27 protein-coding genes (1 of these 27 running past the window's edge) are annotated in these 41,090 nt (G+C 61.9%); 17 read left to right on the plus strand and 10 right to left on the minus strand.

Translation table 11 applies throughout. The features are described 5' to 3' along the window. The 13 genes from ACWIE7_RS08000 to ACWIE7_RS08060 form a co-directional block, all read left to right on the plus strand. On the plus strand, nt 1-704 hold the final stretch of the coding sequence (locus tag ACWIE7_RS08000) for a glycosyltransferase family 87 protein (RefSeq protein WP_452098200.1). The gene continues 886 nt to the left of window position 1, outside the view; the window shows 704 of its 1,590 coding nt (coding positions 887-1,590); its start codon lies off the left edge, out of view; it ends in the stop codon at nt 702-704. Further along, complete coding sequence (locus ACWIE7_RS08005; protein WP_230929772.1) at nt 701-883, plus strand: hypothetical protein; 183 nt, start codon at nt 701-703, stop codon at nt 881-883. The genes ACWIE7_RS08000 and ACWIE7_RS08005 overlap by 4 nt, the downstream gene beginning before the upstream one ends. A gap of 164 nt (nt 884-1,047) precedes the next feature. Then, entirely contained in the window at nt 1,048-1,335 is a 288-nt protein-coding gene (gene rpsF, locus ACWIE7_RS08010) for a 30S ribosomal protein S6 (protein ID WP_230929773.1), read from the plus strand. 105 nt (nt 1,336-1,440) lie between these two features. After that, entirely contained in the window at nt 1,441-2,025 is a 585-nt protein-coding gene (locus ACWIE7_RS08015; protein WP_295648304.1) for a single-stranded DNA-binding protein, read from the plus strand. Nucleotides 2,026-2,136: 111 nt separating this feature from the next. Continuing rightward, nucleotides 2,137-2,589, plus strand: coding sequence for a 50S ribosomal protein L9 (gene rplI, locus ACWIE7_RS08020; protein WP_454068978.1), 453 nt, complete (start codon nt 2,137-2,139; stop codon nt 2,587-2,589). A 634-nt stretch (nt 2,590-3,223) separates the two neighbouring features. After that, nucleotides 3,224-4,924 carry a replicative DNA helicase gene (gene dnaB / locus ACWIE7_RS08025; RefSeq protein ID WP_454069005.1) on the plus strand — a complete coding sequence of 567 codons (1,701 nt, stop codon included), beginning with the start codon at nt 3,224-3,226 and terminating at the stop codon, nt 4,922-4,924. A gap of 736 nt (nt 4,925-5,660) precedes the next feature. Beyond that, nucleotides 5,661-6,380 carry a TnsA-like heteromeric transposase endonuclease subunit gene (locus ACWIE7_RS08030; protein WP_454068979.1) on the plus strand — a complete coding sequence of 240 codons (720 nt, stop codon included), beginning with the start codon at nt 5,661-5,663 and terminating at the stop codon, nt 6,378-6,380. A 530-nt stretch (nt 6,381-6,910) separates the two neighbouring features. Next, the gene (locus ACWIE7_RS08035; protein ID WP_454068980.1) at nt 6,911-8,554 is read left to right on the plus strand and encodes a transposase; all 1,644 of its coding nucleotides are present in this window, start codon (nt 6,911-6,913) and stop codon (nt 8,552-8,554) included. Then, a complete protein-coding gene (locus ACWIE7_RS08040; protein ID WP_454068981.1) occupies nt 8,551-9,591 on the plus strand; it encodes a TniB family NTP-binding protein in 1,041 nt (346 codons plus the stop codon). Before ACWIE7_RS08035 ends, ACWIE7_RS08040 begins: the two co-directional genes overlap by 4 nt. 1,486 nt (nt 9,592-11,077) lie before the next feature. After that, the gene (locus ACWIE7_RS08045; protein ID WP_454068982.1) at nt 11,078-12,748 is read left to right on the plus strand and encodes a TniQ family protein; all 1,671 of its coding nucleotides are present in this window, start codon (nt 11,078-11,080) and stop codon (nt 12,746-12,748) included. A gap of 260 nt (nt 12,749-13,008) precedes the next feature. Continuing rightward, complete coding sequence (locus ACWIE7_RS08050; RefSeq protein ID WP_454068983.1) at nt 13,009-13,512, plus strand: hypothetical protein; 504 nt, start codon at nt 13,009-13,011, stop codon at nt 13,510-13,512. 347 nt (nt 13,513-13,859) lie between these two features. Beyond that, nucleotides 13,860-15,575, plus strand: a complete 1,716-nt coding sequence (locus tag ACWIE7_RS08055; RefSeq protein ID WP_454068984.1) for a hypothetical protein — start codon at nt 13,860-13,862, stop codon at nt 15,573-15,575. A 722-nt stretch (nt 15,576-16,297) separates the two neighbouring features. Further along, nucleotides 16,298-16,465 (plus strand): hypothetical protein, encoded by a 168-nt coding sequence (locus tag ACWIE7_RS08060; RefSeq protein ID WP_454068985.1) that lies wholly within the window; start codon nt 16,298-16,300, stop codon nt 16,463-16,465. A gap of 251 nt (nt 16,466-16,716) precedes the next feature. On the opposite strand, the gene ACWIE7_RS08065 is transcribed toward ACWIE7_RS08060, so the two are convergent. The 5 genes from ACWIE7_RS08065 to ACWIE7_RS08085 form a co-directional block, all read right to left on the minus strand. Beyond that, nucleotides 16,717-17,769 carry a toll/interleukin-1 receptor domain-containing protein gene (locus tag ACWIE7_RS08065; protein ID WP_454068986.1) on the minus strand — a complete coding sequence of 351 codons (1,053 nt, stop codon included), beginning with the start codon at nt 17,767-17,769 and terminating at the stop codon, nt 16,717-16,719. A gap of 1,090 nt (nt 17,770-18,859) precedes the next feature. Then, nucleotides 18,860-21,970 carry a type I restriction endonuclease subunit R gene (locus ACWIE7_RS08070; RefSeq protein ID WP_454068987.1) on the minus strand — a complete coding sequence of 1,037 codons (3,111 nt, stop codon included), beginning with the start codon at nt 21,968-21,970 and terminating at the stop codon, nt 18,860-18,862. 2 nt (nt 21,971-21,972) lie between these two features. After that, nucleotides 21,973-23,250, minus strand: coding sequence for a restriction endonuclease subunit S (locus tag ACWIE7_RS08075; RefSeq protein WP_454068988.1), 1,278 nt, complete (start codon nt 23,248-23,250; stop codon nt 21,973-21,975). Next, nucleotides 23,247-25,226 (minus strand): type I restriction-modification system subunit M, encoded by a 1,980-nt coding sequence (locus tag ACWIE7_RS08080; protein WP_454068989.1) that lies wholly within the window; start codon nt 25,224-25,226, stop codon nt 23,247-23,249. The genes ACWIE7_RS08075 and ACWIE7_RS08080 overlap by 4 nt, the downstream gene beginning before the upstream one ends. Nucleotides 25,227-25,510: 284 nt before the next feature. Next, nucleotides 25,511-27,334: a GIY-YIG nuclease family protein gene (locus tag ACWIE7_RS08085; protein ID WP_454068990.1), complete on the minus strand. Its 1,824-nt coding sequence runs from the start codon at nt 27,332-27,334 to the stop codon at nt 25,511-25,513. Nucleotides 27,335-28,481: 1,147 nt separating this feature from the next. Here ACWIE7_RS08085 and ACWIE7_RS08090 point away from each other — a divergent pair. Next, nucleotides 28,482-29,414 carry a 5'-nucleotidase gene (locus ACWIE7_RS08090; protein WP_454068991.1) on the plus strand — a complete coding sequence of 311 codons (933 nt, stop codon included), beginning with the start codon at nt 28,482-28,484 and terminating at the stop codon, nt 29,412-29,414. A gap of 385 nt (nt 29,415-29,799) precedes the next feature. Here the strand turns inward: ACWIE7_RS08090 and ACWIE7_RS08095 are convergent, their stop codons facing one another. The 4 genes from ACWIE7_RS08095 to ACWIE7_RS08110 form a co-directional block, all read right to left on the minus strand. Then, the gene (locus ACWIE7_RS08095) at nt 29,800-30,546 is read right to left on the minus strand and encodes a restriction endonuclease (RefSeq protein WP_454068992.1); all 747 of its coding nucleotides are present in this window, start codon (nt 30,544-30,546) and stop codon (nt 29,800-29,802) included. A 191-nt stretch (nt 30,547-30,737) separates the two neighbouring features. Next, complete coding sequence (locus ACWIE7_RS08100; RefSeq protein WP_454068993.1) at nt 30,738-33,053, minus strand: type ISP restriction/modification enzyme; 2,316 nt, start codon at nt 33,051-33,053, stop codon at nt 30,738-30,740. 43 nt (nt 33,054-33,096) lie between these two features. Further along, the gene (locus ACWIE7_RS08105; protein WP_454068994.1) at nt 33,097-34,410 is read right to left on the minus strand and encodes an ISL3 family transposase; all 1,314 of its coding nucleotides are present in this window, start codon (nt 34,408-34,410) and stop codon (nt 33,097-33,099) included. An 85-nt stretch (nt 34,411-34,495) separates the two neighbouring features. Beyond that, nucleotides 34,496-35,353: a hypothetical protein gene (locus ACWIE7_RS08110; RefSeq protein WP_454068995.1), complete on the minus strand. Its 858-nt coding sequence runs from the start codon at nt 35,351-35,353 to the stop codon at nt 34,496-34,498. A gap of 309 nt (nt 35,354-35,662) precedes the next feature. Here ACWIE7_RS08110 and ACWIE7_RS08115 point away from each other — a divergent pair, with 309 nt between their 5' ends. Next, complete coding sequence (locus ACWIE7_RS08115) at nt 35,663-37,726, plus strand: phospholipase D-like domain-containing protein (protein WP_454068996.1); 2,064 nt, start codon at nt 35,663-35,665, stop codon at nt 37,724-37,726. A 144-nt stretch (nt 37,727-37,870) separates the two neighbouring features. On the opposite strand, the gene ACWIE7_RS08120 is transcribed toward ACWIE7_RS08115, so the two are convergent. Beyond that, nucleotides 37,871-38,677, minus strand: a complete 807-nt coding sequence (locus ACWIE7_RS08120; protein WP_454068997.1) for a restriction endonuclease — start codon at nt 38,675-38,677, stop codon at nt 37,871-37,873. A gap of 377 nt (nt 38,678-39,054) precedes the next feature. On the opposite strand from ACWIE7_RS08120, the gene ACWIE7_RS08125 reads away from it, so the two are divergent. Together ACWIE7_RS08125 and ACWIE7_RS08130 are read left to right on the plus strand one after the other, a co-directional pair. Continuing rightward, entirely contained in the window at nt 39,055-39,765 is a 711-nt protein-coding gene (locus ACWIE7_RS08125) for a TIGR02391 family protein (RefSeq protein WP_454068998.1), read from the plus strand. Nucleotides 39,766-40,235: 470 nt separating this feature from the next. Next, nucleotides 40,236-40,466, plus strand: coding sequence for a hypothetical protein (locus tag ACWIE7_RS08130; protein ID WP_454068999.1), 231 nt, complete (start codon nt 40,236-40,238; stop codon nt 40,464-40,466). Nucleotides 40,467-41,090 lie beyond the last annotated feature (624 nt).

Consider the following 41,090-nt stretch of genomic DNA (forward strand, 5'->3'; position numbering starts at 1 on the left):
TCCTGATCCCGTTCCCGCAGGGCTGGCGAGAGTTCTTCCGCCTCAACTCGGACCGGCCCGCGAACCCTGAGAGCATTTACGCCGTGGTCCAGGGGCTCACCGGCTGGGCGGGCTTCGACGCGGGCCGCGCCGCCGGCGAGGCGCCCGCGACTCTGAACACCGTCTCGCTGGTGCTGTTCGCGCTCGGCTGCGTCGCGGTACTCGCGATCGGACTGACCGCGGCCACCACGCCGCGCGTCGCGCAGCTGGCGTTCCTCATCGTGGCGATCTTCCTGCTCACCAACAAGGTGTGGAGCCCGCAGTACTCGCTGTGGTTGATCCCGCTGGCGGTGCTCGCCGTGCCGCGCGTGAAGCTGTTGCTGCCGTGGATGGCGTTCGACGCCCTGCTGTGGGTCGCCCACATGTCGTACTTCCACGGGGTGGCCAACCGGGGGATCGATCCCGAGCTGTTCCACGTGCTCGTCCTGGTGCGCGGCCTGCTCGTGGTGGCGGTCTGCGCGGTGGTGATCACCGAGATCTACCGCCCGGACCTCGACGTGGTCCGGCGGAGCCACCGGGACGACCCGGACGGGACGGATCCGCTCGCCGGAGTGCTCGCGGACCCGACCGATCGCCCCGTCGCGACACCACCCGGGGTCGGCTCCGATCCGGCCGCCCCGATCACCCCCGGGCAGAAGCCCCAGAAGGAGAACGCCGACCGATGACCACAAGCGAAATGATCTGGATGTTCTCCTTCATCCTCATCGGGTTCATCTGCATGGTCACCGCTGCCGGCGGTTACCGGGCGGGCTGGCGACAGCCGGTGTGGATCGGCTGGACGGTCGCCGCGTTCCTGTTCCTCACCGTGATCCCGGTGACGCAGGCACTGACCATGGCCATCTAGCCTCCCGGGCGCCCACCCGCACCCACGTCCGCGCTGCCAGCGGTAACGGGATTTCGCCGCTCGGTACCGCACGGGGTAGCCTTGAACGGTTGCTGACGCAACGACCCTCCTGCCACGGAGACACCGTGGCCGAATCTGTAGTCCACAGGAGGTGATGAGGTCCCGTGCGTCAATACGAAGTAATGGTCATCCTCGATCCGAGTCTCGACGAGCGCACCGTGGCGCCGTCGCTGGATACGTTCCTGAACGTGATCCGGCAAGAGGGCGGTTCGGTCGACAAGGTCGATGTCTGGGGCAAGCGCCGCTTCGCCTACGAGATCAACAAGCAGTCCGAGGGCATCTACGCCGTCGTGCAGCTCAAGTCCAGCCCGGACGCGGTCAAGGAGCTCGACCGTCAGCTCGGTCTGAACGAGAACGTGCTCCGCACCAAGGTGCTGCGCGCCGACAAGTGAGTCTGACTGTCCGACCGGCCCGGTAATCTGGGCGCGGTCGGTCGGCCTCGACCACCATCCACCTCAGGACTTCACACGCAGGTCTTCTACACGGAGGAGAAGCGCATGGCACAGGGCGATACCCCGATCACGGTCGTAGGAAACATCGTCGCGGACCCCGAGCTGCGGTTCACGCCGTCGGGTGCTGCGGTCGCGAACTTCCGGATCGCCTCGACGCCGCGTCGTTTCAATTCGCAGACCAACCAGTGGGAGGACGGCGAAGGCCTGTTCCTTACCTGCAACGTCTGGCGGCAGGCTGCGGAGAACGTCGCGGAGTCGCTGCAGAAGGGCATGCGCGTCATCGTCAACGGCCGGCTCCGGCAGCGGTCGTACGAGACGCGTGAGGGCGAGAAGCGCACCGTCTATGAGGTTGAGGTCGACGAGGTCGGTCCGTCGCTGAAGTACGCCACCGCCAAGGTGACCCGCACCCCCCGCGAAGGCGGCCAGGGTGGCGGTTTCCAGGGTGGGGGCGGCCAGGGTGGCGGTTTCCAGGGCGGAGGCCAGCCGCAGGGTGGTTTCGGTGGAGGCCAGTCACAGGGCGGCTATGGCGGAGGCCAGGGACGTCCGCAGAACGACGACCCGTGGGGCAGCGCCCCGCAGGCCGGCGGATCCGGTGGCTTCGGCGGCATGGAAGACGAGCCCCCGTTTTAGATCGGGTCGATTCCCAGGGGCACTTCCCGCCCCACCCCACAAGCATGAGACATGACCTCGCGACAACCCGGCCCGGGTCGGATCGTCGGAGGGAAGAAAGGTAGACGGATCATGAAGCTGATCCTCACCGCCGACGTCGACAAGCTCGGTGCTCCGGGCGACATCGTCGAGGTCAAGGGCGGATACGGTCGTAACTTCCTGCTCCCGCGCGGGCTGGCCATCGTGGCCACCCCGGGCGCCGAGCGCCAGATCGAGTCCATCAAGCGGGCCCAAGAGGCCCGTGAGGTGCGCGACTCGGACCACGCCAACGAGCTCAAGCAGAAGCTCGAGTCGCTGGCCGACGTCAAGGTCGCTGTCAAGACCTCCGACACCGGCAAGCTGTTCGGCTCGGTCACCGCGGGCGATGTCGCCTCGGCCGTGAAGGCCGCCGGTGGCCCCACGCTCGACAAGCGCTCGGTGCACATGCCCAAGGAGCACATCAAGTCGACCGGCGCGCACAGCGTCGTCGTCGACCTGGGTCACGAGACCACCGCGCGCGTCGCGGTGGAGGTCGTCCCCGGCTGATCGATCTGACCAGGCCCGAGGGCCCCGGCCGTCACCACGACGGCCGGGGCCCTCGCACTTCGGCAGGCACGCAAGGGCTGTGGACGCCCTGTGGATAACTCGGTAGGAAAGCTACGGTTTTGTCGGCTGGACGATTGCCCGGGTTCATCTTTCGTTATCCATTGTGTCCCCAATCGTGACGTGGTATCGGAAGTAATCCACCGGACGCTCTACCTGCGGCGATACCGGTGACCTGCAGGTTTATACCAACTGACCTGCGATTTCCACTGGTTATCCACAGCAGAGCCCAGATCGCTCCTGCATAACTCACGCCCATCCACAGTTCTCCACAACCCCGCACTCGCGATTGTGGAAAAGCCTGTGGATAACCCAGGGGGATGTGAGCCGGGCGTGTCGTAGCGGTGCCCTACAGTGGAGGAGTCGCGAGGGCGCGCCGGTGTCCCGGGCGGCAGCGGCGGTACGGCCACGCACGGCGTCAACATCAGCACTACAGCGGAGAGGAGCGGTCATGGCGCAGGGGGGATACGACGATCCCGGCGATATGCCACCGCCTCCCGAGGACGGCGGCGGTGGCGGAGAGTTCGGGCGGACCCCGCCGCAGGACCTGACCGCCGAACAGTCGGTGCTCGGCGGCATGCTGCTGAGTAAGGACGCCATCGCTGATGTGGTGGAGGAGATCCAGCCGAACGACTTCTACAAGCCGGCGCACCAGGCGATCTACGACGTGATCCTGGACCTCTACGCGCGGGGCGAGCCCGCGGACGCGGTGACGGTGGCCGCGGAGCTGGAGCGCCGCGGCGATCTGCGGCGGGCCGGCGGGGCGCCCTACCTCCATACCCTCATCTCGACTGTGCCCACGGCGGCCAACGCCGGCTACTACGCCCAGATCGTCTCGGAGAAGGCGGTGCTGCGCAGGCTCGTCGACGCCGGCACGCGGATCGTGCAGTACGGCTATTCCGGCTCCGAGGGCGCCGACGTGGCCGAGGTGGTGGACCGGGCGCAGGCCGAGATCTTCGACGTGACGGAGCGCCGGACCACCGAGGACTTCGTGGTCATCGAAGAGCTGCTGCAGCCGACGATGGACGAGATCGACGCGATCCACACCGCCGGCGGGCTGAGCAAGGGTGTGCCCACCGGCTTCGCGGACCTCGACTCCATCACCAACGGTCTGCACGGCGGACAGATGATCATCATCGCCGCGCGACCCGGCGTCGGTAAGGCCCTCGCTCTCGACACAGTCCTGCCCACGCCGGACGGCGAGACCACGATGGGCGAGGTCGCGGTGGGCGATCGGGTCCTGGGGGTCGACGGCACGCCGACCGAGGTCACCGGCGCGACCGAGGTGTGGCAGGACCGCCCCTGCTTCACAGTGCGTTTCAGCGACGGCGCGGAGATCGTGGCCGATGCCGAGCACGAGTGGCGTATCGAGATGGGCGGCACCGAACAGGTGGTCACCACCAAGTCGCTCGACACCCTGATGCTGGTGTGCGACTTCGGGATCGTCATCCCCGAGCATCCCGACTCGGGCCGCGGCACCCGCGTCATCACCGATGTACGCAGCGCGGAGAGCGTTCCGGTCCGGTGCATCGAGGTGGCGGCGGCAGATCACCTGTACCTCGCCGGCCCCACCGGGATCCCCACGCACAACTCGACCATCGGTCTGGACATCATGCGGTCGTGCTCCATCAAGAACGGCCTGGCCTCGGTCATGTTCTCGCTGGAGATGAGCAAGACCGAGATCGTCATGCGACTCATGAGCGCCGAGGCCCGCGTGAAGTTGTCCGATATGAAGTCGGGCACCATGAGCGACGAGGACTGGACGCGGATGGCGCGGCGGATGGGCGAGATCTCCGAGGCGCCGCTGTACATCGACGACTCGCCCAACCTCACCATGATGGAGATCCGCGCCAAGGCGCGGCGGCTCAAGCAGAAGCACGACCTGCGGCTGATCGTGGTGGACTACCTACAGCTGATGTCCTCGGGCAAGAAGGTCGAGTCGCGGCAGCAGGAGGTCTCCGAGTTCTCGCGTCAGCTCAAGCTGCTGGCCAAGGAGATCGACGTGCCCTTGATCGCCATCTCCCAGCTGAACCGTGGCCCCGAGCAGCGTACGGACAAGCGGCCCCAGGTCTCCGATCTGCGTGAGTCCGGCTCGCTGGAGCAGGACGCCGACATCGTCATGCTGCTGCACCGCCCGGACTCCACCGAGCGGGATGACCCGCGGGCCGGCGAGGCCGACCTGATCCTGGGCAAGCACCGTGGTGGCCCCACGTCCACGATCACGGTGGCGCACCAGCTGCACTACTCGCGGTTCGTGGACATGGCGCGGGGGCTGTAAATGCCTGTCGCTGTGCGGTCTAGATTGGCGAAATCGCCTTCTAGATTGGCGAGCGGACCCGGCTTGCGGACACCAGTTTCCTTCTGACCAGGCAGTTCTAATTACCGCCGTAGGTCCGGGCGCTGCGGTCTGGTCAATCTAGATGAACGGAGATCTGCAAAGGCGCAGGTCAGAAGCTCTACGGCTTTGTTCGCTTTACATATGTAGTGGTCGCTCTTTGCGATTCTGTGGACAGTGCAGGTCACGAGGCATATCGTTAGCAACGAGGACGGATATGTACTCCGACTCGCGCTTGGAGGCCTACCATGTCGCCCGCTGATCACGTACCTCGAGTTGATCTTCAACCTGCGCGAACCGGCAGGCCTCGCTTGCGTGCTCAGCAGCTGAAGCCGAACGAGCGTGTTCTTGTCTCCGCTCGACTGCCAGCAGCGCTGGCCGCGAGGATCTATGAGACCGCGAACCGAAACCAGAAGCCAGTGAGTGGTGTTGTTGCCGACCTACTCGCGCAGGCTCTTGGAGATTCGGGGGCAGCCACGACGTAGAACCCGCCGATCGGTGTAGAGCACCGAAATGCGAAAGAAGGCCGGGCGGCCACCCGACCTTCTCGCTGGATCTACCCACACTTTCGTGTGGGACTTCACCTGTGACAGCAGGACTTGTCTCAACGGAGGAACCCTTTGCTATGTCTAGCAGATAGTTTCGAAACCCGGTTCGTCAACCCCCAGCGGGGTGTCTGATGACCTCAATCACATGGTCCTTCCGGTGGGACGGTGAGCCGGAGGCGCAGGAATGGTTGGAGGACCTTCCCCCAACCGATTTCTCTCGTATTAGGCCGTTCCGGAAAGTTCGTGCAAGTACGCGGTCGAAGAACATCTCCGCGCGAGCTTGGAGTCAGACGGTCGGTCGGGTGCTGGACGTCGAGTCCGGCCTTGAGCACGACCTCGTGCGGAAGCTGGATAGAGATCCGCAGGTGCAGTGGTTGGTTCCGCAACCATGCCGAGTCACATGGGTGACGCAATCGGGGCGAAAGTCTCATGTTCCCGACCTAATGTCGGTTGATGAATTCAACCTGGTGACGATCTGGGATGCCCGGCCGGTTGAGAAACAGGACGCAAAGTTCCTCGAAGCAGTTCCGGTCACAAGGGAAGCCTGTGCGGGTTTCGGGTGGAGCTACCAAGTGTTCGCCGAACTCGATCTGGTGGAGAGACTGAATCTGTTGTGGCTGCAAGGATTTCGTAGGCCACCGTGCTGGATCGATTCCGTGCGGCCTCTCGTTATCGAGGAGGTTCGACTTCATGAAGTAGTGACGCTTGGCGAGTTGATGCGTCTGGATCAGGGGGACGGAAAGGTCAAAGCTGGGATTTGGCATCTCATCTGGTCCGGAGACCTCGTGTGTGATCTACAGCGTCGAATTGACCTCGACAGTGAGATTCGATCCTCGGTAGGTGCGCTGTGAGCATTAGGCGCCCTAACGCGCGTACACCTATCAGACGCGGCGACCTGATCCTGATGCCCGGTGGCCTATACCGCGTCACTGGTGTCCTGCCGGGTGGATTGGAGGTCAAGGCGGCTACTGGGGTCGACGAAACCATCAACTTTGGCGAGCTAACCGAAGCGCGCCAGGTAGTCGACGGAAGGGTGGTCGCTTCCTCCGCGGCCTTACAGCCGCTGTGGGACGCCCTTTCGGTAAGCGCGAGAGAATCCGCGCTTTTCAAGCTCGAAGTCGTCCAAGAGGTCTTGACAGGCTATCGAGATGGGCACCCTGACTTGGCGCGACCTGGCGAGCCTCGGCATCCGTTTGGCACGCACAGCGGCGAGTCTGAGTCAGCCCGAGCAGACGCGATGGCGGCTTATTTGGCTAGCGAGTTTGAGGTGGATCGGACCCGTCAACGCAAACTCGCTCAGGGGGACAAGGCGAGTAGCTCTCCCTCACCTAGTTCAATTCGTGGCTGGATCCAGAACTGGCGACGAAACGGGCTAGTCGGGTTGATCGATGGCCGTGCGCTAAAGCCCCGCAAGGAGTGGGCACAGATCGATGAGGCCTATCGAGAGGTCGCAGAAGCGCTCGCCCGCACCTTCGACGGGGACCGGTCTGCGGTCAACATCGCTGAGCTGGACCGAAGGATCACCGTTGCGCTCAAACAAGGTGGTGTGGAGTACAAACAGCCAGCGAAGCGCATAAAATCCCAGTACCTCTCGTGGCTCACGTTCACGCGTGGTGCGACGACGCGTACCCAGAAGACCCGCTCACTGCGAAACACCTCGGGCTACGAGCACTACCCGGCCATGCGGCCAGGGCAGGTCGTTGCGATCGACGCGACCCGAGCAGACTGTCTGGTGAGGGACGTGGAAACTGGAGAAGTCTTCAGTGTCGAAGTTCTCACCGCGATCGATGTGGCGACCCGAGTCGTGTTGGCGTTGCGCGTCGTCCCAAAGTCCGCTGACGCAGTTGACGCGGCTCTACTCCTCTATGACGTGTGCCGACCTTTCTCCATGCTCGTCGAAGGGACATCCGTCTCTGACTGGAGGTGGTGCGGATTGCCGGGGCAGGTATCTCTGATGACCACGGCTGACGGGAAGACTGACGTACTGCCGGACTACACAACCCTTCAGGGTGAGCAGGTTATCCCTTCAGTGTTGCCAGATGCAGTGCGAAGTGACCACGGCTCTAACTTCATGTCAGCGCACTTTCAAGACACTCTTGCGTCGCTCGGAATCGACTACCTGCCGACCCGAGGGGGCAGGCCAACAGACAACCCGCATATCGAGCGTTTCCATGAGACTTTGCAGCGTGCGTGGCAGCAAATCCCGGGCTACAAGGGCAGGAACCCAGGGGAACGCGGCGCCAAGGTCGCGACAGAAGCCCTATTGACTGCCAACGAACTAGAGCAACACCTCCGGAGATTTGTGAGCTTGGACTATCACCGGACAGAGCACGCGGGACTGCGCGTTCCGGGGGAACCCAATGCGAGATTTACGCCGCTCGAGATGTGGGACGTCCTCACAGAGCTCACGGGTTGTATCGATGTTCCTCAGCGTGCCGACATGGTTTTCGATTTTCTCCCGATTTCTTGGGCCGTAATCGCACATGGCGGTGTCAAATGTAAGAACCTCATCTATGACGCCGAGTGCCTTGATGCGTACCGGAACGGACGAAAAGGGCGATTTCGCGAGGGGGACGCTGCCGCGCCGTTCTATCGCGATCCCCACGACCTCAGCAGGCTGTGGTTCCGTGACCCAGAAACCAATGAGGTCAACGAGGTTCCCTGGAAAGGCGCCGGCTTGACACACGCGCCCATGACAGATGCCCTTGTAGATGCCGCGTGGAAAGTCGCTAAGAACCGCGGAGGTAAGAAGATGATCTCCCGCGAAAGGTCCCAATACCTCATTGCAGAAGAACTCACCGAGCTCACCACGCATGCAGAGAAGTTCGACGAGCCAGCGCGGATCCGCGCGGCGCGCCTACGGAGGCAGCAGTCTCGTCGTGACCTCAACGAGGCAGTAGAAGCGACAACACGAACTCCGACGTCTCCGGATCCACCTACTACGGAAACGCTCAGTACGAGCCCCATCGACTTCGACGCCCCTTGGGGCCGGCTTCCACTTGACTACGCTATTGAGAAGCAATGACGGCGCGGCGGTGGCACCGGGCGAGCATCGAGACGCACGTAAGGGAACCGGACCCACTCACGGCCGCGGAGCTACGCGCGGCTAGCCCTGAAAGCCGTGGACACTATGCAACTCAGGTCAGAAAGTGGTACCGCGCACAATTTTTCACGACGCCCGACCTAGAGGCTATTGCGCGTCATCTATCCGAAATCGTGCGGGCCAACGATGATTCCCTGCCCGGGGCGAAGACATTCATGTCGGTTACCGGTCCGAACGGTGCAGGAAAAAGCACATTCGTCAAGCGCTGGGCGATGGAACGACACCGAGAATTGGCGACGAAGTACCCGGCTTCCGGACCGGATGGTCGGCCGGTTTGGAACCCAGACCCTCATACGGAGTGCGACGTCGTTCCGGTCTGCTGGGTGAACCTGCCCTCTGCCGCGAGAGTGAAGGATCTGAATGCTGTGATCCTAGAGTTTCTAGGGCTTCCGGGGGAGGGTCTAGCGCGTCTTCAGACTGGACGAGTCTTAGGAGCATGCGAGCGGCATCTCGTGCGGTTACTGATCATTGACGACGCACACTTGCTCAACACTGGTCAACGGATCGGCAGAGAGGTGCTTGATCACGTCAAGGTGCTCAATACTGAGCTCGGAGAACTAGGTGCCTCAATCGTCCTCGTGGGTGCCAACCTCGACGGGGGCGAACTGCTCACCGACCCGCAGATTTCCGCCAGGTTGAAAGCCCACTCCTTGGGCCCGATAGACGTCTACCAGGACGGGGGACCCCTCCGATGGCAAACCATGTTGGCGTCACAGGAGCGTGCTCTCGCTCCGTATCTTCCCGGGCTTTCTGCGGGCGTGCTGCACGACGACTTCGCCGGACTGCTTTGGAAGCGGACGCAAGGGTACCTAGGCGACGTCCGAGACCTATTGGCTGGAACTGCCGGCCGAGCAATCGAGGACGGGAACGGAGCGATCACTCGGGCCCTCATCGAGGCAGTACCTCTCAGCGCACGCGCGGAGGCACGGGAGGCGATGTTGCCCGGGGGTCGAGCATGACCGCCACTGTCTACTCCAACCCACTGCCCACACGGTTCGCACCCGCTATGCAAGAAACCCTGGCGTCGTTCGTCACACGGTGTGCTAGCGCGAATGACGTCCCCGTCTCGCTTCTACTCAACGGTTGTCAGGGGCTGACTACAGCGGATCTGACCCGCCGCAAGGAACTCCCACTGAGCGAGCTTGCACATCGTCTATCGGTGAGTCCAGATGAACTGGATGCAATGTCGCCCCGCCATCGGCAAAGAAGCCCTGCGCCCCGGCTCGTAGGGCTTCTTCAAGGGAAGCGGTGGGTCTGCCCTGAGTGTGAAGTACAGGGAATCCGCTCGCATTGCGAGAAGACCTGGCTGCGTTTTGCCTGCGAAGAGCACGGCGTCTTCCTCCAAGCAAACCACCCGGAACCGCCCAGGCCAGAAGCGGCGAGCGATAGAGTTTTGGCGCTCCAAGCTCGCGTAAATAATCTGCTCCGTGATAACCGCGAAGCCTTCACCATCACTGGCCGTCTCCTGTCTCAGATGAAACAGCTCCGACGGCTGAGCAAGGCAGTGAGACCCCACGAGGTCCAACCCGGGACACGGCACGTGCTGACGTGGCTAGAGAAGGTCCAGATCACAACGGGGCAGGCAGTCCTAACCCCACAACGTGCAGCGATGCTGCTCAACTGCCTACTTCCAATCGTGAGCTGTCGCGGATTCGACGACGCGATGGCGAGTAGTCTCCGTGTTCTCTGCGAACCACCCCCTAACAAAACGGAACCAAGTCGGGACCCGGGGGCGGCGCGACTACAAGCGTTGGAAGAAATCTCGAACCTGATGCGAGTTGGAAAACAGATCTCCAAGCTCGTTGATGCGGGCGGACTTCACGAAGACGCCATCCCGACGATCTACCTCGCCGCGGGCGATCCAGAATGGCACACCTTGCACAGTGAGGACTCACGGGTGCGTCAAGGCGCAGCTGAAATGTGGAACGCGCGCAGACAGGCCTGCGATGACGTTCATGAAGCCGTCACAACGTATAGAAATGGGCCCGGCAGCCAAGCCCAAGACAGGGTAGGCACTGGCCGCCGCGCTAGTGCTCTGATTGGCTCGGTTGAGGCATCTCCCATCGCGTCCTCCACATTCGCTGCGGAGCTGACGGCGATTCTGACGCGGCAGCCCACACTTGGTTCGGCCGTCTGCAGAATTGGATTACCGAGCCCGGCTGTCAGGTGGTTGATGCCCGAAATCGGGGCTAACCCAGATACTCGAGAGGCTCTTGAGTACTGGCTGTGGATGCAAAACCCCGAGCAGGGGCCGAGGTTGAACTCGGACAGAGCCGTGTCCCTCGAAGTCATCTGGCGGGTTGACGCACAATCGACGATCGAACAGAAGGTGCAGCTACTCGAACTGCGTGATTCGGTGATCGCGGAAGTCGAGGGGCGAGGTCTCCAGCGACGCCGCCGGGAGCAAGTCCTACGCCGCATCCAAGATCAAGTCAGCTGACTGTCATGGCCAGCCCGATCACGCCTCTGCCAACCCGGGTACAACTCACAGACGGAGAGGCGCTCGACTCCTACCTAGAGCGGGCCGCACTTGCCAACGACCTGACCACCGTGGAACTGCTCCGCACGCTCGACCCCCGGCCCGGCGCAGAATCATTGACCTTTGCACTCGTTCAACCATCGGACGACCTGCTCGAGCGAATCGAACAATTGACAACGCTCACACCCCGTCAAGGGAAGAGCGCGACCCTGCAGCGTTTCGGAAACAGTCGGCCCTTGGACTTCAGCGGCTTCGCTGAACCGTCTGCAGCGGCCTACCGAGCGATTTCTGCCCGCGGATGGTTCCCCTTACAGGGCACGCAGATCTGTCCCGAATGCGTGCGGTCGGGAAGATGGCTCATTGAGTGGCGACTTCCTCACCTCGCTGTATGCGACATCCACGCGAACTACCTGGTGCCGTCGTGTGCACATTGCCGGCAGCGCTTCCGGAGCCGAAGGACGAGCCCCCTCAGACCTGAGCTTTCTACCGCACAGCCTTGCGGGAACCCACTCGGCCCCCGACGAAACTGCCGCCACCCAGTCCTGGCCCACCCAACAGAGCAGTCGTCGCACGACGACGTCGAAGCCAGTAAGGCGGTACGTCAAGCATTGGCAGGGGTGTCGTTAAGCTGTCTTGGGGTTGAAACGCCGCCGGAGCGCTACCTCGCTGACTTGCGTGCGACCGCGGTCCTCCTCATGCACATCGCTACGCACTCGACGCCCGAGAGCGCGGCAGGCTGGGGCGAGGGCCTCCGAGCGGAAGCAGCGGTGCGACGAACTGAGCTACGAGGACCTCGGTGGGGTATTCGGCCAGCAGATGATCCGAGGATCCGAGGCAAAGCGATAGCAGTGGCTCACCAGATTCTGACCGCGCCAACGATCGAAACCGCAGCAGTCATGCTCAAGCCGTGGACAGCTCACATTCCCGCCACTCACGTCGGCCAGGCCGCCTGGATCCGCAATCGAACGCCTCAGGCACCAACGCTGAGCAAGATCGTCCAGAAGTGCCTGCAGACACGCCAGAGCCCATCCCGCCAAGTGGCGATACTAGTCCGGAAAGACCTGGCTGATTCGCACATTCCGCAGGTCCTACCCGAAGATCTCTACGAGGAGTACATCGGGCCGATCATGAAGGCCCACTCGTCTCTCGGTCGAAGATTTGCAAGCTTGTGCATAGCTAAAATCATCCGGCCAGGCCGGTCATGGTCGGACTCTGCATCCGCACTCGGGTTTCAGGCGGATGTGGGGCCCAGCACAGCAAGAGCAGTGACCAAACACGTCAAATGGTCATCAAACGACATCGCGGGCGCATTTGAGCAAGTTGTGGACGCGTTGGAAAGCGGGACCAACTATCGCAGCATCGAACGCGCCGTCAGACGGCTAGCTTGCGAGCCCGAAATTTGGTTTCCCGGGTGGGCCAGATCTCAGAATCCACAGCGGCGTGCCGTCACGCTGCCCCACGCCATTACATGGATGTGGATCGAAGTCGCCCATGCTGATCTGGATACAAGCCCCGGATGGACCGAACCACCCACCCGCGCGGAGAAAGCGAATCTCCGCGCGTTCAGCGGACGACTCAGTAAGCCCGCAAAGAACGCCCTTCGCACTATCGCTGCCCAGGCGGACGCGACAAACTGAAACTCACCCCCCTCCTGGCGAGTCTCTCGCTCAAGATCAGCAGTCGGGATCCCGGGTGACTGCCGAACTGATTTCTTCCCAGGCCCGGACATCGTCAACGTCCGGCCCAAAGACTGCGCCATATGCCAGCCCCACCTGCAGTGTGTGGACCACGGCGTCTTCCTCGGAGTGGTCGTAGATGATTAGCGTCCCTCGGCTCGAGCTCTCGGGGTCGCGGAGGACTTCGACCTGTATCGGCCATCGAGCTCGTCGACACAGCCATGGAGAGTGCGCTGGGACTGCTCAACGACGGCCGCGACCTTGGCCCGGACGCAGACGCCAGCGATTTCCTGGCCCGCATCCGAGAGTACGGGCCGCGCGTCGCGACGACCCTTCGAGACTTTTCGACCGGCCTTGTGAAGTCGGGATTCGAGCCAGACCTCGCCTGGACGCAGCCGCGACACCCGCGACTGCGCGCGCGACTATCCACTGCGGAGCTCGTTCACATCGGCGAACTTATCTCGTCCCGCGAACTCGAGCTTGAGCCGACCAGCATCCGCGGCACCCTTCGGACGGTCAGCGAGATTAGTGCTTGGCAGCTGGGGATCGAACCCGGTGAGGTCGTCAAGATCGATCCGAAAAAGATCCCCGTCACTGATATCGCGATGCTACGCACGGGCATGTCGGTCCTGGTCGACGTGACGGTCACCGAGGAGATCGGCCCTGCCGGTGAAGTGAAGCCAAAGTACACGGCGTCGTCGTTCAAAGTCCTGGGCGCCCCGTAGTCCGCAGCTTCCAAATTGACTTGGCGCCTTCGCCTGTGGGTTCTTGGTCGTCCGTGACAGTTTGAGCTTTGCGTCGACATTGTCGCCGACATCGTTGAAGTCGAGGACAGGGCTCTTGGCCTCGAGTAGTGGGGACGTCCTGGTAGTGCGCTCGGATGACCCGCCCCAAGATCCGACCTCTGCCCTGGCGGGCATGGAATAGTCATCGGGTGGCGAACAGGCGAACACGAAGGGCGCGCAGGTTGGGGATCGAGCCGACTGGGTTCCAGCAGGCGAACTCGAGGTACACCGTCCCGGTGCCGGACCTGACGGGCCTACCCCGCGAGACCGGACCAACGCTTCGGTCGATGCAACAGAATCAGCCAATTGTCCTCGTCGCGGGCGAGGTAACCATCACCGCATTGGGTGAGGACGAACGCCGAGCCCTCCTGCCAGAGATCGACGTCGCTGACGCCCTCGCCCGAGTAGCTGACATTCAGGCTAAGTGGGATACCGCGTCCGCCAAGAACTCTAGTTTGGAGCCGCTGCATACTGAGTTGCTTCTCCGCTGTGCGGGTGAATGGGTGCCAGCAGTGCGGGCTGCAGTCAGAAGAGGCAGGGTGTTCGCCGTCCCACAGGCCACTGCCCAGCTCATGCGCGAACTCTTGGAAACGGACTCGTCGAATGCAAAGACGCTGGCGGCCGACGAGATGGTGCTGCTGCTGATTTCGATCGCTACAGAACAACAGCTGCACACGGAGTTCGAATCGAGTGCTCCGACGTCCGCTGAGATGGCTGCGCTCGACGCGAGGTTCCAAGCTATGGCCACGGAGGATCTGGTCACCTTCTCACACGAGTTCCTGCATGGTCAGGCCGCCAACATGCTGTTCTCGATGCCGCGCAGAATTGAGTGCCTCAAAGCTGATGCGTTCGATTTCTGGTTCTCACCGTGGGTTGACCGGGTCGACGACTCCCTTGGGGCGACCCCAGCCGTTACGTTTGCTGACGCCACGGGGATCGATCTCGATGAGATTCTCCGCGCGGGTGCCGCGATCGATAGGGCGATTGCCGCCGGCCAGACACATATCAGGCCCGACGACCTCGCTGACGACGAGGAGGTGTGCACTTTCATCAGTGAGAACATGTCGCTAAACCTGTCCAGCTACCGAGAACGGCTGGAGGCTGACCGGGCGGCCGGGGACGTCAAGCTGCAGCGGTACACGTTTACCCGCTACCCGTTCCTGGACCTTGGAGAGGGCAAACTACTAATTCTTCGCCCAGTGTGGGCTATTGAACGCTTCTTCGGCGACCCCGCCCAGCTCGACGTCATGGCAGCGTTCACGGCCAGGGGCGACAAGACGAGGGCGAAGCGCTTCAGCGAGGGGATCAAGTATCAGTTCGAGGACGTCGTCGGACGCACCCTCGCCCGCATCACTGCACGAAGCGCGCGGGTAGACGCCCTGATTACGGAACCCGAACTGGAAGCACAGTGGACTGAGAAGAAGGGGCGAAGGCCTTCGGTGTGCGACTGGGTCTTACGAGCGGGACCGGTCATGATCCTCGTTGACGCGACGCACCATCCTCTGAACGCCAAGCTCGCTCAGGGACTCGGCAGCGGGGAAACTTACAATGCCGACGCGAACAGAGTTCTGACCGACGGCAAGTTCAAGCAGTTCGCATCGGTGATGCGGCTGGTGCGACGACTAGGCATTGACGGTCAACCGCAGCCAGAGGCGATCTTCATCCCGTTCGTAGTGGTACCGAACTCGGGCACCCCGAGCTCGATGCTGGCCGAGCTCGACTACGGTCAGCGGGCGCAGCAGGTCTTCGCAGAGTTCCAAGGCCGTGTCGCGAGGCCTTCGATTCTACAACTTCAGGACCTCCAGCTTCTTGAAGGGATCGGGGACCGTGTGCCCGGCGATGTCGTGTCGTTCCTTTACACTTGGCGCAAGTTTCCAGTGCCACTGTCGCTGCAGGAGTTTCTGGACGCGAACGGGATGCCACGCCCCATTTCGAGGCACATATCCAAAGCTGCAGCGAACCTCGACCGCCGGCTTGGTGACAACGGTGAGGGTGCCCCGTGAAACAGGACGACTTCTTCGCCAAACCGAGCTCGGCGGACGACATACGGGGCATTGCAACGTCTTGGCACTAGGCGAACTGGGCGTTCTCCGCGAGTTGGCCGACGATCGTCATCGTTCCTTGCGAGGCAGCGCCCGAAGTTGGGTCGCGCGGTAGCCAGGCGGCAACGAGAGTGAATAACTCGGGGTACGTATCACCTCTGAGAAGGCTTAGCTGCCTGATCCCGACCGTCCCGCAGAAAAAACGGCTCCGAACGACGGTCAACACGATGCTAAGGATCGCCGATGACACAGTGAAGTAGCTCTCGCGCCCCCGGACTCGTGTGCTTCGAGGGACCGTGGAGAGATCGCCTCGACAGCGTTGAGACGATCGAACCCGCGTTACGTTGTCTCGAGTCGTTCGAGGCCGCCAGAGTGATTCACAAGAATGCTGCCACCCGCGTTGAACTTGAGTACTACCTGGACAAATGGCTGGGCCCCAGCGGTCGCGCTATGCCCGGATATGAGCTCGGCATGCTCGCGTTCCACGGTAGCCGGGACACACTCTATGTCGGACGCGATGAGGTGAATCTGAAGAGTCTCGCGGAGATCATCAGTGGCAGAGCGGAAGGCAAACCCTCCATCTTGGAGGATGCGAGGTCCTGGCCTCGCCAGACGAGACACTCATCGATTTCTGCCGAACAACGGGTGCGCGAGGTCTTGTCGGCTACTCAAGGCCTGTCGCCATGATCGAGACCGCCGCATTCGAGATGCTGCTCATCAGCGACCTGCTTGATGCCACGAACTTCAAATCCGTCTACACGCGGCTCCGCCGCGCGCACCCCCAGTGGACAACGCAACTCGGCCTGCGCATGGCTCACAAGAATTGGGCATCGGAGCGGCTCCGGCATTGACGGCCAAACCTCGCACGACGGTCTTCGACGGAGTGGGCCCTTCCATCAGGAAGCATGGGGCGCAGTGTGGACTACGGCTGGCTATCGCTTCCGGTATGGAAGATGTGTTTCCCGGAAGGGTCGGCTTGAATGACCGCTTCGCAGGTGCGGCACTCCCATACGCGGCCAGGTGGTTGCCGGTGTGAATCCCACCCGACTAGAACAGCGTCCGGGCACAACGGGCTATCATGAACATCACCACGGCACTTGTGTTAGATGACCGCGTCCCAACAGGCCTTCTTAGTCAGATCCATCGGCGTTTGGTACTCGTTTCTGAACCACTCGAAGAAGGCCTCACTGCGCTCTCGGGGGTCGAGATAGTGCATCAGTTCAAGAGCAGTGTCTCGGGCACGTTCGACCGCAGGAAAGCTAGTGTCCGGGCTGACCTCACCGGTTTCGTCGTCGACGTTTAGCCTGCCGGCCTTCATCTCGTCATTGATCGCTTCGTATTCGTCCGGGCGCTCGAATCGTTCTGGCCGATGCATCTCCTGCTCTGCGATGTCGTGCCACACCGCATCGGCCACGACACGGGTTAGGGGGCGAAACGCTTCTTTTACATCGCCGCGTAGTGCCTCGAATCGCTCGTTTTCATTACTGGGAAGGTTCGCCTCGCGGACCTCAGTGGCCGTCTTTGCCGCGCTGAGCCGATCGTTGCGCTCCCGTTCTTTCTCCAGGTCGGCCTTCGCCTCGTCGAGAGCGACTTGCGTGTTCGCCAAGTCCTGTTGGAGTCGTCTCAGGTCATCGGCATTGGGAGAGAGTTCCAGAAGCGCGGGAGCGACACCTCTGCGCAGATCGGATTGCCAAGTAGCCTTGCCCGCCCCGAACGACGTGGCCTCGAACTCAAAGCCCAGCTTCCGGATCTGATCAGCTAGCTCGTCCAAGACAGTCTCATCATCGGCGGGTTTGATCATGAGTCCTGGCAGCACGCCCTCCAGATCCGACCGGTCCATCCCAGGTGCCAGGACGGGGAAGAGCACATCACGGGCCCATGCCGCACCGAGTTCGGCAACGCACACAGGCCGCGTCTGGTACATCGGGGTGACCAGCGCGATGACAAGCGCCGAGTCGCCTGCCTCTGTGCGGACCCGCTCCATCAGGTGCTCGCCTGACTTGACGCCCATGTCGGCGGCAGATGAGTAGAACACATCGTCTGAACGAAGCCCCGCGCCGCGTATCAGGATGCCTTCGACGAACTTCGTCACATATTCGCCATCCGCATTGGCGTGAGAGACGAAGACTCGCGGGCTAGCATTGCTCGTACTCAACCTGTGCCCCCTGCTGTCGATTAATGACCCTTTGGATGATAGGGCACGGGCTTCCGTAGTCCGCCTGGCAACAATTGATGGCTACGGTTCTTCCATACTCGGCGGTCCGCGCACACCAGCGTCGGTGCATAGACAATCCTTCAATCTCTCGGACCGAAGTCGTCCGCCGACGCAGACAACGCGAAGGAGGGCGGCGGTACGCGAGAGCATGGACGCATGGACTCCGCCAACCTGGATCGAACCGGGACCGAGCTATCGTCCCTCCTCATAAGTGCGAAGCAGTTGTGCGCAACAGGTCACTGAGCCCCCGCGGACTACCCTGATGCCGAACAGGGTTTAAGCCCTGCAAACAAGACACCAACTCGTTCGCGAGGCGCAAGCCGGCTGCCAGCACGCTTCGCCCTGAACCAGACCGCATCTGCCGCGTTTCGCTCGTCCGGTCAGCCGCCGGGCGGGGCCAACTCAGACCGTCGCAACGGGGTCAGAGTCGCTTGACATAGCCCTGCGCGATCCGGGTGGGGCGTAGGCGAGATCGTGCACTAAGCTCGCTCGACTGGCCAACCATGACAGCCATCCCGATCAGCGGCAGATTCCGTCAAAGTAGACGGGAGGGTCCTGTCAATCTGGGTTGCATGGCGAAAGCTCTCTTGTCGGTTCTCAAACAATCTGTCAATTTCTCACTGGCGTGTCACACGATTCGCAGCAATCTGTCCTCTCCCCGATCTGACAACACCACGCGAGTGAGTAGGCGGTCTTAGCTGGACTGCGCTTGGAGGCTATCTACGCTTGGATTCGATCGCGCCGCCGCTGATTGCTCGGATCGATTTTCCACTTGGGGTGTCGGGATACTCGACTCTGACGGGTTTAGGGCGAGGCGGAGGGATTGCGACCGCTGGGGCGATGTTGTCTGCGGGTGGCTGCTCCAGCAACTGTTGCTGTCGCACATGCTTCACAGAGCCCACGCACTGGCGGCGCTTGTTCGGCCGGTCGAAGTGAGGGACTAGCTTGCCGTTACTTCCCAGCTGTGAGTGCTGGCCACAGTCGTTGCACGTAGCCCATTTGACACTCTCGTCGGACGTCATCAGACCGTTCAGCTCGCCTTGCTCAGCGTCCGATAGACGGCAGGCAGGAGCTCGCCGAGCAGTGCGCGGGCCAGGTCCTGGTTGTTGAGGATCTGGGCGGATAGGTCTGCCGAGGATTCCATGGATCCGATGACGGCGTCGGTGAAGGCGACATCGATGTCGGGACTCGCGCGGAACTGGGCGAGTGAGTTGTTCTGGGCCTGCGTCTTGAGGGTCTCGCTCTCTTCGAGCCGGTCCTTGATGTGGGTGACCACGTTGCGGACGGAGGAGTCGGGATGATCGCCGGCGAATAGGTCGTTGATGCGGTCGATTACCTCGTCGAGGGCGACCATGTCGGGGTCGCGGACGGTGCCGGTGCCGGCCTCGCGGGCCGGTTCGAGTGGGGTGCCGCCGGAGAGCTCACCGTCCCGGGTGGTCTGCCGGTGGTGGCCGAGGTAGTCGATAGCCACCGCCGACAGGTCAATGGGTGTGTCCTTCTCCCCACTGCTGAGCTGCGGGGCCAGGAGCTTGAGGAACAGCGCGAGCTTTTCCAGCCATGGGTTTTCGTAGTCGAACAGTTGCGACAGGAATTCGTACTGCCGCACGTAAGTGCCCACGTCCTTGCGGAACATCTGCAGCTCATCCAGTTCCACGGCGTCGGAGGCCTCGACCGCGGCCCGCATCCGAACCGTGAAACGGTCGGCAGCGGGCGCCACCCACTTCACCAGCGCGTTGTGGCCTTCGCGCGCGAGGAAGGCATCGGCGAAACCGTCGACCTCAGAGCGCTCATAGATCCCCGCGACGGACAGTTTGCGTTCGGTGTCGTGGACGATGTTCGGGTCGGTGACGTCGGCCAGGGTGGTGGCCTCGTAGTAGGGGGCGAACGCGTCGACGATGTCGTCGACCTCGTTGGCAAAGTCCAACACGAAGGTCTGGTCCTTCAGCGGCGGAAACGTCCGGTTGAGCCGCGACAGGGTCTGCACAGCCTGGACCCCGCCAAGCCGCTTGTCGACGTACATCGCGACGAGTTTGGGCTGGTCGAACCCGGTCTGGAACTTGTTGGCCACCAGCATCACCTGGAACTCGTCGGTGGCAAACGCATCCCGTAGATCCCGGCCCTTGAGCCCGGGGTTCATGTTGATCTCGGAAAACGGCTCGTCGGTGCCGGACTCGGGGTCGGTGAGCTCCCCGGAGAAGGCGACCAGGGCGGCGATGTCGCTGTAGCCGTTCTCGGCCACGTACTTATCGAAGGCGAGTTTGTAGCGCACGGCGGCCTTGCGGGAGCTGGTCACCACCATCGCCTTGGCCTGCCCGTCCAAGCGCCAGGCCACGTTCTGGCGGAAGTGCTCGACGATGATCTGCACCTTCTGCGAGATGTTCGTGGGGTGCAGCTTGACCCAGTTCATCACCGACTTCACCGCGGCGGACCGGTCCACCAGATCATCGTCGCCCCCCTCGGTGGTCACGGCGACGGTGCCTTCCCCGGTGTCGCTGGTGGCGTAGGTCTTGCCGTTGTGAGAGAGCCGGAACGCGGTCTTGTACGGGGTGTAGTTGCGCAGGACGTCGAGGATGAAGCCCTCGTCGATCGCCTGCTGCATCGAGTACAGGTGGAACGGCTGCGGGGTGCCGTCGGGTCCAGGGCGGCCGAACAGTTCCAGCGTGGTGGCCTTGGGTGTGGCGGTGAAGGCGAAGAAGGAGATGTTGCCGGCCTCGGCGCGGGCTTTGGTCTCGGCGGCAAGCATGTCCTCGGCCGACACGACCCCGCCCTGGGCGACCTCGTCGAGCTCGGCTTGCGACAGGACCTGCTTGAGCTTGTTAGAGGCCCCACCAGCCTGGGAGGAATGGGCTTCGTCGGCGATGATCGCAAAGGACCGACCTCGGAGGGTGCTGCGGTCGGAGATGGCGTCCAGGGCGTAGGGGAAGGTCTGGATGGTGACGACGACGATGTGGGTCCCCGACTCGAGAGCCTCGGCCAATTCTGAGGATTTCGAGCCGGTCAGCCCATCGATGTGGGCCACGACGCCGGTGGTGCGGTTGATCTGGTGGATGGCCTCTTGGAGTTGCGCGTCGAGCACGGTCCGGTCGGTGACCACGATGACGGAGGAGAACACCTTGGCGTCGTCTTCGTCATACAGCGACGACAGGCGCTGGGCGAGCCAGGAGATGGAGTTGGTCTTGCCCGAGCCAGCGGAGTGCTGGACGAGGTACTTATGCCCGGGCCCTTCGGTGCGGGCGGCCTGGACGAGTCGGGTAACGGCGTCCCATTGGTGGTAGCGGGGGAACAGCAGGGTTTCTTTGCGGGTCTTCTTTCCGGTGTCCGGGTCGCGCTTCTCGGTAATCTCAAGGTGCATGAACCGGTCGAGGATCTCGAGCCAGGTGTCGCGCTGAAGAATGGTCTCCCACAGGTAGGCGGTGGCCGAGCCGCGCGGGTTGGGCGGGTTGCCGGCGTGGTGGCCGTTGCCGCGGTTGAAGGGCAGGAACACGGTGTCCTGGCCTGCGAGCCGGGTGGTCATGTGCACTTCGGTGTTGGAGACGGCGAAGTGCACCAGCGCACGGGTGGCAAAGCCGAGCAGCGGCTCGCCCTTGGGCAGGCGGTCCTTTTTGTACTGCTCGATAGCGTGCTCGAGCGATTGGGTGAAGTCTGTCTTGAGCTCGGCGGTCGCCACCGGGATCCCGTTGACGAAGAACACCAGGTCGATGGCCTTGCCCGGGCGGGACCGCGAGTAGCGCACCTGCCGCATGACCCGCAACCGCACAGCGTGGTACTTGGCGGCGGTGGTGGCGTTGAGCCCGGAGTTGGGCTTGAACTGGCACATCGCGAAGTTCGCGTTGAAGTCCGAGAACCCCCGGCGCAGCACCGCCAGCGTCCCGCCGTCGGCTTTGAGGTCCGCCGAGAGGGCTTTGGACAGCCGCTGGAGGAGCGCGGCCTTGGACTTCTCTTGCGCGGCGGGCGGGTCTGTGGGTTTGATGCGCTTGTCCCACTCGTCGGGCTGGGTGTGCTGCAGCCACCAGAACACGTCTTCGGGAAACAGGGCGAGGTCGCGGTCGTACCCGGTGTCGTTGGGCGAGTACTCCCAGCCGTGCGCGGCCAGATGGGCGCAGATCTCCTCCTCGAGCAGGGACTCGTGATGCTGGGCCATGACTACACAGCCTCCCTCACGTCGATCTTTCCCGTCACGGCATTGGTGATCAGGGCCGACCGGTACTCGCGGAGAACTTCGATCATCTCGGTAGACTTGTCGATGAGTGAATCGGCCGCGCGCGTCCTGATCTTCAGTGCCTCGACGATTTCGTTCTGTTCGTCAACCGGCGGCAGCGGAACTTGAAGCGCAGCGGCGTCCGCTTGATATATCGTCTGATGAGTCGAACCCATCATCAGGGAGTCAAAATAGGGCTTCATGGCGCGGAAAACGAATGCTAAGAACTCCGGAATCAAGCTCGGTCCGCAAATCCAGTTCCAGAAGTCTTGGCTGGTTGCCATTGGAATAGGCATGATTCCGCTGAATCCGACCGATGCCGTCCGAGAGAGTATTACTGTCCCAGCGGGGAGCAACTCAGCAGCCGAGTTTGCGAGGCCAACCGAACTGATTTTACCCGCGGTCTCTCCCAGATAGATCTGGCGGCCACTTCGCAGTTGCCAAACGTCGGCCAAAGTAAACCATGGGATGTGCGTGTTCTCCCAGAACTCAGGTTTTTGACGACTGGGTGTGTGCCCCGTCTTCATTGTGGCGTGATGGCGAAGCCGAGCAACTTCCCAGTGTGCGGGGACGTCACCCATCCACTGGATTCCGGACGGTGCCTGGGCCACCCCGGGCTTGAGCCCCTTCGTGACCGCGTGGGTGATCGTGGCGGCGCGGTCCTCGCGCAGGGTGGCAATGAGCTGATTCTGCTTGGCGATCAGCGCATCGATCTTGGCGGTCTCGCGGTCGAGAAAGCGGGAAATCTCGCGTTGCACACTGAGTGCGGGGAGCGGAATCCGCATCGCTCGGTACTTGCTGGCGCTGAAATTCTCAATTGTGGATCCGACATAGCCACTTCGAATCTGATGTCGGTAGTGCGAAGACTGGGTCCAATGCGCGACGAAGCGTGGATGCGCCAATGATCTATCTGCGCGGAATCGGACGAGGTAGCCAGCGAAACAGGCAGGGGCATCGGACTGGTGGATATAAGCGTCGCCAACTGTAGCGCCGACTGCCGCCATGACAATATCGTCGCGTTCAACCTTGGCCTTCGCGGCCAGAGTAGGCGGCAGCGACATTCTCTCTTCACTTTTCAGTTCGTCGAGGCCGCGAATGTCGGTGATTCTGATGTACCTCGGCCAGGTCGGTTCGCCGATATCGGATGTCTCGCCGATGCCATTTACGATTGGCTCCGCAGCGATCCGTGACAGGCGGATCTCAGAAAAGTTTCGTGGACTCACGCCCCCACCTCCGCGAGCATGACCTGAATTTCCGTCACGAGTTGGCGCAGGTCCTTCTGGATTTCTTCGAGGGGACGGGGTGGGGTGTAGCGGTAGAAGTGGCGGGTGAAGGGGATCTCGTAACCGGTGCGGGTCTTGTCGTGGTCGATCCACGCATCCGGCACATGGGGCAGGACCTCGCGGGCGAAGTACTCCTCAACGTCTTCGGTCAGCGGCACGTTCTCGGTGTCCCGGAGTGAGGTATCGGGCTCGGGATTGCCTTTGGCGGTGATGACGTCGGCCTCGGGATCGTGTTCGCCGATCGTCGTCCAAATGGTCTTGATGACCGGGGCGCCGACCTTGGCCATGCCCGCGGACTTCAGTGCAGCTCGAAGCTCAGTGACGAAGGCGTCTCGGTTGGTCCACGAGCGGCCCGAGAGACCGTCGAGAGCGCTGCGGATGGCATCCTGATCGACGTCAGGCAGTTTGGCGATCGCCTTGGTGGCGAGCACGAGCTCGGCGGTGTCGTCGGCGATGTGGAATCGCAGCTGCAGGGGACGCTCCACCGTGATGGTGCGGTATCCGAACTCCGAGTTGGCGAACACCTTCGAGAGGGCGGGCGCGTTGTCGTCGTCGTTGTCGTGGTTTTCAAAGCCGTCGTAGAGTTCGCAGATCTTCTCGATGTCCTGCGGGCGCAATTCCTTGCGCTTTGAGCCCAGGGACTTGCGCATCTTGCCGAACATCTCGACCGCGTTGATGAGCTGGACCTTGCCCTTGCGCTCGTCGGTCTTGGCGTTGTCCAGGATCCAGATGTAGGTGGAGATACCGGTGTTGTAGAACATGTCCGTCGGAAGGGCGATGATCGCGTCGAGCAGGTCGTTCTCGATGATCCACTGCCGGATGTTGGACTCGCCCGAGCCGGCGCCGCCGGTGAACAGGGGCGAGCCGTTGAGGACGATCGCCAGCCGTGAGCCCTTGTCCTCCGGCGAGCGGACGGGCCGCATCTTGCTGACCAGGTGCATCAGGAACAACAGAGAGCCGTCGGAGACCCGCGGTAAGCCGGCACCGAAACGGCCCGCGAAGCCCCGCTGCTCGTGCTCGTCCTTGACCGCCTTCTGCTGCGTCTTCCACTCCACCCCGAACGGCGGGTTGGACAGCAGGAAGTCGAAGTGCTCGCCGTGGAAGCCGTCGTCGGTGAGCGTGTCACCGTTGTAGATGTTGTCCACGCCCTGGCCCTTGATCACCATGTCCGACTTACACATGGCGTACGAGCGAGAGTTGACCTCCTGGCCGTACAGCACCGGCTTGGCGTCGGGATTCATCTCCACCAGGTGGTCGTAGGCGACCGAGAGCATGCCGCCGGTGCCGGCCGCTGGGTCGTAGATAGTGCGCACGATGCCGGGAGTGGTGAGCTCGAGATCGGAGTCCGCATACAGCAGGTCCACCATCAGCGAGATGACCTCGCGGGGGGTGAAGTGGTCACCGGCCTGGGCGTTGTTGGACTCGGCGAACTTCCGGATGAGCTCCTCGAAGATGTAGCCCATGTCGTGGCCGCTGACCCGATCCGGGTGCAGGTCGAGGTTCGCGAAGTCCTTGACGATGAGGAACAGGCGGTCCTTCTTGTCCAGATCGTCAATCAGTTCCGGCAGCTTGTAGCCGTCGAAGACATCCCGGATGTTGGGCGAGAACCCCTCGATGTAGTCGATGAGGTTGTCCGCCAGGCCCGCCGGATCCGCGGCGAGCTTGCCGAAGTCCCACACCGAGGTGTTGAAGAACGGCAGCCCGAACTTCGACCGCAGCACCACGAACGGGTCGATGCCGCTGTCCTGCAACCTGGCGTACTCGGTGAGCACCTTCTCCTTGGTGGGCGCGAGGATTGCGTCCAGGCGCCGCAGGATCGTAAACGGCAGGATCACATCGCCGTACTGATTGGGCTGGTACGGCCCGCGCAATTTGTTGGCGATGGACCAGATGAAGGCGGCATTCGTGGTGGGCAACTCGGGTGGTTCCTTAATTGTGAACGGCTGTTTTCTCGAATGTAGTGGTCCCATCGGACACTCCCGATCACCCCGCACCGCAGAGAGGCCAGGACGAATTGGACAACGTTGGTGCTCCCAGGGGGCTCTTGCCTACGTGCGATTCCCAGGACAGGCCGGGTCTGCGTACACGGCGCGCGAAGGGTCATGGTGCACCTCGCACGGACACTCGGTTCTCCGCCAACGAAGCGGGTTGCGTCGCGGAGCTAGAAGCCCCGTACCAGGGCACATTCTAGATGGAGCGGTCAATTGATCCCGAGTGCGGCTCTGACAAGCACCGGGTTGTGCGCATTGCGGTTAGCGCCGGTCTTTCTGTGGCGCATGAGATGCAGGGACGCGGAAGCTGCGGCTCTGGTTACAGCGGTGTCGTCCAAGAGGTCCGCGAAGACATGCAGGTCACGTGCGTGCAGGTTGAGGTTGTACGGGCCAGCCGCCTGATATGGCGCCTCTTCTAGGCTAGCTCCGGGGTGTTGGCGAAGGAAGCGCACGACGGCTTCGTTGGTCGAGTCCTCACCCAGTAGTTCGAGACTATTGACCTGCACCCACCCCGATAGGTGACCGTTCCGGTCGACGTTGATTCGAAACGCTTCGGTCCAGCCGATCGTCAGATTTGACAAGGTGCCCCAACGCGGAATTATCTGGGGTGAGCTGAGCGTCCAGTATTCGTATTCGGTCTGCAGTGGCAGCGGCAAGCAGCGCTGCAAGTACGAGCGAATAAGCTCGAGAGCCGTAGATGTATCCGGCTCAGTCCGGGTCTTCCACAGCTCAAGGTCCGCGCGCCCACCGGCGAGCATCTCCGACCTCAGTTCGAGACGTTGCTCCCGGCCGAAAGAGGCTGCGTTGATCCCAACGGGGTCAGCAAGCCATTCTGCGGTTGTGCAGTCGCTATCAGCGAGGCAGCCGTCCAACGACCGTTGGCCCGTGAGGTAGGTCATCTGCGCCTTGTTGCGGGCAGGCAGGCCGGCCTGCTGAATACTGGCAATCAGCGCACGCTCGTGATTGAGCAAGTGCCGGAGGGGATTATGCATGGCGCTGGCAACTGGGTCAGGTCGCGGCCGGATACTACTAATGTCTTTCCTCAGCGTTCGATGACCCTTTAGCCTGTCTGCGATCGAAACGGACTGCCCCAGGTAGCAGTCTCCGTTGTCGAATTCGAGAAGATAGTAGCCAGCAAGGCCTTCGCCGCGTGCTTCAAGAAACTCCTGAGTCTTTACAGGTGTAGCTGGATGTACAATCGTGCCAAAGCCGTGGATCTTGGCCCACTCGTCTAGTGCTATACGGCGTGATTCAACTTCTTCGGGGTTTGGAATTGGCCGAGGCTCGATAGTCCAAGCGAGCTCCGTCGTCGGCATTCGCCCGCCCGCTGAGTGGCGCTCGTACTGCTGGTCAACGCCTGCGCGGAGCGTCCACGAGGGTGCGGCTCCGATCGCAACCAGTGACATCACGTGGGGACCGATCGGATGAACCGCTCCGCTCATGGTTGTTACGCGCGTGCGAGCTAGGTCGAAGCTCCACGGCTCGTCGTCGGGCGTCGGAGAAATCCACGTCGTCTCGAACTTCTCTATTCCTGCCGGGAGGTTCCAGACGGCGAACACCTCAGGCGCATGATCGGCGTCCAGCACCGGCGCGGAAGCATTCATCGAGATAGACGCCAGCGCCGCCCCTCCGCTCGGTGCAGAGTGTTTCAGATCAACCGACCACCCGCCCGCAACGAGAGTGCCGTACAACTCGATCAGTTCGGCATGACGGGATAGCGCCTCCGCGAGTTGCCTACCGAGCATTTCATCATCGGGCACTCCGCTCGTCCGTAGCACTGGTGGAAGCAGTGGCCACCAGATGGCGCTTTCCTCTTTATCGCTAACGCTGTCACTGCGCGAGTGGCCCGCCTCTGTCCACTTCGAACCATCGAAGTCAAGACAGAAGGCCTCGCCGCCCATCTGGAATCGAAGGGTCAAACCGGCAGTGGCCTGTCGAACGCTCGTAGTTGAATCAACTCCGGAGATCGGGACGTAAAGCAACTCGTCACGATCATCAGCTACGAAAGCGGTGCAAGCAGGATCGTTCGACATAGGGACTCTAACTCTGATGGTAAAACGGAGAAATACCAGTTTGCGGGATGCAAGTCACCAACGCGGCCGGGTCGTGCAGAGGGCTAAGTGTCCAGTTCCGCAGGATCGCTAGTTTACGCTCACCAGCGCCCTGACGCGGGTGGAAGCGGCTAGGTTGAACGCAGCTCGTCGAACGGATCCGCGTGATACATCCGGACCGCGCGCTCACTGGCAACAATGTCGTACCACTGCGGAACAGTGAGCGTGTAGCAGCTGGTGCGAAGCAGTAGTAAAGGTAGGGACTTCTATGCCGCAGAACCGAAAGTTGAGCCACCGAGATCTCGGGATTCTTCGCCAGAACGGAATCTCACCTAGCTCGAAGCTGGTGAGAGAGGACCGCCCAAGCCAGGCGGAACCGAAGGGGCGCAGGTGGATCGAAGAGGTGGCCAAGCTCCGGCAAGAGGTTCGCAGAATCGACAAGCGGGTGCGCTCGCTCGGCGGGGAAATAGCAGCGCTGGAGAAGTCACGAGGCGCGAGTGGGCCCATGACCGGTGCCGAGCAGAAACTGAGGGCGGAGAGGAACAAGGCCGGCAAGCTGCGATTCAAGCTTGAGCACAAGGCGGACCGCCTCGAGCACTCACGCGCGAGGCGCGCCGATCTCAGATTCGACTCTGCAGCAGGTGTGCGGCGAGTCGTCAGCGGAGGCCTCCCCTCATCGAAGCGATAATCCTGCTCGTCGATGGGCGCGCTTATGGCAACGCGAGCTACCAGGACTCCGGCAGTCAGCGTGCTCATCGCGGATCGAGGCCTCTCGGCCGAATCGACGCTCAGCCCCGCTACTTTGACAACATGCCCTCGGATGCCCGAGTTCTGTCAATTCGCACCGGCGGTTCTCGTCAATCTGGGCTGCACGGCGACACGCGCAAGGCGAAAAGTGGGATTCTGGGTCGAATTCTTGGGATTCTGGGATTTTGGGGCCGTTTTGAAGGAAATGGCTGGGACGGCTGAGACTTGCCTGAAAATGCATATTTCCAGCCGCTACTGCGGTACGAGCGCTAGGTGGGCTGCCCGTCCGGACGGACGACTCAACCTCTCTGGACGTAGTGCTGACCCATCAACATGTCGCCCTAGTGTTAGGTCGCGACCCCTACTGCCCTTGAGGAGTACCGTGGCATACGATTTGGAAAACAAACTTGTAGTTGGTGTTGCCTCAAGTGCACTCTTTGACCTCTCAGAATCCGACGCAGTGTTCCGCGAATACGGTGAAAGCCGGTATCGGGAGTATCAGGAACAGCAGATTGCCGACCCCCTAGAGCCTGGTGTCGCGTTTCCTTTCATCAAGAGATTGCTATCGCTAAACGATCTTTCGCCCGAGCAGCCGCTGGTGGAAGTCATAGTCCTGTCACGTAACGACCCAGAGACAGGTCTGCGCGTCATGCGCTCTATTGCTCATCACAGTCTGCCGATAACTCGGGCGATCTTCATGCAAGGCCTCTCCCCGTATGCGTACATGGGTGCGCTAAATATGTCGCTGTTCCTCTCCCAGAGTCTCGAGGACGTCCGGGTCGCACTAGACATGGGCTTCGCGGCCGGTCAAGTCCTCGGCTCGCCTGCCGCAGGCCCAGAGGAAACTGATCTTCGGGTCGCTTTCGACTTCGACGGCGTCCTCGCTGACGACTCCTCGGAGCGTGTTATGCAGTCGGAGGGACTGCCCGGCTTCCACGCTCACGAGACCGAACACCTAGACGATCCGCTTCCGGAGGGGAAGCTGTCAGACTTCCTCCGCGGAATCAACCGCATCCAGGATGTCGAGGATGCACGAACCGCCGAAGACCCCGACTACAACCGGCGCGTGCACGTTTCAATCGTCACTGCGCGCAATGCGCCGTCACACGAGCGGGTGGTAAGGACGCTCCAATCGTGGGGCGTCCGCGTGAACAACGCATTCTTCTTGGGCGGTATCGAGAAAGCCAAGGTACTACGAGTACTCAGGCCACACATCTTCTTCGACGACCAGCTAGGCCACCTGACAAGCGCAGCGGACGAAATACCCAGCGTGCACGTGCCATTCGGCGTGGTCAACGAGCCGATCGGACCATAACAATTCAACGGGTTCCTGCTGACTGGCAACTAAGACGCGTACCAATGTTCGACCAATTGAAGGGACCACCTGCAACGGAGTCGGCCTGCCTGGCGGCGCGTACCCCTAGCTCAGTTCCCGCGGTACGACTCTCTCGCGAAGCGAACCGCAATCCCCGACCAGATCCCACGTCCGATTAGCGTGGATTTGTAGAGCAACTACTCAGCAGGGCGGAGATGGCCTCGATATTAGGGGGCTCCAGGACCCAATTCTCGTTAATGTGTACCCCAACGCGACGCTGGGTGGGAGTCGCCGCCGATCCTCCCTGCTCTGCAGGGCTTGACATCTCGTGAACGCAGTACCATTTCATCGACGGCCCCTGGACCTGACGCGATTGTCCGACGATTCATTGTTTCGGTCTTATTAATCTGACCCCCGCGCAGATTAGAGCTGCGCACACAACAATTATCGCCAAGGCCAATCCAGCAGCCCCCGCATCATCGGCATCGATAAGGCGCCGACCAGCAACAAAGAGTCCAATTCCAAAACCTACAACCAGAGTAGTCCCACATCCCACACGGAGGCAACCTTCTGCGTCCTCGTCCTGTTTTTTCTTCAGCGCTGCTTGTTCCTGGGATCTTCTAGCTTCGAGATTTCGCTGCGATTCGGCACTCCTCGCGTTTCCGCCCAAGCTCAGAGGCGCGCTGGAGCCAGCCGAACCCCGGGGGGCGAGAGGCCTCTTGGGCTGACTGATTTGAACAGTCCGCGTTGGAGCGCTCCTGCGATCTCGCGCACTAGAAATGTAGTCCTCCGCAGAGGAATTAACCGCAGACACCTTCCCTAGCGGGTCGTAGGTGAAAAGAGAAATTCCACATTGGTTAGCGTATTCAACCGCGTGACCCGAATAGCCAGACGCAGAGAAGAACAGCAGTGCCCGGTTGTCCACCGCACCTCGGGCACCATAAAGCCGTTGAAGGTCGGGGCGGCTTGTAACTGCGCCCTGCCACTTGACTTGGGCAATGGCTCTTCTCGATTGGACATCGATGCCGGCGTCGGCGCTGCCGCCTGTAATTTCGGCGTCGGCGAACCCGAACTCGCGCATCCTGGCGGCAGCATTTTCCTCGGCTGCGGTCGGGCTAGTTATGTACTGCATCACCAACTTATATCTGAACCGGTGCGTGGTCGTTCACAACTGGCCTCGATTACGCTTCGTCGAGCTCGATCTAGCGACCTGTACCCCAACAGGACAGCTCGAGATCGGGCCCCTAGCTCGTAGCGTCCAGCTCCACTACACCTCGATGAATCTCTATCTGCACTAAGAGCGGCCCGTTGATAGCGGTCGGCCTACTCGTCGCCGACAGGTTTGAGCTGGTCCACCTTCTCGAAGAGGCTATCGAGGCTTGGGTTCAACTCGACCAGTGCGCCAATCGCCGCGATGGTTTGAAGTGTCTCCTGTGCCTGGGCGATCGTTACGACCCAGTGCTCCCGAGCTGCGAGCCATTCGGAAAGCACGTTGTACCCACTGACCTTGTACTCCCACGCTCCGGTGGGGATGCCGGTGATGGTTCGGCCATTCGCGAACCGCAGAACGCAACCGTGCAGCACCGCTGGACCGAGTTGTCCATTCCCCGCTGCCTCCCACTTCAAACCTGTTGTGCGCACTTCGCGCCTCCAGGCGGCGCGAACTTGCCGACCAAGGGCGAGGGCCTCCTGAGCAATGTTTTGGTCCTCAATGAGCGGGACGCGAGGAGAGACCGCTTCGAGCTCGGGCCAGTATCGCTTCGAGTACAGCGGGGCGGAAAGTAGCGCCAGCACGTAGTCATACGTGTCTTGAGCAAGGTTGGAGGAGCCCAGGAATACCGATTCCGCCCACTCAAGGGTACTGTCCTCGAAGCCGCATCGACGACCGTTGACCACCGTGTGCCCGTCGTCAGGACGCCCGTCTCCGGGAAGCCACAGTGGAAACACCGCCGTGCCTCCGGCCTTGCCACGAAAACTGTGTTGCTCTGGGATGAGGTCGGAGTGAATGACTAAGGGTCCGGCGCCGAAATCTCTAGGGAGTGAGATTAAGGTCGGGATTTCTGCGTCGGCATAAATGCGATGAAGGTCCTCTCGGTACCAGTCGATCCACGCGGGGTCGTCATAAACGTGGCGGAAGTCGAGCGGACGGTAGAGCGCTTTTCTAACCTTGCGAGGATCCAGCGACTCCTTGCGCGGGACCTTCTTGTTAGACCTGGTTGAGGCAGCAGTCGCCCAAGCAGCGCGGCGCTGTGCCTCAGAAAGCTGGCTCCAGCGACCTAGGGCCCCAGATCGCACCGGAGAAGCGGACGGCCGTGTTCGTGTTTCCGCGTAGACCTCGTCGGGATCTACGGCCCAAGGCGAATACTCTTTTGTGTCTCGAGCTGACTGAATCCCTGTGTACGGCTCGAACCAAAAGAGGTCGGGAAGGGATGGCGCTACCTTCAACTCAGGAGACCAGTTCACGGGGAGGAAGTAGTTGTCCCCGTGAACTTCGTCAAACAAGGAATCGTCAAAAGGCTCAGCTAGCAAGTCGAGCTTCGTGGGCTTGTTTCCCGTGATTCGTCGATACTTCACGACTGGCTCGCCCACATAATCGCGGTCAAAGACCAGCCAGGTTATCGCTGCGCCGGTCTGAATGGCGAAGACGTTGGAATCCCCGCCAGCGAACGACTTGGCTCCGGCTCCTCCACGTGCGTCTCCCCCAAGGTCACAGACCCAGACTTCTTTGACCCCACGCCGGACCAGCGTACGAAGGCCCACCAGGCTGGGGCCGACCACCCAAGTTCGGTTCGTTACGAACGCTACGATCCCGTGGTTCTTGGTGGTGTCGACGATTGGCGACTGCACGGTCTCCCGTCGGTCGTCGGGGCTCCGAAGGACCCACAGGGCCCACGCCCAGAATGCGACGTAGAGATCTCTTGCGGACTTTAGATCGGCGCGTTTGTCAGCTGGGGTCGCGTCGACGACTTGCTGCATCAGCGCATCGGCGAAGACGTCCCACCCGCCTTCTGACTTTTTCACTCTCTCCCATGGCGGGTTCCCGAGCACAACGAGTATCTCCTCGCCGGTCTTCACCCAGTCAGCGCGTTCACGCTCGGCCAGTATCTCATCACCCGCTGGACCGAACCCTGACAGCGGCAGCTCGCCTGATTCCGGCGTGGCAAGAGTGTCGGCCAGGTAGATGGGAAGTCGGGTCGTTGGGGAGGCCCCGTGTGCGGACAGCAAGGCTTCCAGCCGTTGATGAGCGATGGTGTAGGGCCCTGGGAACAACTCGAACGCTGACGTTCGTTCGGTCAGGACCTCCTTGACCACTTGATCAGTCGGGAGTCCGGCCTTTTCCGCTTCGAGCGCCACCTCGTTCGCGAGCCCCAGCAGAAATGTCCCGGTGCCCGTGGCCGGATCCAGAAACCGGGCGGCCTCGTCCAAGATGCCTGCGCGTTTTCCTAGAGAGCTACGCAGGAGCTCATCGGTTCCAGAGACGATCTGCTGCACGACTTCTACAGGCGTGTAGTAAACACCATTCGCCTCACGGGCCGCTTGGTCGTACTTCCGAAAAAACGGCTCGTACGCATGAACTATCGGATCAGGAAGATACTTCCTTCGGCGACTCGATTGTCCCCCGATCTCGAAAAGGTCCAAGGGGATAAGGTTGACCGTTCGACATAATTCGGCCCGTCCGGTTTTAGAGTGCGTTGATTCGGTTCTGGAGCTGGCCGGAGTGGATGAGTGATCGCAAGATGTAGTGCTTGAGGTTGCGGAAGCCGAGGGCGATTCCGCGGAGGTGCTCGAGGCGGCCGTTGATGGCTTCGACGGGGCCGTTGGAAGCCCGGGTGTCGAAGTAGGCGAGGATCTCGCGGTGCCGCTTCCAGAGTGAGCGGCCCAGCTGGGCGAGTTCGGGCAGTTCCTTCGGTACTCCGGTCCGGATGGAGCGCAGGAGCTTGTACATCGCGATCTTGCCCTCCCGCTTACCGGATGCCTCGTAGGCGTCGATGAGCCGCTGGTAGACGTCGTAGGTGACCTCCACTGCCACGTGTGCATCATGAGCGGTGAAGGCTTGGAACAGTCGAACCTTCTGCTTGTCGGTGAGCAGCTCGGCGCGCGTGTTCAAGGCCCGGCGGATCCCGTACAGAGGGTCGCCGGTGCGGCCGCGGTGCCCCGTGGTGGCCTGCTGCACTCGCTGGCGGCACACGGTCAGCTTGTCCGAAGCGAGGTGTACGACGTGGAACGGATCCATGACGGTGCGAGCGGCGGGGACGGCCTTGGCGGCGGCGGTGTGGTATCCGGCGAACCCGTCCATGGTCACCACCTTGATCCGATCTCGAAATACCTGGTCGCGGGCGTCGAGCCAGTCGGTGAGGACCTTCGCCGAGCGGCCCGGGACCATGTCCAGCAGCCGGGCCGGCCCGGTGCCGTCGACCACCGGGGTGAGGTCGACCAGAACGGTGACGAACGAAGAGGAGCCGTCGCCGCGAACGTGCTTCCACTTGTGCTCATCGACCCCGAGAACGCGGACCCCGTCGAGGTGGCCGGGCTGGTCGTAGACCATGGTGCGGATCTTCGAGACCGCTAGGTCGTTGACCAGATCCCAGCCCAGCCCGAGAGCCTTGGCCACCGCGGAGACGCTAGTGCGGTCGATCGCCAGACGCTGCAGAATCCAGCGGCTGCACCGGAGGGTGGTCTTGGCCCGCGGCTCGGCCAACGCCGGCATCCGCTGCTGGAAAATCCTGGTGCTGCAGGCATTGTTGTCGCAGGTGAAGCGCGGTACCCGCACATGCAGCCTCGTGGGGTGACCCACGATCGGCAGATCAGTGACCTTCCGCTCGACATGATCCCGCATCCGGCCCGCCATCCCGCACTCCGCGCAGACCGGGTCCAGTGTGACCGGTGCGCAGAACAGGTGCGTGAACTCGCCGGCCACGGCGGCGTCGGTGATCGTCACCCCAAGCTCGACGGTGCGGCAGATGGTGTCGGCAAGCAGGCTGGCGGTAGCGTTCAAAGCGGGTCCTGGGGTGTTCGATGCGAGGCGTGAGAACCTGCATCTTCACACGCCCCAGGACCCCTACATCTTGTGCCTCACCGCATCACCGGAGCATCCCCGCTACGCACTCCGGATCCGGAAGGGCCCATAATTCTTCAAGCAGGGACTCAAGGGTCGGTATGCGAGATTGCGGAGACCACAGGATCGCAAGACACTGGGATAACAGTGGATGAAGTCCGACTTTCAGTCCGACCTGATGCTGCAAGCTGATCGTTGCACCAGATTCGAGCCGCCAGAGCAATGCGCCGAACGCTGCAATCTGAACATAGGAATCCACGAACTTTTCCCAGGTGAACGGCTGACCGTTTCGGTAAAGCAGCGCCTGGAAATCTGCGCGAAGCTGGTTCAAATGTGCGCCTGCACCTGACGGCCCCACTTCGCTGAGCGCGAGCTTCAACGCCTTGGCCCTTGAGGCCAGCGCACTAACAGCCGTGTCGGTCGTCTCGTAGGATCCCAGCTTAAAGGTCAAAAACAAGGAAAGGAGAGTTTGCAGCTCGTCGATCCTGCCCGAGTCGATCATGGGGATAGTGTCGGCGGTGAACAGCTGCGAATCGAACGTAACGGTCCTTATCTTCCTGGAGTCCTGATAGAGCTCCCACTGCCACCCGTTCGTCAGAATGATGTTGTGCAGGCCGGCCACGAACAACTCTCGCTGCCTCTTGTCGTGGCCCTTCAAGGACCGAAGGTCCTTGCCAACTACGGCCTTAAACTCAACCCAGCCGAGTAGCCCCTCGGGCGCATCAACGCGGAAGTCAGGAACGCCAAAACCTGTGCTTGTTTGCTGCGAAAGGTGAAGAGTGTGCACGCTCTCACCGGAAAACGCTTTCGTGAGGAAGTTGTCCAGCTTCCCGGTGACGCTCAGCTCGAAAGACGCTCCAGCAACCCCAGCGTTGTCCGGCATTCGGCTACAAAGTGATCAAACAGAGCTGCCAAGTCTCCCAGCGACACTTCGACTCCTTCTGCCGCAAGCGGCACCACGCTGTAGGAAGCTTCCTCACCCGCAACAGTGCCACCTGCAAGATCCCCAGCCTCGTCGGCCGCGCCGAAGGGTGCTCGAATCAGAAGGCCCCGCGGGCAAGGTCGTTGGTCCACGACAGATGTGCCGATAGTGTCGCTTCTGGCAAGTTGGCAGGTCAACAGGGTTCGGTGATCTCAACGGCCGACGCAGAGACCGACGCGCCAGGCGCAAGGACGTTTACCATCGGCAAGCATGGCCCATGCCGCAACTGCCCGTAACCAGCTGCACGTCTCTGTGATCACGCCGGCTCACAAGGCGGTGGCGTTTTTTACCGGCGACGACAGGGTCGATCTGGACGATGTCGACTGGGTTCTTCCCCAGGGGTGCGTCCCCGGTGATGAGGTCTTCCACGTCACCGGATCGGCGAGGCCGGCCATCGTCGAATGGGACCTCATCATTGACGGGCCGCACAGTCCGGACGGGCTCGATTTCGAGAGCGTCGGGTTCTATCCGGACGGTGTCTCGGTTGCCGCGGTGGAGCGTCGGCTCGGGTGCGCGTTCCCGTCTTTGCCAGGCACGATCGATCCCGACCTGGCGGACAAGGTCCGGGCAGCGGTGCTGAAAGAGGCAGAAGCCCCGACGCCGTGGCGGGAGCTGAGCGGTGAACAGTGCGCCCAGGTGCCCTGGGACTCCGGCGCATACTCGGCATACGGCTGCCCGGTGTGCGAGCGCGAGGAGCTAGATCTGGAGTGGCATGTCACTGGCCGCTCTGACGACGTGTGCAGTGAAATCGCAGTGTGCCGGGACTGCCACGACCGTCTTCACTCCCCTGTCGAACCACAGCTAGCCGACTTGCTGGGAGAAGGCCGGCCACCGTGTCCCTCCTGTTCCGCGGAACACACGATACGGGTGCTGTGGGGGTTTCCCCCCGGCCCGCCTCCGCCGGGGTACGAGACGGCCGGCTGCGTCATCTTCGGCGTGACGCACGAGTTCCGGTGCGGCGAGTGCGGGCTGTCTTGGACCGAGGACGACTCCTACTATCCGCGGGTGCTGGCACCGACCGGCGAAGACCGTGTACGGGCGCGGCTTGCGGGCACCATCATGCGTCCCGAGCTTGAGCATCCGCAGCTACGGCAAAACGGACGACTTGTCATGGGGCGGTATATGGAATCGCCCGACCACGGTGTCAGCCCGGCGTGGGATTCATCTGACAAAACCTCTGTTCTTATCGGCGACGATAGCCAGATCTACAACGTTGCCCCAAGGTCGATACGGGGCCTCGAACCCGGCAACCAGCTTGATGACCTGCAGGAGGACTCAGTGATTGTTGACCACGCCGAGGCGGAACTGTTCGAAGCTTTGGAGGCTGACTGGGGGCAGGTCACACTGGCCAGCCCGTACCTTTCCGAGCCAGTAGCACGGCGCCTGGCCGAACTCGCCGAACGCTCACGGCACGAGTGGTATCTGCTCACCTGCCTTGACGCCCGAGCCGCGGCCAACAGCTATCTGTCCGTCGCGGGCTTACGCAGCCTGCTGGAGGCGGGTGTGATGATCCAGAACTGCCCCCGGCTTCATGCCAAGGCGTACGTGGTGGGCACCTCGTTCGCCATGATCGGGTCGGCCAACCTCACCGGCGCCGGCCTGGGCTCCGCCCAGGCGTCCAACTTGGAGTTGTCGGCGACCGTCCCCCGCTCCGACGTGCCACGAGTGCAGAAGATCCTGGATCAGTGGTGGGACGAGGGCTTCGAGGTCGTGCCGACTGACATCGACCATCTCGAGCGTCAGGCGGCCGCGTTGCCGCCTGACCCGCGCCCCGGCCCGCCCGCACCCCGCCCCCCTGGTGACCTGGACGCTGTCGTAGAGCATCTGCTTAAGGAGGCCCGCCGAGACAACGTCGGGCTGTGGATCAAGACGCTCGATGGCACTCCGGACCCGGATGACTGGATCTCTGGTGGATGGTTTTCCTCCGGCAGGAAACCAGCATGCGTACCCGGCGACTTGGTCCTTCTCTACTCCAAGAAGGAACACGGATGCGTCGCCGCAGTGGAAATTGCCGAAAGCGCGGTGAACGATCCCGATCTGGTTGCCGAGCATGAAGGAGAAGACGCCGGACAACAATGGCCCTGGGTCAACCATGCTCTGCCCCGGTTTATGCCCTACGACCCCGTCGCAGTCACCCCTCGCGACCTGAACATTAAGCCCCAAGGACTGCAGGGAGGACCAAAAAAGCTCGAGCTTAACCAGTTTGAAACTGGGGTACGGGCGCTGGCAGTCGGCTGCCAGCGCGCCGACGCCAACGGCGAGTTCGTCGGATAGGCAGGCCGCTACCGCGCCGATAAATCGGATTCAGTTAAGTTCGCAGGTTAAAATAGTGGCAAGGATCCAACAACGCCTTCGCACCGTTCAATCTCCGGCTGGAACATCGAGGATTGAGAGAGCTGTAATGACCCACCGTTGCGCCTACAGTTCCAATCGCAGAGGCGGATCAAGCCGTAGTCGGCCAGTCTCCGGCGTCGGCGTGTGAAGCTCTAGCTGGTGTTCTTGGCCTTTGCCTAGAGTCGCGAGTTTCCTCGCGTCCACTGAACAGCCAGACAGTTCTGGGAGCCTGTCGATGGAAACGAGCAGCTCGGGCACTCTTTCCGCAGGCATGGGACCGATCACTGCGCGACCAGTTGTGCCGCGGTGTTCAATCCTTAGTAAGACCCATCGAAGGGTGGAGCTAGATTCAGAACGTCTCCACCGCTTCAGAATTTTTGCCGGAAGTTTCAGGGCATCTAGCGTTAGGACAAAGCTGTCAGGGACTGACTTAGTCGCTGAGAGATTCTCCCATCGCACGATCGTCGGTTTTGAATTCCGGTGGGCTGCCCCGGCTCCAGAAGGAGTGTCGTGGCCGCGGATTGGCTGCCTTGCTAGCGTGGGGAGATCAGATCCGACTGCGGCAATCCATCCCGTTTCGGGAAATAGTGCGAACTGCAGGAGCTTGATTTTGAGAGTGCGTCCGTACTCGATTGCTCCGGCGGTGTATCCGGCTTGAGAAAAGTAGACTCTGTCGCTCTTGGTGTGTCCGTGGACGGCTCCAATGAATGCCTGCAAGCTCGGCGTACCCACAGGTTCGCTATGCCACTTGACCTGAGCAACTACGGTGTCGCCCAGTATGTCGATACCGCCGTCCCGGGCGCTAGCAGTAGCTGTGACGCCGGTATAGCCGAGCCGCGTCAGAAATCCAGCGGCATGCAGTTCGGCTTGTCGATGCAGGGGAACTTTCACGTCAGGCAATGTCTACGTTCCCCTTCATGCCAGTATACGCATCGACCCTAACCCAGCCCCCGGACAACCAGGGCCGCACATGGAGGGTAGCTGACATCATGCCTTCTCCCGGAGCGAGTTGCTGTGTAGTCACTTACTGGCTGCCGAAGTAGCGCTACTCTCCGGCACTGGAGACAGTTCCGGCAATGTGGCCTTCTGACAATCCGCGGTCAGATCGGTTCACCACCTAGCTGCCCCGGAAAGACCGCCACCCCGCCGAAAGTGCGTAGTGGACTGTGTTTGAGCTGCGCCCTGTTCCCCGCGTTCTTCGAACAGGGCTGCAGAACTGGTGAAGGCTCGAGCCCAGGCCATGGACCGCGAACGAGAACGAGGATGCGATGTTCAATCTCGACTACGAACCGATGACTGTCACGAGGAACGTTTCTGGAGAAGTCGTCAGCCACGAGGTCCAGGCTCTCGACTCCACTACACAGCACGGTGAACCGATGTTGTTGCTACCCCTCAACGCGGACGTTGAGGAAGGCGACTTGGTCGACATTCCGCGGCCCAGTGGCCGGCTCAAACGGGTGCGACTCACCCAGGTCGATCACTTGGACCCCACCCGTCTCGGTATGGGCATGGGGCGTGACCTCTCCCATACTGAGGTGCGATACGAACTCGCGCCTGACGCCGTCGTGCTAAAGCCGCGACCGGTCGACCTGCCAGGTTTGCACCCGCACGTATCTGCTGCGGCGGGGAGTAAGTACGCCGTCGGCCACTACGGTGACGCCGTATTCGCCGCATTCCGGGCAGTCGACTTAAGGGTGCAGCGATTGTCGGGCATCAACGACACCGGACGCGGCCTGATGGGAGTCGCGTTCAAGTCCGGTGCACCCGTGTTGGACGTAACGAGCGACGGCGTGAATAGCCAGACTCACGAGGCGGAGAGCGACGGTTACCGGTTCCTTTTCATGGGTGCGATGGCAGCGCTGCGCAACGCCCAAGGGCACGAAGAACTGTCGATTGCCGCGGACGAAGCGATGGAACAGCTAGCTTTCGCGAGCTTGCTCATGCGCCGTCTCGATCTGGCGGAGGCACGTCTCGCGTGACAGTAAGGTTCTCGGGAGGGCCTCGGCGACACATGTCGCCGGGTAGGCCATTCTCCAAGCGCTCCAGCTCCGTCTGGCGTCACCGAGTCCCCCTTTGCCGCACTACGACGCGGGAAGGCGGCAGGGCTTCCTGACCTGGGTTGAGGCACGTCATAGCCGTCACTGCGCCGATAAGACGCGTTCAGTGTCAGGTCTATCGATTCGAGTTTGTCGCCGATGTGACGCACAGCGCAATCTGGGGGCTGTACCGGTGAGTAGCTTGGACGATTTCAAGGTGTAGGTGAGGTCCGAGCCGGGGCCGCCTCGCCTGACGGGGTGCGTGGGGTTCGCTATCGTCTCTTGATCGGGGGCGGCTCCAGTAGTGACTTGTCTGGTGGCACGGCATCGGGGCCGGCGACGCGTTGTAGGTCCGCTAGGTAGGGGCGGGCTATGGCGGCGAGTTCGCGACCAGCAGGGGTGAGTTCTCGTCGATGGTGACGGCGGCGGATGAACAGCTCGTCCCCGAGGGCGGATTCGATTCGGGTGGTTTCACGGGCTATCTGATAGTTGGAGAGACCGAGAGCGGTGCAGGCCTCTTTGGCAGAGAGGTGATGGGTGAGGACGAATCGGTAGATCCGCAGGGCGAGATGGTGCTCGCCTGCCAGGGCAAGGTGGATGAGCTCTTCGAGGTCGCCAGCTGTGGAGGCGGCGATCTGGATTGACAAGCTGGAGCGTCGAAGATCCGTACGACCCGGGTCCGTCAAGAAGTGAGTTCGATGGCCGTTCTGCGACCAGCCCTGGGACGTGGGGTCCCATGCCAGGTCGTAGGCGACGGGTTCCCCGATGCGATGTCGTAGCAGGAGCCGTTCGGCGACTTCGCCGGCTGTTCGTTGAAGTTCCGGGTGCATCTCCTGGACGAACCGGCGGTAGTCGTAAGCGGCAGGTCCATATAGCAGTTGCGCTGCTCGTGTGACGAAAGGGTCGTAGCCAGTAAGCAGTTGCCACACGTAGCGGTTGATTTTCCATGTGAAGGCTTCGGTCTTGTAGTGGCCTCCGGCTCGAGCCAGGCGACGCAGGCGCGTCGATCCGAGTCCGCTTACGTCTGGACCCAGGTGCGCGGGTGTAGGGAACAGACGTCGGCGACGACGGTAGTCGATGGGCGGCGGAAAGGCCCTGATGTGGTCATGTAGATCAGCTAGGTATTCGACTGCTTCGGTGCCGACCTCGTTGGAGACGAGGTGGTTCAGGGAAGGGGCGTGAGGAACGAATCGGTGACAACTGATCGTTAGTGCCGGGAGGCGCTGGCGGGGAGGATGTCATCATGCCCGGTCCCTATCCCAGAGAGT

The sequence above is a fragment of the Dietzia sp. NPDC055343 genome (assembly GCF_053645265.1).

What these genes read in the sequence shown, in the direction of transcription:
- ACWIE7_RS08005 (WP_230929772.1), top strand. Translation starts at nt 701, where the DNA reads ATGACCACAAGCGAAATGATCTGGATGTTCTCCTTCATCCTCATCGGG.
- ACWIE7_RS08015 (WP_295648304.1), top strand. Translation starts at nt 1,441, where the DNA reads ATGGCACAGGGCGATACCCCGATCACGGTCGTAGGAAACATCGTCGCG.
- rplI (WP_454068978.1), top strand. Translation starts at nt 2,137, where the DNA reads ATGAAGCTGATCCTCACCGCCGACGTCGACAAGCTCGGTGCTCCGGGC.
- dnaB (WP_454069005.1), top strand. Translation starts at nt 3,224, where the DNA reads ATGCTGCTGAGTAAGGACGCCATCGCTGATGTGGTGGAGGAGATCCAG.
- ACWIE7_RS08030 (WP_454068979.1), top strand. Translation starts at nt 5,661, where the DNA reads ATGACCTCAATCACATGGTCCTTCCGGTGGGACGGTGAGCCGGAGGCG.
- ACWIE7_RS08040 (WP_454068981.1), top strand. Translation starts at nt 8,551, where the DNA reads ATGACGGCGCGGCGGTGGCACCGGGCGAGCATCGAGACGCACGTAAGG.
- ACWIE7_RS08045 (WP_454068982.1), top strand. Translation starts at nt 11,078, where the DNA reads ATGGCCAGCCCGATCACGCCTCTGCCAACCCGGGTACAACTCACAGAC.
- ACWIE7_RS08050 (WP_454068983.1), top strand. Translation starts at nt 13,009, where the DNA reads ATGGAGAGTGCGCTGGGACTGCTCAACGACGGCCGCGACCTTGGCCCG.
- ACWIE7_RS08055 (WP_454068984.1), top strand. Translation starts at nt 13,860, where the DNA reads ATGCAACAGAATCAGCCAATTGTCCTCGTCGCGGGCGAGGTAACCATC.
- ACWIE7_RS08060 (WP_454068985.1), top strand. Translation starts at nt 16,298, where the DNA reads ATGATCGAGACCGCCGCATTCGAGATGCTGCTCATCAGCGACCTGCTT.
- ACWIE7_RS08070 (WP_454068987.1), bottom strand. Translation starts at nt 21,970, where the DNA reads ATGGCCCAGCATCACGAGTCCCTGCTCGAGGAGGAGATCTGCGCCCAT.
- ACWIE7_RS08085 (WP_454068990.1), bottom strand. Translation starts at nt 27,334, where the DNA reads ATGTCGAACGATCCTGCTTGCACCGCTTTCGTAGCTGATGATCGTGAC.
- ACWIE7_RS08095 (WP_454068992.1), bottom strand. Translation starts at nt 30,546, where the DNA reads ATGCAGTACATAACTAGCCCGACCGCAGCCGAGGAAAATGCTGCCGCC.
- ACWIE7_RS08110 (WP_454068995.1), bottom strand. Translation starts at nt 35,353, where the DNA reads ATGCCGGACAACGCTGGGGTTGCTGGAGCGTCTTTCGAGCTGAGCGTC.
- ACWIE7_RS08115 (WP_454068996.1), top strand. Translation starts at nt 35,663, where the DNA reads ATGGCCCATGCCGCAACTGCCCGTAACCAGCTGCACGTCTCTGTGATC.
- ACWIE7_RS08125 (WP_454068998.1), top strand. Translation starts at nt 39,055, where the DNA reads ATGTTCAATCTCGACTACGAACCGATGACTGTCACGAGGAACGTTTCT.
- ACWIE7_RS08130 (WP_454068999.1), top strand. Translation starts at nt 40,236, where the DNA reads ATGGTGACGGCGGCGGATGAACAGCTCGTCCCCGAGGGCGGATTCGAT.